This is a genomic window from Clostridium sp. AN503 (genome assembly GCF_040719375.1).
In the GTDB taxonomy this organism is placed as follows: domain Bacteria; phylum Bacillota; class Clostridia; order Lachnospirales; family Lachnospiraceae; genus Brotaphodocola.
Window position 1 is genome coordinate 173015 of the sequence record NZ_JBFDTP010000002.1, and the last position, 57671, is coordinate 230685.

Consider the following 57671-nt stretch of genomic DNA (forward strand, 5'->3'; position numbering starts at 1 on the left):
AAAGAACGTGGAGCTGAGCGACCGGATCTCGGAGGGACTTTTGGTGACGGTGCGGGATGCGACCATAAAAGCGCTGAAAGACCCGAAGGATTATGAGGCGAGGGCAAACTTAATGTGGGCGGAGCTTATCCCACAACGGCCTGACCGGCACCGGAAGGATCAATGATTTCCCGGTGCACAAGATCGGCCATGAGCTGAGCGCCATGTTCGACGCGACCCACGGAGCCAGTCTGACTGCGACATGGTCTGCCTGGGCAAAGACCGTGTACAAGAGTAACCCCGCGCGGTTTGCACGGTTTGCGGTGGAGGTCTTTGGCGTGGAGTTAAATTTTGACGATCTGGAGGAGACCGCGCTGGCTGGAATCGACGCCTGGGACGAGTGGTGCAGAAAGATCGGGATGCCCACCACCATCACCGGGCTGCTGGGCAAAGCTCCGACCGAAGCGCAGATCGAGGAGATGGCGGAAAAAGCCGCAGCCACCGGAGGCGGTGTTATCGGCCTGTTCCACCGGCTGGATAAAAATGACCTGGTTGACATCTATAAGAAAGCACTGTAAGCTTAAAAAATAATGGTACCAAAAATGAGTATGGTGAGAGAGGTTGCCTATGCTGCTGCCAAGACAAAAGCGGATCGTAGAATTGATATACAGGAGTAAGGACGGATTAACAACAACAGAACTGGCAAATGCGCTTAACATCAGTCAGCGGACGGTGAAATCGGAAATCCAGAAGATCAAAGAGGAGCTGAGGTTTTCCGGCTGTGAGATCCATGCCAAGGCGGGAAAAGGCGTATGGATCTCCTATAATGACGAGGGGAGAAGATTCCTGGATAACCTGATGCTGAATGGGGAATCGCCATGCTCATTTTTACCGGAGGTGCGGAAATATTATATCGCGCTCGAGCTTTTGGATTCCGATGATTTCATATCCATGGAGACGATCTCCGATTCCATGTATGTGAGCAAGGGCACGGTGGTCAACGACATCAACAAGCTGGAGGAATTTTTTGAAAAGCAGGGACTTTCTCTGGAGCGGAAGGTAAAATACGGAGTCCGTATCCTGGGCCGGGAAAAGCAGATCCGCATCGCCAAAGCCAATGTGATCCGCTCCATCGTCACGTCTCAGGGAAAAGCGGCGGCCTTAAAGCTCCAGCCGTTTTTCGACGATATGGATTTAGACAGCTTAAATGAGATCCTCCAGGAGAGCGAGGAGAAGTTCAGCTTTGTTTTGACGGATGCTTCCTATTTTGAGATGCTGATCCATCTGGCGATCATTGTAAAGCGGCTCTTGAGGGGGAAATCCTGTTCCATAGAGGAGGAAAAGCTCCAGGAATACCGGGAGAAGGACGACTTTGAGATCTGCCGTTTTCTGGGCGTGCGCCTTCAGGAGAATTTCGGCGTGGAGGTATCGGAGGGGGATATCATTTACATCCACATGAACTTATCCGCCGCGAAAATGATGCGGGAGGCGCTGGTGCTCTCCCAGGAACCCAGGTGCCTGCGCGAAGTGCCGCCCCAGACCTTTGAGGCATGGGAGCGGATCGTGGGGGAGGTGGGGGAACTGTACGGGGAGAACCTGCTGGACGACAACACCTTTAAAACTGCGCTGTTTGTGCATCTAAACGCCATGTTCAACCGCCTGCGCAACAAGATCTACCTGGACAACCCCCTAAAGACCATGGTAAAGGAGGAACTGGCCTATGAGTTTGACGTGGCAACCTATATGGCGGGCCTTCTTTTGGCGGAGTACGGCATCGAGCTGGGGGAAAATGAGATCTGTGACATTGCGCTCTACATCGGAGCGAGCCTGCAGCGGGAGCAGGCCCAGAAAAAGGTGGAGCAGCCCAGGGTCATGGTGGTGTGCAGTACCGGAGTGGGGACGTCCCAGTTTGTGGTGGCAAGGCTCAAGCTGTATTTTCCGGATATGATCATTGACAAGGTGGTCCCGGCTTCTAAAGCGCAGGCGCTTCTGGAGAAAGATCCAATGGATTTTGTGATCTCCACCGTGCCGCTGAAGCTGGAGCTGGACCGCTGCCGTGTGATCCCTGTCTCACCTCTTTTAAATGACCATGATATCAACAAGATCAAGATGGCGGTCACCGCGGCGCCCGTCAGGACGGTGCCGTCCTCCGGGGGAAAGTACGCCAATCTCCTGAAGCTGATGAACGGACGCACTTCTATCTTGAGATGTGACTGCCGTTCCAAGGATGAGGCGATCCGCCTTTTAGGCGGGCGGCTGCAGCGGGAGGGCTATGTGGACGAGGGATTTGTGGATTCGGTGTTTGTCCGGGAGAATCTGGCTGCCACGTCCATCGGCTGTACCTTTGCGATCCCTCATGCCTACGAGGGTCATGTGCTCCGGCAGGGGATCGGCCTGATGACCCTAAAGCACCCGGTACTGTGGGGCGGTGAGGAGAAGGTGCAGATCATCCTGATGCTCTCTATCGATGCAAAGTTAAACGAGTCCTTCAAGGTGATCTTCAGCGAGCTTGCGAACCTGACCAAGGATATGCTGGCTGTGGACCGGATCCTGAAAGCGGACCGGTTCAGCGATATACTTAAAGTATTTAAGTAAAACTGTTAAGTAAAACTGCCGGGATTTAAATGGTTATATTAATAGAGGTATATGATTATGAATGTATCAAAGAAAAGATGGGGATATCTGGCGGTGGCGGTCCTGATCCTGCTGTTTGCGGGGATCGGATATGCATTCTCCCTGTTCGTAGGAGCGATCGAGCAGGACCTGGGACTGACCCGCGCCGATACCTCCCTGGTATTTACCCTGTGTTTTATCTGTTTTGCATCCGGCTCCCTGGTCACCGGGTTCCTGCTGCGCAGGCTGTCGCCGAAAATCCTTCTGCGGGTTGGCGCGGTGATGATCGGCGCCGGGTTTCTTATGTCCGCCGGAGCGGCCCGTCTCTGGCAGCTTTATTTCACCTACAGCATCCTGTGTGGGTTTTCCATCGGGATCGCTTATAACGTGATGATCAGTATGATCCCGCTGTTTTTCCATGATAAGGTGGGACTGGCTACAGGCATCCTGCTGATGGGTTTTGCCATGAGCACAACCGTGCTGGGGCCGTTCTGCCAGATGGGGATGTCTGCATTTGGATGGAGGGGCGTGTTCCTGGCGCTGGGGGGCAGCGAGGCCGCTGCATTCTTTATCGGGAGCGTGGTGATCCATGCACCGTCCGGAGCGGAGGAGAAGGCGCTGGCACAGCAGCAGAAAGCGCTGGCACAGCGGGAGAAGGCGCAGGCGCAGGCAGCTGTCTGTGATTTGACTGAGGCGGAAAAAACCTTTACGCAGCCGGATTTCTCTCCTTGTGCCATGATCAGGATGAAATCCTTTTATGTATTCATCTCCATCTACATCTCCATCGGCGGCGTAGGCATGGCCTTCATCAACCATGGGGCGATGACGCTTCAGGAGGATTTAGGCCAGAGCCTGGCCCTCAGCACCCTGATCGTCGGAGCTGTCTGCATGTTCAACGGAATCGGACGTGTACTCTGGGGCATCGTTTACGACCGCATCGGAAGCGCGGCCTCCCTGCGGTATCTGGGCATCCTGCTGATCCTGGCGCTGGGCGCCGTACTTGGTTCCCTGTATATAAGCTCCGTCTGGTTGTTTGCTTTTGGCATGGCCCTGGTGATGTTCTGCTATGGGGGCAGCTCCAGCCTCGCCCCGATCATCGTCAGAGCGCTGTTTGGAGACAATTATTTCTCCGCAAACTTTGCCATCACAAACATTGGAACCATGATCCTGTCCAGTGTTCCGGCTCTGATCGGCATGATCCAGATGCACACAGGAAGCTATACGGCCCCCTACATACTGCTCAGTGCATTTGCCGCAGTAAGCTTTTTCATGGCCTGCCTGTACCGTAAAGTCACGGAACGGGAACTGGGACATGTGTGCTGAGGCGTTTTAGCTGTCCTGTGTGCATTTGATCTACTCAGTAATAAAACAGTCAGCGCATAAAAAATGCTTGCAAAAAGCAACGAAATATGGTAGTATGGGAACAAGAAAGGAAATCGATTTCCTTTCCGGAAAGAGGATGCTATGAACAAAAGTAGTGTAACCATTTATGACATTGCAAAAGAGGCAAACGCTTCACCGGCTACTGTTTCCAGGGTCCTGAACAATTCTCAACATCCGGTAAAGCAGGAGATGAGAGACCGGATTTTGGAAACGTCCAGACGCATGGGCTATATACCGAACCTACAGGCCAGGAACTTAAAAAGCCAGAAGAGTACCTCGATCGGAATCATCATCCCTTCCATTGCGAATCCGTTTTATCCATCTATTGTTCGGGGGATAGAGGACGAGATTGTCAGCAGAAACTATCATATGATCATTTCCAGCTGCGACAGAGATATTGAGCGAACCAATTACAGTATTGAGAACATGTTGGCGGTTAATGTTCAGGGGATCATAAGTATTTATATGGATGCAGTGCCGGAAGGGCTGTGGAAACTGGTTGAACGGGGAAGTATGGCGCTGAATGTGGTTGCCAATGGCAAATGCCTTCCAGGTATGCACACTATCCTGGTGGATAAGGTAGAGGAGTGTAAAATTGCAGTTCGCTATCTGCTGGAGCAGGGCCATAAAAAGATTGCAATCCTGTTTGACCGGCTGGATAACTCTATCCGTACGAACCGGTTAACTGGTTATCAGGAAGCCTTAAAAGAGAATGGGATAGAATATTGTGAGGATTTTGTGTATATTTTAGGCCGTGATGCAGACGGGGATGTGACCGAGTCTTCAGAAAAAGGCTATTTGCTGGCCAGGGCCATGTTGAATAAAACACCGGAGGTGACAGCGTTTGTATGTATGAATGATGCGATGACGCTTGGCGCTTTAAAGGCAGTCCGGGAGGCGAATAAGCTTGTTCCGGGAGATTATTCCGTTATCAGCTTCGATGATTTGGTGTTTGCTGATTCCGTGTATCCTGCGCTGACTACGGTTGGACTTGACAAGTATCAGTGGGGGAGAAAGCTTGCCCAATACTATTTTGATCTGATGGACCAGCCGGACAGGAACGAGTCCGTAGTGACGGAAAAAGAGGTGCTGATCACTTCAGAATTGATCATCAGGCAAAGTGTGAAAAAAATCTTATAAGATATTTTATACACCGGTGCAGCCGGTGTATAAAACGCAGCAAAAGGAAATCGATTTCCTTATTTTTACCAGCAAAAGGAAATCGATTTCCCATAGCAATAGACAGAGGAAACTGAATATAGTTCTAAGCAGCTATATTTAAGTATATAAAAATCTAATGTTGAAAGGGGTACTATGATGAAAACAGCAACCATGAAAACAGCAACAGGAATTATTTTAACGGCAGCAGTTCTGGGAGCACTGACAGGGTGCACGAAGATGTCTGAGACGACAGCAGAAACAGCGGCAATGGCGGCTGCCTCAGATGCACCAAAGGGCGGAGCGGACGCGGACACTGCGGCTAAAGCCGCAATCAAACTAATTGGAGCCCATGTCAATACGACAGACAGCTCCTATCAGGCGGGATTTGAAGCGATGAAGGAAAAGCTGGAAGAGATTTCAGGCGAAACCATGACAGTCGAAATCCATCCCAATGGGGAACTTGGAGGGAATGAGGCGGAGCTGGTTGAGAAAATGGCTACGGGTACGGTCGATATGATCGTGGCTTCCCCCAATTTTGTCGCGACCACAGGGGTAAAGGAAGCGGATCTGTTCTCAATTCCTTTTCTTTACACAGGGCTGGAACACTGGAATGCGGTAGTTGACGGTGAGGTGGGACAGGCTATTTCTGGCAGGATCAATGCCGCAGGCACGCTTCATTCCCTGGGTTACTGGAGCTGTGGAACCAGAGAGTATTTCGGCGTGAAGGCAATCCATACGCTGGAGGATCTGAAAAATGTGAAAATCCGGGTCCAGGATTCCGATGCAGTGCGTTCTGTGTGGAGCGCGCTTGGAGCCAACCCCACTACACTGGCCTACAATGAGCTTTACAGCGGGCTGCAGAATAATGTCATTGACGCTGCGGAAAATGATCTCGGCAATATCCTTTTACAGAAGTTTTATGAAGCTGGTCCATATGTTTCGCTGACGGATCATGATATTGCCACAAGAATGTTTTTAATTGGGGCGCAGAAATATAATGGATTGACAGACGAGCAGAGAGCCTGGGTCGATGAAGCTGCCGAATATGCCTGTGTTGAGCAGAGGAAGTTTGATCAGGCATTGAACAATGAGGCGTTGGAGCAGATTAAGGCCAACGGCGGGATTGTCAATGAAGTGGACAAGGAGAGCCTGATTGCGGCGTGTGCGGATGCCAGGGAAACAGCAGCAGAAAAGCTTGGGGCCGCTGACCTGTATCAGATGGTGAATGAGGCAGCCCGCTAAGTAAAAGCAAATCCACAATGATTAACAGGGGAGGGTACCATGCTGTGATGCCGGTATGCCCTCTCCTGCTGAACGGAGGATCAGGATATGAAGAAAATATGCGACATGATAGAAAAGGGAATGTACGGTGTGGGAATGCTTGCGGTTGCCGTATTTTTTATCTGTACAACAGTCCAGGTATGTTCTCGGGTCTTTGGATTTCAGGCGGCATTTACGGAGGAGGTTGCCAATACTGCGTTGGCCTGGTGCTGCTTTATCGGCGCGGCTCCTATGGTGCGTTCCAATGAACATTTCCGTTTCACTGCATTGACGGAGAAATTAAAGGGGAAGGCGTTCTTTTTGGATGAAGCTGCGTGCCTGTTTTTCGTGTTTGTATTCAACATGTTTGTAGCTTTCTATGGAATTCTTCTTGTAAAACAGTTTTCAGCGTGGCAGATGACAACACTTCCGGTGAGCAAAGGCTGGTGCTGGCTTTGTGTACCTGTATTTGGCATTGCGGCATCCATGTTTTCACTGGAAAATTTGACAGGGCATATTAAGAAGCCAAACAGGCGCAGTCTGACAGATGCGGTTGATGAGGCCATGAAGGAGGTGGATTTATGATTTTTGTGCTGGTAGGGGCCTTCCTTGTCCTTTTATTTATGGGGGTGCCAATTGCTTATATACTTGGGCTAGTAGCGTTGCTCGGAATCTCTCAGCTTGGTTCTATTTCCATGATTACCGTGGTACAGAAAATGTTTACGGGACTTAACAGTTTTACTCTGCTGGCTGTTCCCTTGTTTGTTTTGGCAGCCAATATCATGAACCGGGCTAAAATCAGTGAAAAGCTGATCCAGTTCTGCAATGGGATCGTAGGGAGGTTTCCGGGGGGACTGGCGTATGCCAATGTGCTGGTATCCATGTTATTTGCGGGGATTTCCGGTTCCTCCCAGGCTGACACGGCCGGTATTGGGTCCATATTGATTCCGGCAATGGAAAAGGAGGGCTATCGGCAGGAAACCTCGGTCGGGGTTACGGCTGCGTCCTCTACTATCGGCATTGTGATCCCGCCCTCCATTCCAATGGTCGTATATGCTTCCGTAGCCGGCGCGTCGATCGGAGCGTTGTTTCTGGGCGGCGTTGTCCCTGGAATATTAATCGGCGGGGGACAGATGCTTGTTATTTATCTGGGCAATAAAAAGTACCATTATCCCAAGCAGCCGCCCATGTCGTTGAAAGCATTTGCCAAACTGGCCGTAACCTGCCTGCCGCCGGTGCTGACACCGGTTATTATTATCGGCGGTGTGATCGGCGGGATATGCACGGCTACTGAGTCGGCCGCCGTTGCCTGTATTTATGCGATTATCCTTGGGGTATTTGTCTTTAAAAACTTAAGCTTAAAGGATATTAAGCCATTGCTTTACGACACGCTCCGGACCAGCGCCACCTCGCTGTTTGCCCTTGCGACTGCAAATGCATTAGGCCAGCTGCTCAGCTATTATAATGTGGGAGTCCTGGTGCAGCAGATGTTTGCTGATCATTTCCCCTATAAATGGCAGTTCCTTCTTGCCCTGATTGCATTCTATCTGTTTCTTGGCACATTTATGGATGCGATTCCGGCAATGATCCTGTTTGTTCCGGTCCTTATGCCGGTAGCGACAGCGTTTGGCATCACACCGGTTCAGTTAGGGCTTATTATTGTCATTACGCTGGCTATTGGACAGGTCACGCCTCCCTATGGGCTGTGTCTGCTGATTGCAGGGCGTATATCGGGGATGAGTGTGCAAAAGTCATTCCGGGCAGTGCTTCCCTATATTGCGGTATCCGTGATCGTAGTGATTTTGATCGCATTTTTGCCGGATGTTGCATTTACGCTTCCGAAAATGATGAAGCCTGAATGGTTTTAAAATAACTGGATTGTGAGGATAAAATATGAATAAGATGAAAGTGGCAGTGGTGACCCTGGGAGACAGCCGAAAGGAGTTTTACAAAAAGCGCAGGCATATTGCGGACGCGGAGATTGAGAAAGTAAAGGCAGCATTTGGAGACCAGTATGATCTGTTTCTGCCACCGATCGTATTTGACGCAGAGGAAGGACTGGCTGTGGCAGATGAGATCAGGCAAAGGGGGATCCGGGCTGTCATTCTGCACCTTCCAATTTGGGCCACGCCGTCCCTGGCGTTCCGCATCGCATACGCAACGGATTATCCGGTACTTTTGCTTGGTAATTTGCAAAGAGACACCTCCAGTCTTGTGACACTTCTTGCGGTAGCGGGGATGTTGGATCAAACGGGGAAAAAATGTATCAGGGTGTCTGGTGAGTACAGGGATTTAAAGCTTCAGCAAAAGGTGGATGCGTTTATCCGGGGGATTTCTGTGACCGAGGGGATACGCAGATCCAGCTATGGCATGATTGGAGGCAGAAGTATTGGGATTGGCACTACAGTGGCAGATCCCAGCCAGTGGCAAAAGCAGTTCGGCGTGGAATTCGACCATTGTGATCAGTATGAGATTGTTTACAGAGCAGCGGCAATTGAGAATGACCGTGTGAAACAACATCTGCAATGGGTGAAGGCGTATAGTTCCCTGGCGGGTTATTCCGGTAAGTTTACGGAAGAAACGCTGGAACTGCAGGTGAGAAGCTACCTTGCACTGAAGGATATGGCGGCAGAAAAGAAATATGATTTTATGGGAATCAAGTGTCAGCAAGACATGAGTGATCACTTTGTGTTGCAGTGCCTGGGGGTTGCGCTTTTAAACAATCATTATGATGCGGACGGTGAAAAACAGCCGATCCCAACGTCCTGTGAATGTGATTGCGATGGGGCGTTGACGATGCGGATTCTGAGCCTGTGCGCAGAAGGAGCACCATCCTGTCTGCTGGATATAAAATTCTTTGATGAAGCCAGCAAAGAGTTTGTGCTGGCAAACTGTGGCAGTGTTGCTCCGTATTTTGCAAATCCGGATGACCGTGAGGATGCATTGAAAAAAACTGTGCTTATGCCTCATATTTTTGGGGAAGCAGGAGGCGCGTCGCTTCAGATGATTGCCAAACCGGGCGCGGTGACAGTAGCAAGGCTGTTTCGCAGCAATGGAAATTATGTATTGGGCTGCTTTGAGGGGACTACAAAGATGTATCCTGTAGAAAAATTGAAGGAAACGACGTACTGTTATCCGCACGCATTTGTCGAGGCAGACGTGGACTACCAGGCGTTCTACCAGAAAATAAATTCCAATCATTTGCATATGGTATATGGAAATTATGCAAAGGTTTTGGAAATGTTCTGTGATATGACAGGGATTGAATATCTTTGCTTTAATAAGTAAGCCTTAAACGGGTGTCTGTGAAACGCTTGCATAACCACCTCATTCCTGTTAAAATATCCATATTGAAATAAAAGGAAAAGAGGAACCACACCATGAAACGAGCATGCGGCATGCTGCTTCCGGTATCGAGCCTTCCGTCCAAATACGGGATCGGTGCATTTTCAAAAGAGGCATACGAATTCATAGATAAACTGGAGGCAGCGGGACAGAAGTACTGGCAGATCCTGCCCCTGGGGCCGACGGGATACGGAGATTCCCCTTACCAGTCCTTCAGCGCCTTTGCCGGGAATCCGTATTTTATCGATCTGGAGCAGCTGATCGATGATGAGCTGCTGACCAGGGAGGAATGTGATAACGCGGATTTTGGCAGCGACCGGAGGTTCATTCACTATGAAAAGCTTTACCGGAACCGTTTTCCGCTGTTGAAAAAGGCTTTTGTCCGCTGGAAGCAGCAGCGTCAGGCCGAGGGGCTGGATGAAAAGCAGACGCAGAAGATCCTTGGCAAGGCCCTGTCTGCGGAGACAAGAGAGTACTGTTTCTACATGGCGGTCAAGAATGCTTTCAATGGGAAAAGCTGGGATAAATGGGATCTGGATATCCGTACCCGTCAGGAGGGGGCGCTGAGAACATACCGGAAAGCTTTAAAGGACGAGATCGCCTTTTATGAATTCCAGCAGTATCTGTTTCAGGAGCAGTGGACACAGCTTAAGGATTATGCCAATGAAAAGGGCATCCGCATCATTGGGGATATCCCGATCTATGTGGCGTTTGACGGCGCGGACAGCTGGGCGCACCCGGAGCTGTTTCAGTTTGATGCAGACTGCAGGCCTGTAGGAGTGGCGGGCTGCCCGCCGGACGCATTTTCAGAGACCGGGCAGCTCTGGGGCAATCCCCTGTACCGCTGGGATTACCACAAAAAGACCGGGTATGACTGGTGGCTGAAACGCATGGAGTACAGCTTCCGGCTGTATGACGTGGTGCGGGTCGATCATTTCCGGGGATTTGACGAGTACTATGCGATTCCGGCGCAGGATAAGACCGCTGAGAACGGACATTGGGAAAAAGGGCCTGGATATTCCCTGTTTAAAGCTATGGAGAAAAAGTTTGGCAGGCTGGATATCATCGCGGAGGATCTGGGATTTCTCACCCCATCCGTGCTGAAGCTTGTAAAAAAGACTGGTTTTCCAGGGATGAAGGTGCTGGAGTTTGCATTTGACGAGACAGGCGACAGTGCTTACCTGCCGCATAAATATCCGAAAAATTGTGTGGTTTATACTGGAACCCATGATAATATGACCCTTCAGGGCTGGTACCGCAGCCTGGATGCCGGAGCGCGGAGGTTTGCCCTGGATTATTTGGGCAATGCGCGTACTCCCCAGGGAGAGATCCATTGGGATTACATCCGGTTGGCGCTGCAGAGCGTAGCGCGTCTGGCGGTGATCCCGGTACAGGATTATCTGGGGCTTGGCGACTGGGCGAGGATCAATGAGCCGTCCACATTAGGCGAAAACTGGCGGTGGCGCATGGGCGCGGAGGATCTGACGGAGGATCTGATCAAAAAATGCCGGAGGATGGCAGAGATCTATGGAAGGATCGAGCGAACGGAAGATAAAAAGATATAATTGAGAAATTGACAAAACATAAAAAGTCCCGCACCGGAAAGCCTCCGGGGCGGGACTTTTGTCAATGCCCATTGATTCAGTTGATCGTTACGGTTGGTTCTGAGGATTCTGTGGAGGCAGCTTCCGTACTTTCCGGTACATCTGCGCCATGCTCAGATTCGTCAGTTGCGCCGCCCTCTAACGTCTCCACATCGCCCTCTTTATGGGATGTAAAGGTCCCCTGGACTTCATTGCCCGCCTTATCCTGGGCGAAGACATGCAGTCCAGCCGGATCCATCTCGTAGGAAAGGGTATTGGTGCTGCGGTCCACTGCGATGGGTTCCACGCGCTGTTCTGCAGAGTTCAGTGCATAAATGGAATCAAAATTGATGCCCGACTGGGTATCCCCCACGGTCAGGGTGACCACGCCGTCCTGGATCTGTGTCTTCGTAAAGGAAGGTGGGTTGTCATCCAGCACGTTCACATGTTCATAAACGGATGCAGGCATGCCGTTTAAGTTGACAACGGCGGCCTCAATAGAGCCATTTTTATATACGGTGGTGGTATAGGTGCGTTTCTTTCCCTTTTCCAGTTCTACTTCTTCTCCGTCGATCGTCATGCTTACGGACTTTGTCGGGAACCAGGATTTGACGGTTAGGGTGACCTGGGTGGACAGATAGTCGTTGGTGTCGGCAACGATCACCTCGATCTTCGGTTTTGCGATCACACAATAGAGCAGGATGCTGTTAAAAATAATAAATGGCAGGACATAAAACAGCAGGATATGCGGCCAGCCGCCGTCCTGTTTTTTTTGATACCTACCGGATTTATGGTAGGAAGAATTTTGATAGATTTCCATAGGATGCTCCTTTTTATCTCCAGGCAGATGCCCTGTTGTCTGTCCAATAGCATAGCAGAAAATACGTGGTTTTACAAGGAAAGATTTTCTTACGATGACCCTTTTCAGCCGGTGAGGTCTGTGGTATGATTAAAGCAATAGCGGTGGTTGGAGGGCAACGGCGTCCTCTGGATTGTGTGGGGGTTACACTTATGATACGAAAAGCGGCAGGATTTGCGGCAAAGGCGCATGCAGGCGCCCTGCGTAAGGGAAGTGGGATTCCCTATATTTATCATCCTATGGAGGTGGCGCTTATTGTAGCGCAGATGACGGATGATCCGGAGGTCATCGCAGCCGCTTATCTCCACGATGTGCTGGAGGATACGCAGGTCACGGCGGCAGAGCTTGAGCGGGAGTTTGGGAGCCGAATTCTGGCGCTGGTGAGCGCTGAGACTGAGGACAAGTCCCGGACGTGGAAGGAACGGAAGGAGGATACGATCCGTCATCTGGATACGGCCTCCTACGAGGTAAAGCTCCTCACTCTGGGGGACAAGCTGAGCAATATGCGCGCCACAGCCAGAGACTATATGGTGGTGGGAGATGAGATCTGGCAGAGATTCAACGAAAAGGACCGGGAGTGGCACCGGTGGTATCTGGCCGGTATCCTGGTGGGGCTTCAGGAGCTGGAGCATTTTACAGCATATCAGGAGCTGCGCCAGCTGTATCATTTTGTGTATTCGTGAAGGCCTGCATTTGTGGACGCCGATACTTAAGCGTGCAGAAACTTGATTTTGAGTATTGTCCTGAGAGATGCAATCCGGTATAATATTAACACGAAGTAGAACTTCCGCCGTGCTGAACAGCTGCACGTTATAAATATAAACATTATGTAGAGCAGTATCATATAGAGGTCCGGATCCAGGATCTCGCTGCTGCCGGTTTCTACGCCGGCGGCAGGCTCAAGGAAATTTCAGGAATTAATCTCTTATCTTTTAATTCCAACAGGTAAAACAAATCAAAAATGATAAAAACGGCAGTACGCCGGCGGCAGTGGTTCTATTCGTGTAAAAAAGTGAAAAAGGAGCTTATTTTATGCAAAAAGAGAATGAAAACCGAAAACAGTGGGTAAAAAATGTGCAGATGGGTCTCTGGGTGATCCTGATCCTGCTGCAGATGGCGGTGGTAAACTGCCTGGAATTGAGAGCGGAAACCTCCGAAAGCGCCGCTCCTGGGGGCCGTGATGCATTTACGGTCCGGCATGTGAAAAAGGATGTGGTATATGAGCAGGTAGAGGGCGGCGCGTCCCTGCCGGAGACCCTGGATGTCCGGATTGAGGAGGGCGGAGCCACGGTTACCGCTGTCTGCGCCATGGAGGAGAAGGTGATTTTAAGGGAACGGTGGGAGGACCATTTTTCTTTTCCGGTCACATTTCACTCCTACGATGCGGCTTTTTATCGGCTGGGGGATATCCTGATCCCTTTTGATGAGGAGCGCCCAAGACTGGAGGGCTGTGAGGAACAGCTTCTGGAGCTGGTGGGCTTGATGCCGGAGGATTACCGGATCACCTCTGTGCAGTGGGCAGGGGAGGCATACCAGGGGGAAGAGGGGGAGCTGTGCCGCGATGCCCTGGCGGCTGGGAACAAGCTGGTGAGGGATTACCGGGTTCGGTACGCGGGAACGGCGCAGATCCCGGCAAAACGAAACGTGAGTCTGCAAACGGAAGCGGATGAGGCTGTCACGGAACAGGCAATAGGAGCAGATGAGACTGCAGATGCATCTGGGACAGAGGTAAGTATTCAGATGGAGGCTTCAGAGGAGACACAGCCGCAGGCTGATACAGAGGGGATGCTCACTCTCTGGCAGAAGATCACCCGGACCCTGCTTGTGGTGATCGGGATCGGCGTGATTTTGTTCTTTGGCGGACTGTTGATTCTTGCCTTTCTGTGGGTGGTCAAAAAGCTGAGGAAGTGGTATACTGGACAAAAATGTAGACGCGCGGGTAAGCGCGGAAATAAGGAGGATCATTAAGCATGTATACAGAGAATAAAAATGTACCGGTAACAGACCTGGGAGGCGGGGTAAACCGCAAGATCTTATCTTACAGTGAAAACCTGATGACCGTGGAGCTTCATTTCCAGAAAGGCGCTGTGGGAGCAAAGCATTCCCATCCCCACGAGCAGATCGGATATATTGTGTCCGGAAGGCTGATCTATCAGGAAGAGGGCTGCGAAGACAAGGAGCTGCAGACCGGGGATACATACTATGTGAAGCCGGATGCGGTGCACGGGATTGAGGTGCTGGAGGACACGGTGCTCTTAGATATCTTTACACCGATGCGGAAGGATTTTGTTGAGTAGGGAGAAGCTTTTATGGAATGGAATACACTGTTATGCCCGGACAGGATCCGGCCCTTTAAAAAGCAGGCGGGAGGAAATGACCTGCGGACGGAGTTTGAAAAGGATTATCACCGCATCATTGGCAGTGCGTCCTTTAGGCGGCTTCAGGACAAGACGCAGGTGTTTCCTCTGGACCAGAGTGATTTTATCAGGACCCGGCTGACCCACTCGCTGGAGGTCTCTTCCTTCTGCAAATCGCTTGGACAGAATGTGTCGGCAAAGATCATGCAGCTGGGGCTGGACCCGCAGTTCGGCGCGGAGGAAAAGGCCGCGGTCTGTGATATCCTCCAGTGTGCAGGGTTGATCCATGATATCGGGAACCCGCCATTCGGACATTTTGGGGAGACTGCTATCCAGGACTGGTTCGGAAAGCACCTGCCGGAGCTTGGGTTTGAGGGAAGACCGCTCTCGGAGCTGCTGAATGAGCAGATGCAGCAGGATTTTTATCATTTTGAGGGCAACACCCAGGCGCTGCGCCTGGTGACAAAGCTGCATTATCTGGTGGATGAGCATGGCATGAATCTGACGAAAGCTCTTCTTGGGACCATCATCAAGTACCCGGTGTCCTCTCTGGAGATCAACAAAAAGAGCGGCAGGATCCGGGAAAAGAAGATGGGGTATTTCTATGCGGACCGGGCGGAGTTTGCGGATATCCAGCGATCCAATGGAACCAATGGATACCGTCATCCCCTGGCATTTCTTTTGGAGGCGGCGGACGATATCGCGTACCGCACCGCGGATATAGAAGATGCCATGAAGAAAGGCTGCATCACCTATGGAAAGCTGGTGGAGGAGCTGTACCGATGCTGTGACAAAGCTCCGGTAGAGTGCACCCGGATCATTGGCTGGCTGGAGGAGAAGTACGCCAAAGCCCTGCGGATCGGCTATGAGAAGCCGGAGACATACGCCATCCAGAACTGGGTGGTGTCGGTCCAGGGCCAGATGATCGCCTGCGCCACGGACAGCTTTGTGGATCATTATCAGGAAATTATGGCGGGAACCTGGGAACATGACCTGTTCTACGGAACCTTTGGCGAGCCTCTTATGGAGGCGCTCGGGGATATTGCATACCGATACGCTTTTATTTCCAGGCCCATCATCAAGCTGGAGGTGGGCGCGGACGCGATCTTTGATTTCCTGCTGAGCCGTTTCGTGGACGCGGTGATCCCCTGGGATACCCACCCCAGGAAGAAGATGACGGCGGTCCAGGAAAAACTGGTATCTCTGATCTCCGACAATTTCAAGCGGGTATACCGTATTCATGCGGAAGGGAGGGACGAGGCGGAGAAGCTTTATCTGCGCCTTCTGCTGGTGACGGATTTTATCAGCGGGATGACGGACAGCTATGCGAAAAGGCTGTACCAGGAGCTGAATGGGATTGTCTGAGGAGAGTGTGAATGAGCAAAAACGAAATCCGGTTATTTGAGACCGGGGATAAAGAATTGAGTTTAACAGTGCCGATTGAGCAGGCGCTTGAGCTGCTGGATGCTTATGATCGCCGGATCACATCCTGAAGAAAAAGAAATGATGGTAAGTGTAGTTACGAATTGTATCAGTTGATTGAGGAGTTTGTATATGGTGATTTTTATTGAATATCCGAAATGCAGTACCTGTCAGAAGGCGAAGAAATGGCTGACAGCGCAAGGGGTTGAGTTTGAGGACAGACACATTGTGGAGGCGAACCCGACGGAAGAAGAATTAAAGGCGTGGATCGCACGGTCCGGTATGGATACGAAAAAGTTTTTTAATACCAGCGGTTTGAAGTATAAAGAGTTGGGGTTGAAGGATAAGCTTCCAGGGATGAGCGATGAAGAGAAGATCAATCTGCTTGCCACGGATGGGATGCTCGTGAAGCGCCCGCTGGTGGTGGCGGATGATTTTATCCTGGTTGGGTTTAAAGAAAAAGAATGGGAAGAAATGCTTGTTTTTTCATAGAGATAATCTCTCTTTAGGGCATTCAGTATTCCTGGATGCCCTAAAAATGCATAATCAGGGCACCCAAAAAGTTCTGAATCCGAAACGATCTACCGGAGTTAAGCCATCTTTTTTATAGGCAACCGGCATAAACTCGCTTGTCATATCACATTGCTCAAATAACTCCAAGTTATTCCTAATATGGTTTGTGATTACATTCACCCATTGTCCGTGAATCTGGGGAACACTCTCGTCCAGTGTACCATCCACACCAACATAGTAGCCATCTGGTGTATAGGTATCATACAGCATTATACCGTCATTAGGGTTACCATACCTTAAGGTATGAGTTCCATTAAAAGTAAATGGGTGCCCTCCAATCCCAAAAAAGTATTTTTTTCCGTCGATTTCTGTCCAGCCTTCTACTGCACAGTAGTCAACTGGTGAATAATATGCCCATTCATTATAATAAATAGTTCCATGTTCATTAGACTCACCGCTATCAGTAATAAAATGGTTGTACTTTTCTTTATAAGCGCTCAGTTTTTCGGAATTTTCATAGGCCGGATTTACTGCGCCGGGCAGTCTTCTCCAACCGGATTTTAAATATCCATCAACATCGACAAAATAGTCCCTCTGCATACCAGAGTCGTCACACCCCACACTTAATTCCAAGTAGCCTCCATCATCCTGGTCCCGGTGTTCTTGCATGCGCTGTGGATCATTATGCAGATTCAGAGATTCTCCCTGTAAATAAATCTTATATCGCCCGTCCCCCTGCTTTTCAAAAGTATAGTAGGCATTGGAGGGAGGAAAACTTCGATCTTTAAAGTACGGTTCATAAACAGATTCTTCCCTTGTCCAGGGTACATTACTAGCCAGAGCAGCCATTGGCGCAGCGTTTGCTACTGTCAGAAGAGCAGACACCCCCATTAGCATAACCACTTTTATACATTTTTTCATGATTCAATCCCCCCATTTTTCGTAGTCAGCTGCATTTTAAATCTATCTTCTTCATGCGTCATGTTATGGATGACGATCTTGATATATTTTACTTAAAGTGCGGATATTCCTGAAAATACAGTATAATTGTAACATGATTACTTTTAGCATGCAATAGCTATGCAGCTTGAGTTTCCGCATCTGAAAAGGGAAAAGCATATGCCTTCGCAAGTTCGGCTCCAACGAGGCTTATTAAAGTGCCTCTGATCGTAGGGCTTCCATACTTACAATCCAGGAGAATCGGCAAATCGGGACTTGGAAAAGCATCATTCATTTTAAAGCTGTGATTTGCAGAAAATCAGGTTTATTTTAATTGGTTCAAGGAAGAGGCGCAGGGGAATGTGCTGTTGTCTCTATTTTTGATAACTTCGCAAACAGGGGAAGATAGTGTATAATAGAAAAAAGGAAGTCAGGTTTTGGCGGACCGTGACAAACGAAAGTAAATCAGAAATGCAGGAGGTTTTTAATGATAGAACTTGACCTGGCCCAGAAGTTCATAGAGCAGGTAACGCAGTATACGGATTACAACATCAATATCATGAATGAAAAAGGCGTGATCATCGCCAGCCGGGACCCCAAACGGGTGGGCACCTTTCATGAGGTGGCTTATTATATTGTTACGGGCACGGAAGACATGGTGGTGACCTCGGGAGAGCACGACTATCCCGGTGTGCGCCCCGGGATCAATATGGTGATCAACATTGACGGCAGGCGGGAGGGTGTGGTGGGGATCACCGGGGACCCAAAGGAGATCCGCCCGGTGGCGCTGATCACCAAAATGGCCATCGAAGCCATGCTCAAATATGAAAAACAGCACCAGGAACTGCAGCGGAGGATAAACCGAAAAGAATGGTTTATGAGCCTGCTGACGACGGAGGAATATGCCGATCCGGGCCGGCTGCAGCGTGGCGGATGAGCTTGGATATACAGAAGCCATTGTGCGGATCCCCATCCTTTGCAGGCTGTGCCAGGTGGAGGCAGGGCCGTTTTTGGAAATGATCAAAGCCGGGGACCGGCACAGTAAGGAGGATATCAGTTTTGTGCTGGATGACAGCCGGGTGCTGATCTTCAAGACCATGCCCGGCGGGAAGCAGGATCTGTTTTCTGATTATAAGTTCCTGATCGCGGATTATCTGGGAGAGGCGCTCAGATGGCTTCGCGTACACGAAAAGAAATGTATGTTTTATATCGGCTCCTTTCAGAGCAGCTTTTCCCAGTATTACTATGCCTATCAGCACTGCAAATGGCTGGAACAGATTGTGAGGACAGATTCCACCTCGGCGTTTTTCTATGATTATGCAGGGCAGTACCTGCGCTCGGTCATGCCGGTGAATGAGCTGCAGCGCATGTTCAATGTGTATGAGAAGATGCTGGGCGAGGATTTCAAGAAAAGCTACATAGAGATCACCGGGATGCTGATGGATACCAATTTTAATCTGGCGGAGGCAGCGAAGCGCCTGTATATGCACAAAAATACGCTGGTATACCGCTACAACAAGATCAAGGATATGCTGAATGTAAATCCCATGGTATCTGCCTCAGACCGGTATTATATGGAGGCATTTTATAATTATTTAAGAAGAGAACATTAGTTTTGTGCTGAGAGCACAAAACAGGCAGCCAGTTTCGGATTAATGTCCTTTGCAGCATAAAGAGTTTTCAGGTACGATAAGTTTAAGTAATTGTACGCGTAACTGTGAACTCAGCGTGTTGAAAAAAGGAGGTTTTCAAATGACTGGTTTACCACTTATTCTTGTTTTTGTCCTGGCGATCGTGGTGATGATCATCGCAATATCCAAATTTAAGATCCATCCCTTTGTCGCTATCATGTGTATCTCATTGATTCTCGGGCTGATCGCCGGGATCCCGCTGGTGGATAAGACGCTGGAGGACGGCACGAAGGTCAGCGGCCTGGCAAATGTAATCGGCGCGGGCTTTTCCGGCACATTTTCCAGTATTGGTATCGTGATCATCCTGGGCGCCCTGATCGGCACGATCCTGGAAAAGACCGGGGCCGCGCTCAAGCTGGCGGATATGGTGATCAAGCTGGTGGGGAAGAACAACCCGGTGCTCGCTATGGAGCTGATGGGCTGGGTAGTATCCATCCCTGTTTTCTGTGATTCCGGTTTCGTTATCTTAAACCCCATCAGGAAAGCCCTGGTGAACCGGACCGCGGCATCCTCGGTGGCAATGACGGTAGGTTTGTCCTCGGGACTTTATATTTCGCATGTGTTTATTCCGCCTACTCCGGGACCGATCGCGGCGGCGTCCACCCTTGGCATTGGCAATAACCTTTTGATGGTTATGGGATTCGGCGCACTCTGCTCGATCCTTCCGCTGGCTGCAGGCTTTTTCTACGCAAAATACATAGGTAAATCCGTCCGGGCCAATGATGAGGCTGATATGGGAGAGGTGACTAAGACCTATGAGGAGCTGGTGGCTGAGTATGGAAAGCTGCCGGGCGGGTTTAATGCACTCGCTCCGATCATCGTCCCGATCATACTGATGGCGCTGTCCTCGATCGTGAGCATGGCGGGAATGGGCGGAGGTGCTGCCGATCTGCTGAAATTCCTCGGAACCCCGATCATAGCGCTGGCAGTCGGAACCATATGCGGCGTAGTTCAGTTAAATGGCGCCGGTAAGATGAAGGATTTTTATGACATAACCAACGAGACTTTAAAGACCGTGGGTCCGATCCTGTTTGTGACGGCGGCAGGCGGTGTTCTGGGCAAGGTGATCGCTTCTTCTGATATGGTGAACTATATCACGGAGCATGCGACGGTGCTGAGCACCATGGGTATTTTCTTCCCGTTTGTGCTTTCTGCTATCTTAAAGAGCGCCCAGGGTTCGTCCACGGTGGCGTTGACTACCACGGCCGGGATCGTGGCTCCGCTGCTTCCGGTCCTGGGACTGGCGAGTCCGGTCCGTGCTACCCTTGCTTGTATGGCGATCGGTGCGGGAGCGATGACTGTATCCCATGCCAATGACTCCTATTTCTGGGTTGTCACCAACTTTGGCGGCATGACACCGGAACAGGGTTATAAGACCCAGACGGCTGTGACGTTGCTGCTGGGTATTGCAGGTATCGCTGAGATATTCCTTCTGTCACTGTTCCTGCATTGACCGGTGCGGACCTGTGCCGGCGGAAAGGAGGCGTGGAGGGATGAAACTGCTGTTTGCGTCTGATTCTTTTAAGGGAACTTTGAGCAGTGAGCAGACCATAGAACTGCTGACAAAAGCTGCAAAGGAAGTGTTTGGCGAATGTGAATGTGACGGGGTACCCATTGCTGACGGCGGGGAGGGGACCACGGATGCAGTGATCGCCGCGGCTTGCGGAGAAAAGATAGAGGTGCGGGTACATGGGCCATTGATGGAGGAGCGGGATTCTTTTTACGGCAGACTGGATGAACGCCGTGCCATCCTTGAGATGGCGGCGGCTTCCGGCCTGCCCATGGTCCCGCCGTCCCTTCGGGACCCGAGAAACACGACCACTTATGGGACCGGAGAGCTTTTAAGGGATGCTCTGGACAGAGGATTTACGGATATCTCCATTGCCATCGGCGGCTCCGCCACCAACGATGGAGGTATGGGGTGTATGCGCGCCCTGGGAGTAAAATTCCTGGACAGCGAAGGCCGGGAGCTGGAAGGCCGCGGCTCAGACTTGGAGAAAGTGGCTCATATCGACTGCTCCGGCATGGATGACAGGATATCCGGGGTGAAGTTTACAGCCATGTGTGACGTAAATAATCCGCTGTGCGGGAAGGACGGTGCGACCTATACTTTTGGGAAGCAAAAAGGAGGTACGCCGGAGGTGCTGGATGAGCTGGAGCGGGGGATGCAGAATTACCGGGACGTGATGATCCGGGAGTTTGGCATCGACCCGGATGAGATGCCCGGCTCCGGAGCAGCAGGCGGTCTCGGCGCTGCGCTGCTTGTTTTTCTGCACGCATCCTTAAAATCAGGTATTGAGACGGTGCTGGATCTGATTGATTTTGACAAGCGGCTGGAGGGAGTCTCCCTGGTCGTCACCGGAGAAGGAAGGACCGACTGGCAGTCCTGTTTTGGGAAGGTGATGCAGGGGGTTGGAAACCATTGTAAGAAATGCGGTGTTCCGGCGGTAGCGCTGGTTGGAGCCATGGGAGAGGGAGCAGAACAGATCTTCGGCCATGGGATCCGTTCCATGATGACGACGGTCAACGCGGTGATGCCTTTAGAGGAGGCGTTGGGCAATGCAGAGGAGCTTTATTATCACGGAGCGCTCAGGATGTTTGCTTTTATAAAAACAGGGATGGAGCTGACGTAATAAATTGACAATTGTGTTCTCCGGTGATAAACTGGTTTCATTCGAGACGGTTATGGTAAAAGGAGAACAAGATTATGTTAGACGGAAAGAAAGTACTTTTTAGCGGAATGCAGGCCACCGGGAACCTGACCCTGGGCAATTACCTCGGGGCGCTCAAAAACTGGGTCAGCATTGCGGATGAATATGAGACTTTTTATAGTGTGGTGGATATGCATTCCATCACGGTGCGCCAGGACCCGGCGGAGCTTCGGAAGCGGGCGCGCACTTTGCTGACGCTCTATATCGCAGCAGGTTTAGATCCGGAAAAGAACTGCATCTACTATCAGTCCCACGTGTCCGGACATGCAGAGCTGGCGTGGATTCTCAACTGTTACACCTACATGGGCGAACTGAGCCGTATGACCCAGTTTAAGGACAAGTCGGCAAAGCATGCAGACAACATCAACGCAGGCCTGTTTACTTACCCGGTGCTGATGGCGGCTGATATCCTGCTGTATCAGTCGGATGTAGTCCCGGTGGGGATTGACCAGATGCAGCATCTGGAGCTGACCCGTGATATCGCGCAGCGTTTTAATGGGATCTATGGGGATGTGTTTACGATCCCGGAGGCGTATATCGGCAAGGTGGGAGCCAAGGTCATGAGCCTGCAGGACCCGGCAAAGAAGATGTCCAAGTCCGACGAGAACCCCAACGGCAGTATTTATCTGATGGATGACCCGGACACGATCATCCGCAAGTTCAAACGTGCGGTGACGGATTCAGAGGCCTGTGTGCGCTACTGTGATGAGCAGCCGGGCATCAAAAACCTGATCGATATTTACTGCGCCTGCACCGGGAAGACTCCGGCGGAGACGGAGGCAGAGTTTGCGGGCAAAGGCTACGGTGATTTCAAGCTGGCTGTAGGTGAGTCGGTTGTGAGTGTATTAAAGCCGCTTCAGGACCGGTTTGCGGATCTGAGCAAGAACAAGGATTATCTGGATGGGATCATAAAGAGCAACACGGAGAAAGCCCAGTACTTCTCCAACAAGACCCTGCGCAAGGTTCAGAAGAAGATCGGCTTCCCGGAGCGTATCCGGTAAGACCCGGCGGCATGTGTTAATAAAGTGTATAGGAATCCGCCAAACAGTTGACGGATTCCTTTTTTTCGCATATATTGGTAGTATCATAAAATAAACAAGCGCATCAAAAGGGAGTAGTTGTAAATACATGGTCAACATACACGGCTGCATCAACAGTCTGGCTATGTATACCGTCCGTTTTTTCGGTGGTGACAAGACTTTTCATGCATGGGAGCAATTCCATGCATGAAAGGTCTTTTTTGGTTATACCATAAGGTATAGGAGAGGAGATTCAGGATGAAAGAGTGGTATCGGATTTCAGGAAAAGAAGTGCTTAAGGAAATGCAGGGAAGTCCCGAAGGACTCACAACGGGACAGGCAGAACAGATCCGCAGCCAGGTGGGAGAGAATGCCCTGAAAGAGGGGGCGCGCAAAAAAGCGTGGCAGGTATTTTTGGAACAGTTCAAAGACCTGTTGGTCATCATCCTGATCGTGGCAGCGGTCATCTCCATGCTGTCGGACAACATGGAGAGCACAATCGTTATCTTTGCCGTCATCATTATGAATGCGATCCTGGGAACGGTGCAGCATGAAAAAGCGCAGAAATCCCTGGAGGGATTAAAAGCGCTGTCCGCCCCCACGGCGCGGGTGCTGCGTGACGGCAGGCAGACAGAGATCCCGTCTTCCCAGGTGGTGCCGGGAGATGTGGTACTTTTAGAGGCGGGGGACTTGGTGGTGGCGGACGGCCGTCTGCTTGAGAGCTACAGCCTGCAGGTGAACGAAAGCTCTCTGACGGGAGAGTCAGACAGTGTAGAGAAACAAACGGATATTCTGCGGCAGACGGAGAATATCCCGCTGGCAGAGCAGAACAACATGGTATTTTCCGGCTCTCTGGTCACCGCCGGCCGCGGTGTGATGGTGGTTACAGCTACCGGTATGGAGACGGAGATAGGCAAGATCGCCTCGCTCATGAACGCCACCGGGGAAAAGAAGACTCCGCTTCAGGTGAGCCTGGATGAGTTCAGCGGAAGGCTGGCAGCGGTCATTATGCTGATCTGTGCTCTGGTTTTTGGCCTGAGCCTTTACCGGAAAATGCCGATCCTGGATTCTTTAATGTTTGCGGTCGCTTTGGCAGTTGCAGCGATCCCGGAGGCCCTCGGATCGATCGTTACGATCGTGCAGGCCATGGGTACCCAGAGGATGGCAAAGGAACATGCGATCATCAAGGATTTAAAAGCGGTGGAGAGCCTGGGCTGCGTATCGGTCATCTGCTCCGACAAGACAGGGACTCTGACCCAGAACAGGATGACGGTGCAGCAGGTTTATGTGGACGGAGAGGAGCTTCCGCCATTCCGTCTGATCCCGTATCATCCGGTGCACAGGATGCTTTTATACAATGCGGTCCTGGATAATGATGCGTCTGGAGGGAGCGCAGGACCGGAGATGCTGGGCGATCCGACAGAGATCGCGCTGTTAGATATGGCGGAGCGCGCCGGCGTGGATGCGGCAGAGCTTCGGAAAAATGTACCGCGTCTGGGAGAGATCCCGTTTGACTCGGGCCGCAAGCTGATGAGCACCCTTCACTCCGTAAACGGCGAACATCTGCTGTTTACAAAAGGCGCTATGGATGTACTGTTAGACCGGGCGGACAGCGTGCTGACGGCAGGCGGGGTACGGCCTATGACAGGCGCCTGGAGGCAGCGGTTCCAGCAGCAGAACCAGGACTGGTCGGAACAGGGCCTTCGGGTCCTGGCGATGGCATACAAGGAAGCGGACGGGGTTTATCCTGGCGCGGAGATGAGCATATGCAGCACGGCTATGGAGCATGATTACATTTTCCTGGGCCTGGTTGCCATGATGGATCCGCCGAGGATCGAGTCAAAGACTGCGGTGCTCAGCGCCAGACGGGCGGGAATCCGGCCGGTGATGATAACCGGAGACCACAAGATCACGGCCATTGCCATTGCAAAAAAGATCGGGCTGTTTGAAAATGGGGATCTGGCCGTTACCGGACCGGAGCTGGACGCTATGGATGACAAACAGCTTCAGAGAGATTTGACCCGCATTTCGGTCTACGCCCGGGTTTCCCCCGAGCACAAGATCCGTATTGTGGATGCCTGGCAGCAGCAGGGCAATATCGTGGCGATGACAGGTGATGGCGTCAATGATGCCCCGGCCCTTAAAAAGGCTGATATCGGCGTGGCTATGGGCATAACCGGGACGGAGGTTTCCAAGGATGCGGCGTCCATGATCCTGACAGACGACAATTTTGCGACGATCATAAAAGCTGTGTCCAACGGCAGGAATGTGTACCGCAACATCCGGCATGCCATCCAGTTCCTTCTGTCCGGTAATATGGCGGGGATCTTCAGTGTCCTGTATACCTCGCTGCTTGCGCTCCCCATGCCGTTTGCGCCGGTCCATCTGTTGTTTATTAACCTGCTGACAGACTCCCTGCCTGCCATTGCCATCGGTATGGAGCCGCAGGAGGAAGGGCTTTTGGAGCAGCCGCCCAGGGACCCGAAGGAGGGAATCCTGACAGGTGGATTTCTGGGCCGGATCATGGTCCAGGGTGGTTTGATCGCCCTGTGTACGATGCTTGCCTTCCATATCGGGCTGGAGACGGGGGGAGCAGGAACCGCCAGTACCATGGCATTTGCAACGCTTACGCTTGCCCGTCTGTTCCATGGCTTTAACTGCCGCAGTGAACACTCCATCATCCGGCTGAAGTTCAAGAGCAATTTATGGAGTGTGATGGCGTTTGAGGCCGGAGTGCTTCTTCTGGCTGCGGTACTGTTCCTTCCAGGCTTGCAGGTACTGTTTGCTGTAGCAGACCTAAGCCTGCGCCAGCTCGTCACGATCATAGTGTTTGCAGTGATCCCGACGGTGGTCATCCAGGCGGTGAAAACCATCCGGGAAGCCCTCGGCTAAAACTAATCTGCTTGCAACTCCCCCTCCCGCGAGGTATAATATGAACCTAGTGAGGTTAGTGATCATGATATGATCAAAGAAAATGTGGCGCGCAGCAGGCGGACCGGAGCGGGAGGCGGATATGAAATTAGTGACTTATCAGGTAGAGCAGAAAATAAGGGCAGGCCTTATCAGTGAGGATGGAGAGTGGGTATTTCCGCTTGAATCAGCGGGGCTGGAGTATAAGACGATGCTGGAGGCGGTAAAGCAGATCAGCGAGTCAGAGATCCAGCTCCTGGAATATATATCAAAAAAAGAACCATATTCCATACAGGGCGCGGCGCGGCTGGAGGAAGTGAAAATGCTGGCGCCGATCCCGGTGCCGGAGCAGGATATCATCTGTCTGGGGATCAATTACATGGATCATGCAGAAGAGTCCGCCCGGTTCAAGAAAGAGGCGTTCGGAGGCGAGCGCCCCTTTGCCGTTTATTTTTCCAAGCGGGTCAATGAGGCAGTGGCAGACGGCGCGCCGATCCCATCCCATGAGGATCTGGTGGACAGCCTGGATTATGAGTGCGAACTGGCGCTGATCATCGGGAAAGATGCAAAGAATGTCCCGCCGGAGCAGGTAAAGGATTATATCTTTGGATACACGATCTTAAACGATGTCAGCGCCCGGAATGTGCAGACCCGGCATAAGCAGTGGTATTTCGGCAAAAGCCTGGATGGGTTTACCCCCATGGGGCCTTGTATCGTGACCGCAGATTCCATTCCGTATCCGCCGTGCCTGAAGCTCCGTTCCTATGTAAACGGCGAGCTGCGCCAGGACAGCAATACAGAGCTACTGATCTTTGGGATCGATCATGTGGTGAGCGAGCTTTCCCAGGGCATGACCTTAAAAGCCGGTTCGATCATCTCAACCGGGACTCCCGCCGGTGTGGGCATGGGCTTTACTCCTCCGCGCTTCCTAAAGCGGGGAGATGTAGTGACGTGTGAAGTAGAGGGGATCGGAACACTCACGAATCCAGTGGGATGATACGGATGATATTCTGTGATCATCTGGAATAAGTGACATGCAGTACGAAGACAGGGAGGATTTAGCATGATAAAGGATATTTTGGAATATAACCGGAAGTTTGTGGAAGAGCAGGCCTACGTGCCATATCAGACCAGCAAATACCCGGACAAGAAGCTTGCGATCCTGACCTGTATGGATACCCGGCTCATTGAACTTTTACCGGCAGCGCTTGGTATCCGCAATGGGGACGCCAAGATCATCAAGAATGCCGGCGGTGTGATCAACCATCCTTACGGCAGCGCTGTCAGAAGCCTTCTGGTGGCGATCCTGGAGCTTGGCGTGGAGGAGATCATGGTGATCGGCCACACAGACTGCGGCGTCCAGGGGATGGACGGCAGAAAGCTGGTAGAGAAGCTTAAGGATCGGGGAATCCCAAAGGAGCATATCGAGATCATCCGCAACAGCGGCATTGACCTGGAAGACTGGCTGGCCGGATTTGATTCCGTAGAGCAGTCTGTGCAGGAGTCCGTGGAGAGCCTCAAAAGGCACCCGCTGATGCCGAAGGACGTGGTGGTACGCGGGTTTGTGATGGATTCGGTTACTGGATTGTTAAAAGATGTCTGAAGGGGACGGTCGGGAAGGGGCCCCGTGGGTGGCGGGAAAAGGGGATGAGGGCTGTTTGCCGTCGGCGGGAAACGCTAACCTTCCTGCAGCGCCAAATGCGGGGAACCGGGGACAGTCGAACCGAATCCTTGATGGATTCGCTTCTCCGGTCCCCTCGCAGCCTGACGTTGTGCGTCAGCCTGCGTCCCCGCATTTGGCGCCGCAGGAAGCTAACCGTTTCCATGCCTCCGCTGAACTGTCCCCCTTGTCAAGGACATTTTTAAAAGTGGGGCAGTTTATTTTTCCTCCTCTTTTACCTACATCCTGTTCTCAGATGTCCTGTTTTCTATTATTATGGTATTCTATGATAGTTTTAAGTAATCTTGTTACTTTGAAGTATTCTGCCTCCTAATTCCTCCGGCCTTTTTGTAATCACCGGACAGGACGGCCTGTTGGGGATATCCAGTGGATACTTCCCAGTGATGAAAAAGTCATAAAACTCGTTTGGGGCTAACTTTGCAAGTTTCCATTGGTAACGCTCATTATTGTAGTACTCCATATAGTCATCTATCACACACTTTACTTCGATGAACGCAGCACAATCCGCCAGGTTTCCCCTGATGTGGTCCTTCATATGCCCGAAGAAGCTTTCCTGCGGGGCATTGTCCCAGCAGCAGCCCTTGCGGGACATGGACTGGCGCAGTTTTCTGTCATAAAGGATGTTGATAAAGCTTCGGCTGGTATAATGACAGCCCTGGTCGCTGTGGATAATTGTTTCGGCATGCAGGGAGATTCCATGGTCTGCGATCAGCCTCTCCACTGTTTCCAGTACGAAGTCCACTTCCAGCGATTCGCTGAGCACATAAGAGAGTATCTGTTTCGTAAAAGCATCCAGGATCGTAGACAGATAAGCAAACCTTCCGGCATAAGGCAGGTAAGTGATATCTGTCAGCAACACCATCCTCGGCCCATAACTTTCGAACTCACGGCGGAGCAGGTTATCCGAAACACTTCCAGTCCGGAGCGCTTTTGCGAGTCTCTTATTGGGATTCGGGCCCCGGTATGGGCAGGACAGCCGGAACTTTTCCATCAGCCTGCGGATCTTTTTCAGGTTCATGATGACCGGAGGGTCACTGTGGAGCAGAGCCATATGGATGCCCCGGGCTCCTTTGGGATAACCGTGCTGCTTATAAGCGGACAGTACCAGCTCGAAATCCCGGCGGTCCTCCTCTTCCTTCTGCTCACGGACCGGGGCAGCTTTCAGCCAGGCATAATAGCCGCTCCTGGAAACCCCGGCTGCCGAACAGAGTTCTTTGGCGGAGAGGGTGTTCCCGTTCTGTGCCAGGGTCTGCTGAATAATCTCAAAAATACACGAAGAGTCGTTCATGAGCAGTGCACCTACTTTCTGGTAGTTCTGACTGCAGAAATTTTTTTTAAAAACTCCACTTCCTGTTTCAGGTAATCGACCTCATGCCGAAGCTGTTTCAGTTCTTCTTTTTCAGATGCATGGTTATCACCCGTCTGCTCCTGGGGCTGCCTCTTTCCATGTGTGTAGTTCCCTTCGTAGAAACAGCCGTACTTCTTGTACTGTTCCCGGATGTGGCCGGAAATACTCCAGATCCTGCGCTCCCCCAGGATGGCCGGGTTATAGCCGTGATCCTCCAGAATCTTCCGGGGAAGTTCCCCTTTCTGGTATTCTGAATAAAAGATCTCTTTGAACTCTTTGGTAAGGTTCAATTGAAACTGGGTCACGCTGTAGGTGTAAGGGTTTTGTCGCAGCAACAGTATTTCTTCTTCGGTAAAGGGTTTTCTGCTCATGGTATTCCTCCTGTTGTTCTTAATTTAAGAATACCATAAGGAAAGTGAATATGCCAAAAGAAAACGGGGGCCAGGCTAAAGTTCCGGGGTGCAGTCCAATAAAACGGGTACACCAGCAGAGTGTGTGCATTATAAGGGGACGGGAATGCAGGGGGCTGTTCATATTTAAGGGGCTGACAAGGCGGTCTGTCTAAAAAGAGGGTCCCCCACTTTCCAATGTGTCCACACTTATGGGTACATTATACGCAAAATGCCCTCATCCCCTTTTCCCGCCACCCCCGGTCCCCCTTCCCGACCTGCTCCCTGGCAGCCATGAGGTATGAAAACCAAAACCAAAACCCTGGAAAACGAAAAGCAGCCCCTAAAACCCCAAAACAGGTTCTTACGTATTTGAACTTAATGAACTTGAACTGGTTTTAGGGTTTTTTATTTCAGTTTTTGCTATTAAGGTTTTTGTGTATGGCAGCCAGAGCACAGCAACCTCCAAAGAACCGTAGGGGGAGAGAGATTGGGAACGATGGGGGCGGGGGTGACTGTGGAGGGGATTAGAGGGACTTACAATAAAAGATACCGCTGACAGGGTCGAGCCTGGGACTTCAAGTCCCAGGCGTAGCGCGACGTGGAGGAATACTTATCAAAAGTATTCCGGAACTGGAGCGTTGCCCTGACAGCGGTATTTTTTATTGTTAGACCCTCTTATCCCCGGGAACCGGAGCACCCGCCCCCATCGTTCCCAATCTCTCTCCCGAGACTATCTCACCGGAGGTTGCGTCCCCTCCCAGCAACAACAACCTTAATAATTCTCAGCCTTTCTTTCGAAGAACGCCTTTGGATGAGCACAAACCGGGCAGATCTCGGGTGCGTCTGCAGCCTCGTGGATGTATCCGCAGTTGCGGCATTTCCAGCCGAGAGGAGCGTCGCCCTTGAAGGTGCCGTCTTTCTTTAAGTTCTCGAGCAGCTTTAAGTAACGGGCCTCGTGGGCAGCTTCTACCTTGGCGACCAGACGGAATTTTGAGGCCAGCTCCGGGAAGCCCTCTTCGTCGGCTTCTCTTGCCATGCGCACATACATGTCGGTCCACTCGGAGTTCTCACCGGCAGCGGCGTCAACTAAGTTCTCCTCCGGGGTGCCAATGCCGTGGATCTCCTTGAACCACAGCTTTGCATGCTCCTTCTCCTGGTCTGCAGTCTCTAAATAGAGGGCAGCCATCTGCTCATAGCCGGCCTTCTTGGCGGCGGAAGCGTAGAAGGTGTATTTGTTACGTGCCTGGGATTCGCCCGCAAATGCCTCCCAGAGATTTTTTTCGGTCTTTGTTCCTGCGTACTTTGACATGTGAATATCCTCCTTAAACGAAATTTGGTACTGACTTCAGTATACACCAGCCGGAAAAAAATGGCAATGAAAAAACCATCCCGGCGGCGCGTGTGGGGGACGCCGCCGGGATGGCTGTAATACTCATGTTATCAGCTATTAGCCGAAGTATCTCTTTAACAGACCTTCGAATGCTCTGCCGTGACGAGCTTCGTCTCTGGCCATCTCATGTACGGTGTCATGGATTGCATCCAGGTTAGCAGCTTTTGCGCGTTTTGCAAGGTCGAACTTACCAGCGGTTGCGCCGTTCTCAGCCTCAACTCTCAGCTCCAGGTTCTTCTTGGTGCTGGTGGTCACGCACTCGCCTAACAGCTCTGCAAACTTTGCAGCATGCTCAGCCTCCTCGTAAGCAGCCTTCTCGTAATACAGGCCGATCTCCGGATAACCCTCTCTGTGAGCAACTCTTGCCATAGCCAGATACATACCAACCTCGGAGCACTCGCCCTCGAAGTTTGCTCTCAGATCCATGATGATATCCTCGCTTACGCCCTGTGCAACGCCTACAACGTGCTCAGCAGCCCAGGTTCTCTCCTCAGTCTGCTCGATGAACTTGGAAGCCGGAACCTTACATACCGGACAGAACTCCGGTGCAGCATCTCCCTCGTGAACATAACCACATACAGTACAAACCCATTTTTTCATAACTCAAACTCTCCTTTTCATTTATTAATATTTTTATTTTTTTAACTGACCCGTGTAACCAGAACAGTAATAGTAATGATTACTGATATTAAGATAACACATGTTTCGTAGTTTGTCAATCACTTTTGAGAAAAATTTTTCATTTTTTTAAGTGATCGGTTAGTGGGAAGCTGCCTTTAAGCAGTCCGCACAGGTGCCGTAAAAATAGATGGCATGGCTGTCTACCCTTCCTCCGATACAGTCCTGCGCCTTCTGGTCCATATCCGTAAATGCTTCCAGCGGAAGATCCAGGACAGCGCCGCAGTCACGGCAGATGAAATGGTAGTGAGGGCTGATATCGGCATCAAAATGGTCTTTCCCATCTCCGCAGGTAAGCTTCTGGATCTCGCCCAGCTCCACCAGCAGGTTGAGATTCCGGTAGACGGTACCAAGGCTGACGTTGGGGAAGTCCTCCCTGATGCTTGCGTATACGGCGTCTGCGGTCGGATGGTCATGACGGTTCATCAGACATGCTTTGATGGATTCCCTCTGACGGCTATACTTTAATGTTTTCATAGAACAACTCCTTACGTATTCTAGAAATGATAACAGTTACTATGTTTAGTTTACGACAGGATCGCAGAAAAGTCAAGTGGAATAAAAAAATCCCGGTATCCTGTGACAGATACCGGGTCAGTTTATATGGTTTCTTTTGCGATCCGTATGAATTCTTTTGTGGCCTGAGACATATAATGGCCTTTGTGGTAACCGATCGCGAGCACGCTGTGGGCCCTAGGAAAGTCCAGAGAGTAGAAGTTGAGAGGCGAACAGTCACGGAACCTGCGCTGGATCTCCTTGTGTCCGGAGATAAACATGCGCGGGTAGAATGTGATGCCCATGCCCCTCATGGCAAGCGCCAGTACGGTCTCGATATTTTCCATTTCCAGTACGACCTTGGGGGTGAACTGTGCTTCCTCGAACATCTCATCTGCGATCGTGCGGACCCGGTTTCCCTCGTTGATCAGGAGGAAGGGACATTCGCTGAGCAGACCAAGGTCCGTGTGCGCTTCCAACTGAGCCTTGATCTCCTCCAAACGGCCCGGGAATGTACGTTCCAGCACGGAGTCCGGCACAGCCAGGAGGATCTCTTCCTGACAGATGGGGACGGATTCCACATCTTCCACTTTAAAGGGAAGCATGTCGATGATCAGGTCTACGTCTCCGTGCAGCAGGTCTCCGGCCAGACGGGAGGAGTTGCCTTCCACCAGGCGGAGATCGATGTTGGGAAAGCGCTCTCTGTATAAAGGAAGGATCTCCGGCAGGATGATGCGGCCGCGCGTATGGGAAAGCCCGATGGTGAGCTGTCCTACGGAAAAATCCTTGATATCTGCCAGCTCCCGGTAGGTCTCGTCCTTCAGCTCCAGGATCTTTTTCGCTTTCGTCTTCAGCGCCTGCCCTGCATAGGTCAGGGTCAGGGGCGTGGTACGATTAAACAAGATCACGTCAAATTCCTTCTCCATATTGGAGATATGGGTGCTTAATGACTGCTGGGAGATGAACAGCCGCTTTGCGGCTTTGGTAAAATTCAGTTCTTCTGCTGCGACCAGGAAGTATTCCAGATTTAAAAAATTAATCATTGGAGGCGCCTCCTGCGTATATGGGCTGGCGCAGCCATGGAATGTACTCAGCCGCTTTTTCTATAGAAGAATTGACTACCAGCTCTTCGGGAAAACCGATCTCCTCTAAAAGGGCATGGGCGAGGGTATGGTTGCCTACATCCACCTCACAATGGGCATCGCTGTCCAGGATGACATGCGTATGATACCGGCGGCATAGCTCCAGCATCGTGATGTAGTTTTCGCGGGCGCCCACCCGGTTGCAGCCAGGATGGAGGGAGCTGGAGTTGACCTCTAAAAGCACGTGCTCCTCCTTTGCCGCGCATACGAGAGTCTCATAATCCACCGGGAACCGCCCGTCGTCAGGATGTCCGATGATCTGGACAGCAGGGTTTTTGATGGCTCCAACATAAGCGGAAGTGTTCTGGGAAACGGTGCCGTTTTTGTAGCACGGCTCATGTATGCTGGCGATGGCATAATCCAGTCCCCGCAGATACCTCTTCTCCAGATCCACGCTGCCGTCGTAGTCGATGATGTTTAGCTCGCAGCCGAGCATCAGCTTCACGCCGTAGAGCTCCCTGGGAACGACCCTGAAATTAATAAAATAAAAAGGATGGCATGCACCGGGAATCCTGGGGGCATGTTCCGTGACGCCTAAAAGCTCTACGCCTTTGCCGGCGGCGGAATGGACCATCTCATAAAGGGTATTGTATGCATGCCCGCTGACGATCGTATGGGTATGCAGGTCTAAAATGTCGTTCATAGTTGTGTTGTATGGGAAATCCTTTCTTTATCAATCAGTATTGCTTTCGTAGTATACCACACTTTTTAGCATAAAACTATAGCAAAAAGGTTGAAAATGTGGTAAAGTCATCGTAGCTGCCGGTTGCAGTTCCGGCAATTAGTATGAAGCGAAGGAGTGTTTATCATGAGTGAAGAAGTAAAAGAGACGATGGATGATTTTGCCAGCGAGCTGGAGGCATCTTATAAGGAGTTCGACGAGCGGCGCAATGCAGTGCAGGAGCAGGAAGGACCAGATGCGGAGAAGTGGGCGGAGCTGGCGCAGATGATGCTTGACAAGACTGTGGTCAAGGTCAAAGTAAAAGAGGCTGTCAAGGGCGGCCTGGTTACCTATGTGGATGAGATCCAGGGATTTATTCCCGCATCCCAGATCTCCACGAAGTATGTGGAGAAGCTGGAGGACTGTGTAGGCCAGCATTTGGAGGTGGTTCCGATCACCGTGGACCCGGCACACAAGAAGCTGGTCCTGTCCGGCAGAGTTGTGATGAAGGAAAAGGAAGAAGCTGAGAAGGCAGCCAGGATGGAGGCCGTAAAGGTTGGCGCGGTAGTAGAGGGCAAGGTAGACAGCATTAAGGATTACGGCGCATTCGTAGATCTGGACGGCGGGCTGACCGGGCTTTTGCATGTGTCCCAGATCAGCAACCAGAGAGTCAAGAATCCGGGCGCGGTGTTAAAGGAAGGCCAGAGAGTGACCGTGAAGATCATCGGCCTCAAGGAAGGCAAGATCAGCCTGAGCATGAAGGCGCTTGAGGCAGACGGAGCAGTTCAGGAGGAGGTATTTGACTATAAGGAGTCAGGTGCGGCCACCACAGGACTGGGGTCCCTGTTAAAGGGTCTGAAGCTGTAGGAATACGCACGCGGCGCCGGAGCAATATTAGAAGCGAAGGAGGGATAGGGTCTGTGAATATCCCCAGTGCATACAGTCAGTTGGACCAATGGAAATCAATCATGTTTCTGTATGATTCAGCGCTGAAGGAAATCAATACCAAGATAGAGATCCTCAATGGGGAGTTTGTCCATATCTACGGGCACACTCCCATTGAGCATATTAAGTCCCGGCTGAAAACCCCGGAGAGCATCGTCAAGAAGCTCAAACTGGACGGCCAGGAAGTCACCATAGACAATATGGTGGAGAAGCTGAGCGATATCGCGGGTATCCGTATCATCTGTTCGTTTACCCAGGATATCTACCAGATCGCGGATATGATAGCCAGACAGAAGGACGTGAGCGTCCTCTATGTGAAGGACTATATCAAGCAGCCCAAACCGAACGGTTACAAGAGCTACCACATGGTAGTGACCATCCCGATCTACCTGGCCAATGGGCCGGTGGATACCAAGGTGGAGATCCAGATCCGTACTGTGGCGATGGATTTCTGGGCAAGTCTGGAACACAAGATCTATTACAAATTCGAAGGAAACGCCCCGGACTCCCTGCAGGCGGAGCTAAAGGCATGCGCCGATATGGTGGATGTGCTGGATGCAAAGATGTTTTCACTGAACCAGTCGATCCTGGCGGTGGGGAGAGAGCAGGAACCCGGGCGGGAAGAATAAGAGAAAATTACATATATGAAGACGTTAGCAAAAGATACATGGCATATTGCAGGCCAGAACTGGAAAAACATTCTTTTGTTTGAGCTTCTATACCGTGGAATTACATTGCCGGTCTATTTACGGTTTTTGGGCAGGGGACTGCGCATGGCGCTTAAGCTGGCAGGCTACAGTTATCTGACTGCGGGGAATATCGGAAGTTTCCTTCTCCGGCCATGGACGATACTTATCATGGCAATGATGGCGGTGGTCGGCATGATGATGCTGGCGCTTGAGATAGCCGGACTTATTACAGCATTCCAGGGGTCAGCCTATTATCAGAAGCTGACCCCTTTGCACATTTTCTGGGGAGGGCTTCAGAAGATTGCTGATGAGCTGTGGAGGCTCAACTGGAGGCTGGGGATCATGCTCCTCATGCAGTATTTTCTGGTCAATCTGCTGTTCATCTGCAGGGCTTTGACTCATGTAAAGCCAGTCAATTTCGTTATCCAGGAGATCATGAAGGAACCGTGGCTGCTGGCATTTATGCTGGCGCTGCTTCTGTTTTGCATGGCAGCGATGATTCCGGCGTCCTTTATTGTTTACGGCTGCATGGTGGAGCAGAAAAGTTTTTCTGACAGTCTGCGGCGCAGCAAAAACTTAATGCACGGCCATCATAAACGAGTGCTGGGCCTGGTTGTCGGCTGCAATCTGCTGGTAGTTTTGTCCTCGCTTCTGATCTACGCACTGTCTGTATTTGCGGCGGCAGTGTTCGTGGTCGCATTCACGGACAAGACGCTTGCCATGGCAGTGCTTTTGTCTGTGGCCGACAAACTGGAACTGGGCCTGATATTCTTAGGCAGCATCCTGGCGGTGGTTGGGAATTTTGCGGCACTGTCCGTGACCTACTATCAGTACGGAAACCGCAGGTTCCATGAAGAACGGTGGGATTTCCAGTATCCGGCAAAGGGGACGGCAAACAGGCGCAAGATGGCGGCAGTGCTCTGCGTGATCCTGGCATCAGGCCTGTTCTACATCTTTGACCTGGTGCGGAACGGTTCGGCAGTTTCGGATGAGATCCTGGTGGAGACCCAGATCACCGCGCACAGAGGAAGTTCATGGAGCGCTCCGGAGAACACCCTGTCCGCCATGGAGGCAGCCATTGAGGAGCTGGCGGACAGCGTGGAGCTGGACGTGCAGATGAGTGCGGACGGCGTGATTGTCCTGGGCCATGACGCCAATTTAAAACGGGTGGCGGGGCTTAACCGGGCGATCAGTTCCCTGACCTTTGAAGAACTGCGGCAGCTGGATGTGGGTTCCTGGTTTTCGGCGGAATTTGCCGGGGAGCAGATACCGACCCTGGAAGAAGTCATGGAGGTCTGCAGGGGGAAAATAAACTTAAATATTGAGATCAAGAACGTCGGAAAGGACAGCGAGCTGCCCGCCCGGGTGGTAGAGCTGATCCTGGAACAGGGGATGGAAGAACAGTGCGTTATTACCTCCACCAGCTTGAACTATTTAAAGCAGGTGAAGGAGCTGGAACCCCAGCTTCGGACCGGATATATCATTTCGGCGGCGTATGGGAATTTTTATTCCAGCGAAGCGGTGGATTTTATCAGCGTGCGCTCCAGCTTTGTGGATGAGCGGCTGATGGAAAATGTCCATGCGCAGGGTAAAGGAGTCTTTGCCTGGACTGTGAATTCCAAGAGTGAGATGGAGCGCCTGATCATGCTTGGTGTGGATGGGATCATAACCGACAGGCCGGTCCTGGCGAGAGAGATCATCTACCGGGAGGAAGCTACCGAGACGCTGATGGAATATCTGCGGCTGGTATTCCGGTGAGTGAAGTTTTGAGTGAGAAATGCGATGGAAGCTCCGGTGACGGGCTTTGGCGTGAAAACCGGATGAACAATAGGGCAGGAGGACAGAATGAAGGCAGTATTACAGCGTGTTTCCCGCGCCTCTGTGAAGGTAGAGGGAGACATCATTGGAGAGATAGGAAAAGGATATCTGATCCTGCTGGGCGTGGCGGAGACAGATGACGAAGCGGCGGCAGACCGGCTGGCTGACAAGATCTGCAAGCTGCGGATCTTCGAGGACAGCGACGGCAAGACCAACCTTTCCCTGGCGGATGTGGGCGGGGAGATCCTGGTGGTCAGCCAGTTTACCCTGTACGCGGACTGTCATAAGGGGAACCGTCCCAGCTTTATCAAGGCGGGATCGCCGGATAAGGCCAACCGCCTGTATGAATATTTTGTGGAACAGTGCCGCCGTCATGTGGCGAAGGTGGAGCATGGCAGCTTCGGCGCCAACATGAAGGTGGAGTTAGTAAACGATGGCCCGTTTACCCTGGCGCTGGAAGGCGACAGGAACGGAATATTGGGGTGACCGGCGCCAAATGGCGTCAGGCAGCCCACCCGGGCCATCTCATATTGAAGGAGGATAAAACAATGGAAAAAGAAAAATCAGCAGGCAAATTGCTTGAAGAAAAGCTGACCTGGAAATTCCCGCACATCGGGAAGGATGCGCCGGATCAGACGGCAGAGGCATCTGCATTCTGCGAAGGGTATAAAGTGTTCCTGGATGAAGGAAAGACTGAGAGAGAGTGCGTGGCGGCGGCAGTGAAGCGCCTTGAACAGGCGGGATACGCGCCCTTCGACCGGATGAAGGCATATCAGCCTGGCGACAAGGTTTACCAGGTGAACCGCGGCAAATCCATCCTGATGACGACCTTTGGACAGCGCCCGCTGGACGAGGGCGTCCGGATCAACGGCGCGCATATCGATTCTCCGCGCCTGGATTTAAAGCCCAACCCCCTGTATGAGAAGAATGACATGGCATTTTTCAAGACCCACTATTACGGCGGTATCCGCAAGTACCAGTGGGGGACCGTGCCGCTTGCGCTGCATGGCGTGGTGGTGAAAAAGAACGGTGAGACGGTCAGCCTGTGCATCGGTGAGGAGCCGGGAGATCCGGTATTCTGCGTCAGCGACCTGCTGCCCCATCTGGCGGCGAAGCAGAATGAGCGGAAGCTGGGCGAGGGCTTAAAGGGCGAAGAGCTGAACGTGATCGTCGGTTCCGTGCCGTTTGTGGATGACGATGTGAAGGAGCCGGTAAAGCTTCTGGCACTTAAGCTGCTCCATGATAAATACGGTATTACCGAGGCGGATTTCTTCCGCGCTGAGATCGAGATGGTTCCGGCCCACAAGGCGGTGGATGTGGGACTGGACCGCAGCCTGGTGGGAGCTTACGGGCAGGATGACCGCGTCTGCGGCTATACTGCGATGATGGCGGAGATCGAGGCGAAGAACCCGACCTTTACCACCATAACAGTTTTGGCTGACAAGGAAGAGATCGGTTCTGAGGGCAACACCGGCATGAACTCCGATTATCTGCGGCATTACATAGAATACCTGGCGCAGATGCAGGGCGTGGACGCGAAGGCTGTCTTTGCAAACGCGCTGTGCCTGTCCTCTGATGTGAACGCGGCGTATGACCCGACCTTCTCCGACGTGTTTGAGGTGAACAATACCAGCTTCATCAACAAGGGCTGCGTGCTGACCAAGTACACCGGCGCCCGCGGAAAGTCCGGCTCCAGCGATGCAAGCGCCGAGACCATGGCGAAGGTCATCGGCATCATGGAGGAGAATGGCGTGTACTGGCAGGCCGGTGAGCTGGGGGCCGTGGACCAGGGAGGCGGCGGTACTATCGCCAAATATCTTGCCCATATGAATATCGATGTGGTGGATTTGGGCGTGCCGATCATCTCCATGCATGCGCCCTTTGAGCTGGCTTCCAAGCTGGATATCCTCAATACCTACAAGGCGTTCTGTGCGTTTTATAAGTAAGAGGAGTTTCTGAAAAATTTATGAAATTAACCGGAAAAGCTTTTTTATCCGGGCGCGATATGTTATAACTGTAGGAAGTACGCCGCGGGAACGGTGTAACTTCTAAAAAGAAAAGGAAAGTATTATGAGAAAATATGCAAAACTGACACTGTGCGGTCTGGCGGCAATGATGCTGATCGCAGGCTGTACCAAAAAAGACGACACCCAGACAACTCCGGCGGCGACCAGCTCCGAGGCTGAGAGCGAGGCGGCTGTAGATAAAGGCAAAGTGACTAAGCTGGGGACCTATAAAGGCGTGGAAGTGACCAAGGCGTCCACCGAGGTGACGGATGAGGAGCTGGATGCAAGGATCCAGAGCATTTTAGACGCCAACCCGGAGTATATCGAGGTGACTGACCGGGCTGCACAGATCGGTGACACTGTGGATATCGATTATGTGGGTATGAAGGACGGCGAGGCATTTGACGGCGGAACAGCAGAGGGATACAAGCTGGAGCTGGGTTCCGGTTCCTTTATCGACGGATTTGAGGACGGCCTTGTGGGAGCAAAGACCGGCGAAGAGCTGAGCCTCAACTTAACCTTCCCGGACCCGTACCAGAATCCGGATCTGGCAGGCCAGGCCGTTGTGTTTGATGTGACAGTCAATGGTATTGAGGAGAAAAAGGAAGCGGTCCTGGATGACAATTTTGTTCAGCGGATCTCTGATATGAGCACAGCAGATGAGTTTAAGGCAGACACTCTGGCGGACATGGAAGCGGAGAAAGAGGAGCAGGCCAGCCAGCAGATCGAGAATGATGCATTTATGGCGGCGATCAACAACTCCGAATACGACATCAACCAGGAAGCGGTGGATGAGCAGTTCAATAACCAGCTTGAGTATTACACCAGCATGGTCCAGGCATATGGTATGACACTGGAGAATTATGTGAGCATGTTCGGCATGACTGAGGACCAGTTTAAGGAGGAGCTTAGAAGTTCTGCGGAGCTTGCCATCAAGCAGCAGCTTCTTCTGCAGCGATCGCTGAGAAAGAGGGCCTGAAGGTGGAGGACGCCGACAGACAGCCGATCGCCGACCAGTACGGCATGGACATTGCAACCCTGCAGGATACCTACGGTGCGGACGCTGTGGATGAGACGGCTATGCTGTATAAGGTTGTTGATCTGATCAAGGAAAATGCAGTTGTAAAATAAAACGGGGTGTAAGGAAAAGTGGGTAGAAAAGCATTGTTTTTCGACATTGACGGAACCCTGCTCAGCGAGGTGACGAGAGAAGTGCCGGCCAGCGCAAGAGAAGCGCTTGCCATCGCGAGAAGCTGCGGACATCTGGTGTTTGTCAATACCGGGCGGGCATACAGCCAGCTGGGGCAGATCCGTGAGATGCTCGATGTGGATGGCTGGCTCTGCGGCTGCGGTACCTATGTTCTGGCAGAAGGGCGGGAGCTTTATTACCGCGCCATGCCGGAGGAACAGCGCAGGAAGATCTGCCGTGCCATAGAAGAAGCAGATATGGACGGGATCCTGGAGGGACGGGATGGCTGCTATGTGGGCAGCGCCGAGACCCGGTTCCCGGAAGGGCGTCACTTTCGTGAGGGGCTTGCGTTTGCGATCCGCTCAAACAACTGGAATATAGAGTGCGGGGAAGCGGAAAAGTTCTGCTGTATCGCGGATGAATTGAGTGATAAAGCCGGATTCTTCCGCAGCCTGGGTCTTGACATCCAGGTGATCGACCGGGGAGACGGGTTCTATGAGTGCGTCCCGGAAGGCCACTCCAAGGCGACGGCCATCGATATCATCTTAAAAGAATACGGCCTGGATCTAAAGGATGCCTATGTATTTGGTGACAGCAACAACGATCTTCCCATGTTCGAGCATGTGCCGAATGCCGTAGCCATGGGCAGGCACAGCAGTGAGCTGGAGCCTTATGCCACTTTTATCACGAAGACGGTGGAGCAGGACGGCATCTGGTACGCCATGGAGAAGCTGGGGCTGCTAAAGCCTTAAGGCCCTGGTCAGACATGGAACTGGAACGACAGATCAGAGAAAGTATGACGGGAAGTACTGCATATGAAATCATAATATGTAGTGCTTCCCTTTTGTCTTTTTCCTTGCTATAATGTGGTAAGTTGAATTGGAAATCAGATAAGCGTTGATTCAATATATGGCAGGAAAAGGTAAAAGATAAGGATTGAGAGGGTCAGATGATGATACTACGGATTGGAACCAGGAAAAGCAGGCTTGCGATGGTGCAGACAGAGCTTGTGAGAGATGCTGTTTTAGAGAGATTCCCGGAAGCACGGATCGAGATCATCCCCATGAGCACCAGAGGGGATAAGATGCTGGACCGCTCCCTGACCAGTTTCGGCGGTAAGGGGGTGTTCACTAAGGAGCTGGAGGACGCGCTGTTAAAAGGCGAGATCGATCTGGCAGTCCACAGCGCCAAGGATATGCCGATGGAGTTCCCCAGGGGACTGACGCTGGGCGCAGTGCTGGACCGGGAGGAAGCGGCGGATGTGCTGGTGACGAGAAGCGGGATACCGGCCAGGCTGCTTCCTGCGGGAAGTGTGATCGGAACCAGCAGCCTCAGGCGGCAGATCCAGATAAAGGCCATGAATCCGCAGGTAGTGGTGCGGATGCTGCGGGGCAATGTACAGACCCGCTTAAAGAAGCTGGAGAGCGGAGAGTACGACGGCATCCTGCTGGCGGCGGCAGGGCTGAAACGTCTGGGATTGGAAGCGCCGGAGCAGCTGCATCTGGAATATCTGGACAAGGAAACCTTTGTGCCGGCTGCGGGACAGGGCATCCTGGCTCTGGAGATCCGCCAGGGAGAGCTTCGTGAGGTCATGGAAGCCCTCCATTCAAACCAGGCGGCGGCGCAGCTTATGGCAGAGCGGGAATTCTTAACGATCCTCGGCGGAAGCTGCAACGCGCCCTGCGGGGCATGGTGCAGGGAGGAAGGAGGCAGCCTGGTGATGACTGCCATGTTCGCCCAGGATGCGGTGCACCCTGTATTTAAAAAGGATCAGGTGACGCTTCAGGACCTTTGCCGGGAGGGTATGAAGGACCAGATGGGAAACGCATCCGTGCAGGATGAGAAAATATGGCAGGATTACCTGATGACCCGCGCAAAGGAGCTGGCAGAGAAGCTGGCGGTCCAGGTAAGGTTCAAGCCCGTATTCCTTGTGGGGGCAGGACCGGGGGATGCTGGGCTGTTTACCAGAAAGGGGCTGGAGTGCGTCCGCCAGGCTGATGTGATCGTATATGACAATCTGATCTCCGGCTCCATCCTCAATGAGGCGAGGCTGGACGCGGAGCTGATCTATGCTGGTAAGCGTTCCGGGCAGCACCATATGACCCAGGAGGAGATCCAGAAGCTTCTGGTCGAGCTGGCTATGGAGGGCAAGTCTGTGGTCCGCTTAAAGGGCGGAGACCCTTACGTGTTCGGACGGGGCGGTGAGGAGGCCCTGGAGCTGGAACGGCATGGCATCCCCTACGAGGTTGTTCCGGGCGTGTCTTCCTCCTACAGCGTTCCTGCCTATGCGGGAATCCCGGTGACCCAGAGGGAGATGGCTTCCTCCCTTCATATCATCACCGGGCATGAGGGCGCGCATAAAGAGGATGAGTCGCTTGACTACAGTGTGCTGGCAAAGGAAGAAGGAACTCTGGTATTTCTGATGGGCCTTAAGAACCTGCCGCGGATCGCCGGGCAGCTGATCGCGTTTGGCAAGTCGCCGGATACCCCGGCGGCAGTGATCCACAACGGCACTACCGCCAGACAGCAGATGGCGGTATCCGACCTCGCCCATATCACAGAGGAGGCAGAGCGGTGCGGCATCAAGACTCCTGCCATCATCGTGGTGGGAGATGTGGTGAGGCTGTCGGAGAAGCTCCAGTGGTTTGGCAGAGGACCCCTGCACGGCAAACGCGTCCTGGTGACAGGCACCCGCTACATATCGAGGGAGCTGGAGGAGGAACTCAAACCGTTGGGAGCGGAGACGGTCACCATCAGCCTGATCGAGAGCCGCGCCATGTGGACGGAGGAGATCCGCCAGGCATTAGACCAGATCGGCCGCTATGCCTGGATGGTATTCACAAGCAGCAACGGCGTGGATTTATTCTTTGAGGTGCTTCGGGAACAGGATATCGACCTGCGCAGGCTGATGCACTTAAAGTTTGCAGTCATCGGACGAAAGACCGCGGCTGCCTTAAAAGCCCATGGTTTCTCCTGCGATTTTGTACCTGAGAACTATTCCGGGGCAGATCTGGCAAGAGAGTGGATCCCCACACTCGGCAAAGAAGAGCGGATCCTTCTGTTGCGCGCCCAGGAAGGTTCCGATGTACTTCCGGTGAAGCTGAAAGAGGCGGGCATCCCGTTTGCAGATATCCCGCTCTACACCACCTGGACAGACTGGCGGCGAAAAGAGGAGCTGAACCGGATGATCGGGCAGGTGGATTATGTGACCGTAGCCAGCAGCTCCGCCGCGCGGGCGCTCTGCAGCATGCTGGAGGATAAGGACCATATCCCGGCAAAGGTCATATCGATCGGACCCTTCACCACGAAGACAGCCCGGAAGCTGGGGCTCCCGGTATATGCGGACGCAGTGGAGTACACGGCATCGGGGATCGCCGCAGTGATCCTGGCCGATGTGGAGGATATCAGCGCCGCCCCGGAGACAACGTGATTTCACAAAAACGGAGCCACATGGTATGGCAGACTGTCGTAAAGCAGACTATTGTACAGCAGATAAAGGGGGGAAGAAGATGGCATATTTTCCAATGTTCATAAATCTGGAAGGAGAGCCGTGCCTGATCGTGGGCGGCGGCAAAATAGCCTTAAGAAAGGTCCAGGTCCTGCGTGATTTCGGCGCACAGGTCACAGTTGCCGCACCTGAGATCCTGGAGGAGATCAAAAAGGCAGACGGTGTGGTCTGTCTTTACCAGGAATACAGTGAGGAGCTGCTAAACGGTATGAAGCTGGTCGTTGCAGCCACCGCAGATGCAGGCAAGAACCGTGACATCAGCAAAAAATGCAAAGAGCTGGGCATACCCGTAAACGCAGTAGACCAGATGGAGGACTGTACCTTTATCTTCCCGTCCTACACACGCAGCCAGGATTTAGTCGCCGCCTTCTCCAGCAGCGGCAAAAGCCCCCTCATGACCCAATACTTAAAGTCACAGATCGAACCGTCCATGACATCATTCACAGGCGAACTGACCGAATACCTGGGCGGCATCCGCACCGAAGTAAAGGCAAAGGTAGAGACCGAACCTCTCCGCAAAAAAGTATACCAGCAGGTATTGGGTTACGCGATGGAACACGAAAGCCTACCTGATTCCGACGAACTTGAGCGAATGATAAAAGCAGTTACCGGTTTATAACTGGAGAATGATTCGGTTTTACCTTGCGACCGCCGGTTAGCTTGAAGCTCCAAGCCGGGCGCAGTTCAGCCCAACACATCAGCCAGGGAGAGTTTTGCAAAAGCAGGTTGCGGAGGCGTTGGAGCGCCCTCCGCAACCTGCTTTTGCAAAACTCTCCCCTTCCATTGTCTCCCCCGCGCTGAACTGCGCCTAACCCACAAATTTTATTAACGTATGTTATGGAAAAAATAAAGAATTCTTGATATACTGTTTACATGGGGCATTTTAAGAAGGAGGGATTACCAATGAAAGAAGCAATAGAACTTGTATCAGAGTTAGACCCGAATCTGAAGCTGCGCGTGATTCCGGGACATTTTTCATCTGACCGTTTTCATATGAACTATTATGTGGATATGACAGCTCTTAAGATGAAACAGCAGGAAGCTGAGATGGTGGCCCGCGCCATGTGCAAGAAATACATCAGCCGGGTACAGCTGTCCATGGGACACGGACAGCGTTACCACACCCAGTTCTCAGAGCTGGAGGCGATGCTCGCCACTAAGGCGCCGATCGATACGATCATCTGCCTGGATGGCTGTGAGGTGATCGGTGCATATGTAGCGCATGAGCTGTCAAAGATCAGTGAGGATAAGATATCCAATACACTGCAGAAGAATTTTTACGTGATCACACCGGAGTTTGACAGTACAGGCCAGATGGTGGTCCGTGACAATATCAAGCCTATGATCCAGGGAAAGAATGTCCTTCTGGTACTGGCATCTGCTATGTCGGGCAACACGATCTTAAAGAGCATCCGCTGCATCCTTTCCTACGGCGGGAAGGTGGAAGGCATCTCCGTTATCTTCGGGGCCATCGACAATATCGACGGTTATCCGGTGCATGCGGTATTCGATGCGTCAAGTCTGCCTGACTTCACCCTGTCAGACCCGGACAACTGTCCGAACTGCAAGGCGGGAGTCAAACTGGATGCGGTGGTCAACAGCTACGGATATACCGAATTGTAAAACTGAGCAGGTCATGACCGTCAGTATTTGAACTGAGCTTCGTTTTCTGCAAGGGTCCAGAGGGATTTCTCGTCTTCGATGGTAAGTCCCTCCGGACATTTTTTGACATAGCCCAGTTTTTTGATCTTGGTCATGATGCGGGAGACTGTGACCTGGTGCACGCCGAGGTATTTTGCCAGCTCCGCGTAGGTGAAAAATTTGGGGATCAGGTTCTGTTTCCGGTTGCTGTGGGCAATCTCCAGAAGCAGATAGCAGAGGCGCGCGATGGCGGACTTTTCTACCCGCCAGTGCAGGTGCACCAGCACTTCCTGATAATTGTTCGCAAGGGTCTGCATCACAAACTGGTTGAAGTCCATATCCGTGCGGAGCAGGCTGCGGAAGGTGGAGAGCGGGATCTGATAGACCGTGCACTCCGTCTTGGCGATGATGGCGAACCTGATGTCGCTGGCGGGATTCACTTTCTCTGTGATGATATGCTGGTTGAACGCGATGAGCCGGCAGGGATGAAAGTACAGATGGATGTTTTCTTCACCATCCATCGTCATGCTGGTCAGCGCACAGATCCCTTCATCAAGAAGATAGATGAAGTCTTCGCTGGGATCATCGCTGTGCTGGTAGATAAACGCCCCTTTCTGGATGTGCATCCTGCGACCTTTGCCGGTCATATATTTCCAAAAGTAATTGTCCATAGTTTCCTCGATGTTATTTTGATTAATAATTCACAACTTATTTTAACATATTTTTTAAAAATATACAAAAGATAACTCATGTTATTTTTTTAACTCCGGATTTATGATAAAATATTATCAATTGGGGCCATCCAAAAGGTCATATTTTGTAAATGATGTAAAGGAGATTATTAACTATGGGGGCTAAGACACAAAAGCAAGTTAATGTTAGTGCAAGGACGCTGATGCATTCCGCAATCGGCGTAGGTATCATGATTTTCTTCCGGTTTTTACCGCTGAACCTGCCGGAGATCACGGATATTGGCATGGAGGTGCTGGGGATCTTTATCGGCACGCTCTATTTATGGACCACGGTAGACCCGGGCTGGGCCAGCCTGATGTCCATCGCCATGCTTGGTTTTTCAAACTTTGCACCGATGCCGCAGCTTTTGCTGCAGTGTTTCGGTAATGCGACGCTGGTACAGATCTTTTTCCTGATGATCATGTCGGGCGCTCTTGTATATTACAAGATCACCGCATACATCGGAAGGTTTTTCCTGACCCGTAAGTTTTCCAACGGAAAGCCCTGGGTATTGACTTTCGTGATCTGTTCAGGCTGCTTTTTCCTGGCGGCGTTTGTTAACACGTTCACGGCGATCTTCCTGTTCTGGCCGGTACTGTACGGCATGTTCGACGAGGTGGGGTACAAAAAGGGCGATGCGCTTCCGCGTATCATGCTGACGCTGGTTGTGGTTTCCTCTCTGATCGGATTCCCGGTTGCCCCGTTCATGCAGAACGGCCTGGCGCTCTTAAGCAACTTTGCGGCGATCACCGAGAAGATGATGGGGGCGGCGGTCCAGGTAAACAATGCAGCTTACATAAGTGTTGCGATCATCATGGGTTTCTGTATGATCACCGGATGCATCCTGTTTTCCAAGTACGTGTTGAGACCGGATACCAAGAAGCTTCAGAATTTTGATGTAAGCCTGATGAACCGGAACCCGCTTCCGCCGATGTCTCTTCAGCAGAAGCTGATTGGCGGCGGTTTCGTACTGCTGGTGCTTTCCATGCTGCTTCCGAGCCTGTTCCCGACACTGCCGGGCATGGCATTCCTGGGAGCGAACAGCAACGGACTTGCGCTGTTTGCCACTGCTTTGCTGGCGGCCCTGATCGTCAAGGACAAGTCGGTACTGGATATTTCGGAAGTCCTGAAGAACAACTTTAACTGGCCGTCATACTTTATCATCGCAGCCGCGATCCTGATCGGCAGCGTGATGACCAATGAATCCACCGGTGTTTCCGCTTTCCTGAAGGTGATCTTATCGCCGATCTTCCAGGGGCTGTCACCGTTTGCATTTACGATTTTCCTGTTGGTCATGGCGGGAATCCTGACAAACCTCTGCAACAGCCTGGTTATCGGTATGATCCTGCAGCCGGTTGTTGTTACATACTGCCTGGAGACCGGAGCGGCTCCTCAGCCGATCGTAACACTGCTCATCATCTTTGTACTGCTCTCCGCGGCGATTACCCCGGCGGCTTCCCCGTTTGCGGCAATCCTGCACAGCAACAAGGAATGGGTGCCGACCAAGTATGTGTACATGTATACCATACCGTTCGTGCTGATCGAGCTGGCGATCGTGATGATCATCGGCCTGCCGCTTACCAACCTTTTAATGTAGATCACAACATGGCTTTGTACGATATAATTATGAAATAAATGAAAGGAAGGCGTATACAAATGTCTCAATATGATTTGATTATTGTGGGAGCCGGTCCTGCCGGAATGACAGCGGCCATCTACGCAGCGCGCGCCAATATGGAGGTCCTGATGCTGGATAAGCTGGCACCGGGCGGACAGATCATCAATACCAACGAGATCCAGAACTATACCGGTGTTGGCACCATTAATGGCGCAGAGCTGGCATATCAGATGTATGAGCATACCCAGCAGTTTGACAACATCCACTTCGATTACCGTACCGTAAAGGAGATCAAGGATGAGGGCGCTGTGAAGCGTGTGCTCTGCGAGGAGGATGACGCGGAGTTTACTGCAACGGCAGTGCTCCTTGCGACCGGGACCAGACCCAGATGCTTAAACGTGCCGGGGGAAGACAAGTTCCGCGGCAACGGCATCAGCTGGTGTGCGATCTGTGACGGCGCCCAGTACCGTGACCGCGACGTTGTGGTCATCGGCGGAGGCAATTCGGCTGTGGAGGAGTCCATCTTCCTGTCCGGCATCGTGAAGTCCCTTACGATCGTCACGATGTTTGACTTGACGGCGGACCCGATCGCATGCGACAAGCTGCGCGCGATGGACCATGTGAAGATCTATCCGTACCAGGATGTGCTGGAGTTTACTGGCGATACGAAGCTTGAGGGGATTCACTTTAAGTCCACCAGGACCGGTGAAGAGAATCAGGTGGCCTGCGACGGCGTGTTCGAGTATATCGGCCTCACCCCGACTACCGAGTGCTTCAAGAGCCTTGGTGTTTTAAACCAGATGGGGTATGTTGAAGTCAACGACCGTATGGAGACAAAGGTTCCAGGTATCTACGGAGCCGGGGACTGTGTTACCAAGAATCTGCGCCAGGTCATCACAGCATGTGCAGACGGTGCGATCGCGGCACAGGAAGCTTCCCATTATGTGGAGAAGCAGAAACAGTAATAAAACTTTTGCATCAAAAGATAAAACAGAAAGGGGTATTTCATCATGATCAAGGAAGTAAACAGCGAAGAATTCAAAGAGCTGGCGAAAGAAGGCACTGTGCTGGCGGACTTTTTCTCCACCACCTGCGGTCCGTGCAAGATGCTGGGCTTTGTGCTGAAGGATGTGGAAAAGGAGATTGGGGCTGATTTCACGATCCTGAAAGTGGATTTTGATCAGAATAAAGAACTGACTGCTGAGTACGGCGTTACCGGATATCCGACCCTGGTGCTTTTAAAGGACGGTAAGGAAGCTGCCCGCCTGCAGGGGCTGCAGCAGAAACCGGTTATCGTTAAGATGATCCGCGATAATCAGTAGAATACGTTGCGTGGGGCGCAGTTCAGGGGTGGGTGGCTCGCAGCGGGAAGGCCCGGATGAATGGAAGCATTCAGAGGTCGCTCTCGCTCGATGGAGCGCGTAGCGGTGCGTAAGGCGCGTGGAAGACCGCGCCTAAGCACCGACGGGCTCCGACGCCTCTGAATGCTTCCATTCATCCGGGTCTTCCCTCGGGCGGGCGTACTGGCTGGACTGCGCTGCAGGCGCGCGGAGATATGGATGGTGCGTGGGCTGGCCGGACTGTGGTTGCCGGGGATGGAAGCGCAGGATGATTTGAGATGGGATAAAAAAGTGATTGATAATGAAAGGAGAGGGTTTACATGGACAAGATTGGGTACATATATCATGAGAACCTGTTAAAACGGCAGGCGGATGCGGAGAAGGCGATGCTTGAGGAGTTTCGGGCTGGGGACTATACGCTGGAGAAACCACTGGTGAAATACAATCCGTACTTCATCAGTCCGCTGGCAGCAGTAGTGCTGTTTAGGACCGAAGAGGAGACGGCAGTTACCCTGACCGTTCTGGGCAAGACAAAAGAGGCAAACATCTATCACACCTTCCCGAAGGCGAAGGAGCATATCCTTCCGGTACTGGGATTGTACAGTGATTATGAGAATAAAGTGGAGCTTCGTCCTTACCGCGGCACTCCGTCGGTGTTTACGATCAAGACTCCGGATGTGTTTGACGGGAAGCAGGTATGCATTTCTATGGAGACCACGCCGGAATATCTGCAGGACAATGTGATCGTAGAGGCGCCTGCGGATGAGAACCTGGCAGTGGCTTTCGACTATGCAGGAGACGCCAGATGGCATTTGAACGTGCCGTGTATCTTCGATTTCAAACGGCTGAAGAACGGTCATGTGCTGATGGGAAGCGACCGTCTGATCAAGCTTCCGTACTATGTATCCGGACTTTATGAGATGGACATGGTAGGAAAGGTTTACAAGGAATTCTGTCTGCCGGGCGGATACCATCACGATCAGATCGAGATGGAAGACGGCAATATCATTTCTTTGACCGATGACTTTACCGGCGACACGGTAGAGGACCATGCAGTGCTTGTGAGCCGTGAGACCGGCGAGATCTTAAAGACATGGGATTACCGGAAGTTCTTAAAACCGGGCTGCAGCAAGTCCGGCAGCTGGAGCGACGAGGACTGGTTCCACAACAATGCGGTATGGTATGACAAGAATACCAACTCCCTGACCTTCTCAGGCCGTCATGTGGATGCGATGGTGAACATCGACTACGACAGCGGCGAGCTGAACTGGATCATCGGTGATCCGGAGGGATGGCCGGAGGAGTACAGCAAGTACTTCTTCAAACCGATCGGTGATGATTTTGAGTGGCAGTATGAGCAGCATGCCTGCCTGATCACCCCGGACGGCGATGTGATGTGCTTCGACAACCATCATTATGGTTCCAAGAATAAAGATACCTACCTTTCTGCCAAGGACAGCTATTCCAGAGGCGTCAGATACCGCATCAATACGAAGGACATGACGATCGAGCAGGTTTGGCAGTACGGCAAGGAGCGCGGAGCTGACTTCTTCTCCCCGTATATCTGCAACGTAGAGTATTATAACGAAGGCCATTACATGGTGCATTCCGGCGGTATCGCTTATTTGAACGATGAGCCGTCTGAGGCGCTGGGCGCTTTTGCAAGGCATATGCCGGGCGGACGTCTGGAGACCCACACGGTTGAAGTATGTGACGGCAAGGTGATGCTGGATCTGCATCTCCCGGCTAACTACTACCGCGGTGAGAAGACGAAGATGTATGTGGATGGAGCCAACTTAGAGCTTGGCGCAGGCGTACAGCTTGGAGCTATGGGCGTGACTCCGGAATTTGATACGGATATCCCGATGGAGAGCTGCGGTGAGCTGATGCCGGCAGAGTGCAATGCAAGGATTGAGGAGGAGGATGACAGAATAACGTTCTACTCCCGGTTTGAAAAGGGCCAGATGGTCATGCTGCTTTTGGAGGGAGAGAACGAGACACACCGTTACTTTATCTCCACCACGGCAGTGCCGCACCTGGCTATGTGCTGTGGAACCTTTATGGATTCCGACGAGCGCAACACCAGAACCTTTGTAAATAAAGCAGGGTTAAAGGGTGAGTTTGATGTCCGCGTGATCATTGATGATAAGAAATATGAGACCGGTATCAAGATTACCTGTTGATGTTAGAAAGGAGCCGATATGCCAGCATTATTTAAGAAAGTTGAACACATTATTGACCAGCAGTATGAGGCAGAACAGAAGTTTCTGGCTGAGTACAGGGCAGGGGACTATACGATCGAGAATCCATATGTGATCCTGAATCCGTATCTGACTGCACCGCTGACCGCACTGGTCATGTTCAAAGCCCCCCGGACCACCTTTGCAAAGGTGACGGTAAAGGGTAAAGAAGCTGCCGGTGACCATATGTACCGTCCCGCGACAGACGGAAGGGATATGGTGATCCCGGTATATGGACTGTATGATGATTATGCAAACCAGGTTGTGATCGAGCTGGGGACCGGTGAGACGAAGACGCTCACCATCCAGACCGATAAAGCGCCTGAGAAACTGAAAAAACCAACCCTGATCGAGACCACTCCGGAGTACATGGAAGATTTTGTGATCCTGGTCAGCCCGACGTCCCCGGCGTTTTCTGCAGCGTATGACTATGCAGGAGATGCTCGCTGGTACACCACTCTGAACCTGGCCTTCGACGCAAAGCGCCTGAAGAACGGACGTATGATCGTGGGTACCGACCGCCTGGTTGCTCCGCCGTATCATGTAACCGGACTTTATGAGATGGGTATGATCGGTAAGATCTATAAAGAGTACCGTATCCCGGGCGGATATCATCATGATGAGTGGGAGATGGAAAATGGGGATCTGCTGATCCTGACCCAGGATCTGCCGAGAGGTACCGTTGAGGATGCCTGTGTCATGGTTGACAGAAAGACCGGCGAGATCATCAAGACCTGGGATCACCAGGACGTCCTTCCGGTATATCCGGTGGGCGGTTCCGGAAGCCAGGACGCACACGACTGGTTCCACAACAACGCGGTATGGTATGACAAGAAGACCAACTCCCTGACGTTCTCCGGACGTCATCAGGATATCATCATCAACCGTGATTTTGAGACCGGGAAGCTGAACTGGATCATCGGTGATCCGGAGGGCTGGCCGGAGGATATGCAGAAGTATTTCTTCAAGCCTGTGGGCGATGGAGAGTTCGACTGGCAGTATGAGCAGCATGCCTGCATGATCCTGCCGAACGGTGATGTGATGTGCTTTGACAATGGTCACTGGCGTTCTAAAGTGAAAGAGAACTACGTTCCGGCGAAAGACAATTTCTCCCGCGGCGTTATCTATCACATTGACACGGACAATATGACGATTGAGCAGGTATGGCAGTACGGCAAGGAGCGGGGCGCGGAGTTCTTCTCTACCTACATCTGCAACTGTGAGTACTACGGAGAAGGCCATTACATGGTACATTCCGGCGGACAGGGCAAGATGCACGGCGAGACCTTAGACCGTCCGGGCGCATCGATCGCAGGTACTGAGGATGAAAAGTATCTGGAACTGAATTCCACCACCGTTGAGCTGAAAGACGATGTGAAGATGTTTGAGATGCAGATCCCGGCCAACTATTACCGTGCAGAGAAGCTCCGCCTTTACGATGAGAGCGATGTGGTGACGTTTGGCAAGGGCGAGCGCCTGGGGACCCTTGGGGTTACTGAGGAGTTCATGACCGAAGCTCCGGCAGAGCCGGCGGGCATGGTGCCGGATTCTTACAAGGCCAAATTCGCACAGGAGGCAGACCGCTTCGTATTTAAGGCAAGCTTTGAAAAGGGAACACTGGTCATGCTGAACTTAGAGGGTCAGAACGGTTCACCGGACCGCCACTATTTTGTTCCAACCACCAAGAGGCCATTCCTTGCCATGTGTGTAGGTACATTCCTGGACCATGATGAGCGGGCCGTTGAGTTCCCGGTCAGCACCGATGAGATTCCGGGGGACTACAAGGTTACACTTACGATCGATGATAAAAAATATGATACAGGGGTCGAGTTACACGTATAAATGTAATGATTCAGCCGTGTATCAGAACGGTCAGGCAGTTGCAGCATGACCTGATCAGGCTGTATACGGCTGAATGGTTATGTATTATAAATGACACAGGAGTGAAAAGGAGGAATATCACATGAGTTACAAAATAAGCTTCCAGGAGACGGACAAAATCTTTGCAAAGCTTCAGGAAGAATACGAGATCTGGGCGCCGAAGCGCCTCGCAGGCAAGGGCAGATATTCCGACACGGACATCATCCGCTATGAGAAGGTGAATTCCGTGGAGGAGATCGAGTACAAGGAGAAATCCGACTTCCCGGCAAAGGAAGTATTAAGCCCGATCACCCAGTCCCTGTTCTACTTTACCGAGGACGAGTTCCTGGAGAGCAAGGCGAGAGACAAAAAGCTGCTGATCTTCATGCGTCCCTGCGATATCAATGCACAGCATCATCAGGAGAAGATCTACCTGGGCAACGGCGGTTTTGAGGATGTTTACTATCGCCGGATGCATGACAAGGTGAAGATCGTCATGATGGAATGCGCCACCGGATGGGACACCTGCTTCTGCGTGAGCATGGGCTCCAACAAGAGCGACGACTACGCGATGGCAGTGCGTTTTGGCGAAGGCGAACTGAGCGTTGAGGTAAAGGACGAGGCATTTGCACCTCTGTTTGAAGGCGCGGCTGACTGCGATTTCAAGCCGGAGTTTGTGGAGGAGAACGAGCTGAAAGTGACCGTTCCGGAGATCCCGAACAAGGAAGTCTTAAATAAGTTAAAGACTCATCCGATGTGGAATGAGTACAACAAGCGCTGCATTTCCTGCGGGGCATGTACCGTTGCCTGCAGCACCTGTACCTGTTTTACAACCACCGATATTATCTACAACGAGAATGCCAATGTAGGTGAGAGAAAGAGAACCACCGCATCCTGCCAGGTAGCCGGATTCAGTGATATGGCAGGCGGCGCAAGCTACCGCAATACCGCGGCAGACCGTATGCGCTACAAAGTATTACATAAATTCCACGACTACAAGGCACGTTTCAAAGATTTCGATATGTGTGTAGGCTGCGGCCGCTGCATCAGCAGATGTCCGGAATTCATCTCTATCGTTGCAACTGTAGATAAGATGGCAAAAGCAATCGACGAGATTGTGGCTGAGAATAACTAGGGAAAGGTGGAAAAACAAATGGAAAATATTTTGAAGCCCACAGCAAGCAAGATTCTTGAGGTGAGAAAAGAGAGCCTCCATGAATGGACCTTTAGAGTAGAGACAGATATCAAACCGGCATATGGACAGTTCTTCCAGTTGTCCATCCCGAAGGTTGGCGAGGCACCGATCTCTGTCAGCAACTTTGGCGATGGCTGGATGGAGTTCACGATCCGTTCTGTTGGTAAAGTAACGGATGTAATCTTCACAAAGCAGGCAGGAGACACCCTGTTCATCCGCGGCGCTTATGGCAAGGGCTGGCCGGTTGAGCAGTTTAAAGACAAGCACGTGGTAGTGATCACCGGCGGAACCGGACTGGCTCCGGTTAAGAGCATGCTCAACATGTTCTATGACAACCCGGATTATACCAAGAGCGTTACCCTGATCAGTGGTTTTAAGAACGAGGAAGGCATCATCTTCCACTCCGATCTGGACCGTTGGAAAGAGAGATTTACCACCTGGTATGCTCTCGACAGGGATCAGAAAGAGGGCTGGAACACCGGTTTTGTAACCGAGTTCGTTTCCAAAGTTCCTTACTCTGAGTTTGGCGAGGACTATGCGGTTGTGATCGTTGGGCCGCCGCCAATGATGAAGTTCACCGGCATTGAGTGCGTGAAGAACGGCGTGCCGGAGGAGAAGATCTGGATGTCCTTCGAGAGAAAGATGTCCTGCGCAGTTGGTAAATGCGGACACTGCCGTATAGACGAAGTGTATGTATGTCTGGATGGCCCGGTGTTCAACTATACAGTAGCTAAAAATCTTGTCGATTAAGGAGTGGAGAGTATGAATCACGATATTGATATCAAGAAAGTTCGTATAAATTGTTATAGACAATCTAAAGTTCCGGGAGAATTCATGCTTCAGCTCCGTGTACCGGGTGCGCTGATCGAGGCGAAGCATCTGAACATGGTTGCAGAGATCTGCGACAGATGGGGCAACGGCACCTTCCATATGGGTACCAGACAGACCCTCAATATTCCGGGAATCAAGTATGAGAATATTGACGCTATTAACAAATTCATCAAGGGCTACATCCATGACATTGACACCGAGATGTGTAATGTAGATATGGAGACCATTGCAGGTGAGAAGGCGGAGTACGATCCGGAGAAGGGTTATCCGACCATCGGAGCCAGAAACATCATGTCCTGTATCGGTAATGCACACTGCATCAAGGGCAACATCAACACCTATGAGCTGGCAAGAAAGATCGAGAAGCTGATCTTCCCGTCCCACTACCATATCAAGGTTGCTGTTGCAGGCTGCCCGAACGACTGTGTTAAGGCTAACTTCAACGATTTTGGTGTTATGGGTATCAACAAGCAGGTTTACGAGATCGACCGCTGTATCGGCTGCGGCTGCTGCGTAGAGGCATGTGAGCATCATGCAACCGGCGTACTGACCCTGAATGCCAACGGCAAGATCGACAAGGATACCTGCTGCTGCGTAGGCTGCGGCGAGTGTTCCTTAGTCTGCCCGACCGGCGCCTGGAGCAGAGGCAAGAAGCTGTACCGCGTAACTCTGGGCGGACGTACCGGCAAGCAGAATCCGCGTGCAGGCAAGCTGTTCCTCAACTGGGTAACTGAGGATGTTGTGCTTGGCATGTTTGCCAACTGGCAGAAGTTCTCCGCATGGGCTCTGGACTACAAGCCGGAGTACTTACATGGCGGACATCTGATCGACCGTGTGGGCTACAAGGCATTCGTTAAGCAGATCTTCGAGGGCGTTGAGTTCAACCCGGAAGCAAAGATGGCAGACGACATCTACTGGGCAGAGAACGAGCAGAGAGGCAATATGCACGTTATGCCGCTGTCCCAGCATAAGCATGCTGGTCCGCAGGAGGCTGCGAAATAAGATTTCAGGACAATTGTAATATAGAAACAGGGTGTGTCAGATTGCTGCAATATCAATTGCAGGTAATGGGGCATGCCCTGTTTTCTTTTGGACTTTCTTCCTGTTATAGAAAATTTATTGGACAGTAGTTGTTTCCAATGGTAGAATAGTAGACAGTGGATCAAATTAAAGTTTGGGGGATAACATGAAGTTACCGGAGAAACATCCATTGGAGAATGCCCGGAGCTATGCGCTGCGGGTACTGCTGGACAATATCATCAATCTTGAACTGGCCCCGGGAAGTGCGGTCAGTGAGAAAGAACTGTCACTTCAGATGAATCTTTCCAGGACTCCTGTACGTGAAGCGCTGATTGAACTTAGCAAGCTGAAACTGGTAGAGATCCTGCCGCAGAGAGGCAGCTATATTACCAAGATTGATTATAATCTGATCGAGGAGACCCGCTTTATGCGCATGGTCCTTGAGAATGCTGTGGTGGAGCTGGCCTGTTCGCAGGGCATGGAGGAGCAGTACCTGGAGAGCATGAAGGAGAATCTGGTGCAGCAGCAGGTTCATTTGATGTCTACGGATAATGCGTTGCTGCTGAAGCTGGACAATGATTTTCACAGGATCATCTTCCAATCGGTCAACAAGATGGGGATCTATGAAGTGATCCGACAGCAGATGGTACATGCCGACCGGCTTCGTTCCTTGACGATCAAGCTTATTCAGAATGAGATCGTGACGAATGATCACGAGAATATATTTTATGCCCTTAAGCGGCGTGACGGAGAATTGGCGAAGATGATCATGACCCGCCATCTGACCCGCTATGAGGATGAGAAAAGCGAAGTGTACCGGAATTATCCGGACTATTTTGTAACGGATTGATGAAATATGTAAAATGCTCTGCAGTGTAAGTTGCTGCAGAGCATTTTATTTGGAACTCCTTTAATCCATGGTTACAACGACTTTCATATAGCTGCCCGGATTTTTATCAATATCACGGACGGTCTCCGGAGCTTCCTCCAGGGAGATGGTCTTTGTAAGAAGCTTGAGGATATCGATTTTTTTGTTGTAGATCAGGTCGATAGCCTCCTCGAATTCCCCGGCGCTTGTACGCGCACCCCGGATATCTACCTCCTTGCGGGTGATCGCATCGGTGGGCAGCGGTGTTTCTGTCTTGGGCCAGCCGGTCAGCGTGATGCGTCCTGCATGGCTTGCCAGATCGAGGGTTGAGCGGATCGCGGAGTTGGCTCCGCTGCACTCCATTACCTGTTGTGCCATAACGCCTCCGGTGATCTCACGGACGCGGGCGACAGGATCTTCTGCACCGGAATGGATGGTGTATTCAATGCCCAGGCTTTTGGCGAAATCAAGACGCTCCGGTACCAGGTCAATGAGGATCGCATGTGCGCCGTAGGCTTGCGCGATCATACCGGCTAACAGGCCGATCGGGCCGGCTCCAATGATGGCGCAATATTCCCCTCCTGTTAAGCTGCCCCGGTGGATGCCGTGGAGAGATATGGTCAGCGGCTCTGCCATGGA

At 51.8% G+C, this 57671-nt stretch carries 54 protein-coding genes (2 of these 54 running past the window's edge); 43 read left to right on the forward strand and 11 right to left on the reverse strand.

Translation table 11 applies throughout. The features are described from left to right. The 10 genes from AB1I67_RS07950 to malQ all read left to right on the forward strand — a co-directional run. On the forward strand, positions 1–166 hold the 3' end of the coding sequence (locus tag AB1I67_RS07950; RefSeq protein WP_367029355.1) for an iron-containing alcohol dehydrogenase. Its footprint begins 632 nt before the window's first position; 166 of the gene's 798 nt are visible here — the last part of the coding sequence; its start codon lies off the left edge, out of view; the stop codon is at positions 164–166. A 7-nt stretch (positions 167–173) separates the two neighbouring features. Continuing rightward, positions 174–557 carry an iron-containing alcohol dehydrogenase gene (locus AB1I67_RS07955; protein ID WP_367029356.1) on the forward strand — a complete coding sequence of 128 codons (384 nt, stop codon included), beginning with the start codon at positions 174–176 and terminating at the stop codon, positions 555–557. A 49-nt stretch (positions 558–606) separates the two neighbouring features. After that, on the forward strand, positions 607–2574 hold the full coding sequence (locus AB1I67_RS07960) for a BglG family transcription antiterminator (protein WP_367029357.1): 1968 nt from the start codon (positions 607–609) through the stop codon (positions 2572–2574). Between the two features lie 57 nt (positions 2575–2631). Further along, positions 2632–3915 carry an MFS transporter gene (locus AB1I67_RS07965; RefSeq protein WP_367029358.1) on the forward strand — a complete coding sequence of 428 codons (1284 nt, stop codon included), beginning with the start codon at positions 2632–2634 and terminating at the stop codon, positions 3913–3915. A 141-nt stretch (positions 3916–4056) separates the two neighbouring features. After that, entirely contained in the window at positions 4057–5115 is a 1059-nt protein-coding gene (locus tag AB1I67_RS07970) for a LacI family DNA-binding transcriptional regulator (protein WP_367029359.1), read from the forward strand. 174 nt (positions 5116–5289) lie between these two features. Then, entirely contained in the window at positions 5290–6378 is a 1089-nt protein-coding gene (locus tag AB1I67_RS07975) for a TRAP transporter substrate-binding protein (protein ID WP_367029360.1), read from the forward strand. Between the two features lie 87 nt (positions 6379–6465). Beyond that, positions 6466–6981, forward strand: coding sequence for a TRAP transporter small permease subunit (locus AB1I67_RS07980; protein ID WP_367029361.1), 516 nt, complete (start codon positions 6466–6468; stop codon positions 6979–6981). Then, positions 6978–8264 carry a TRAP transporter large permease gene (locus AB1I67_RS07985; RefSeq protein ID WP_367029362.1) on the forward strand — a complete coding sequence of 429 codons (1287 nt, stop codon included), beginning with the start codon at positions 6978–6980 and terminating at the stop codon, positions 8262–8264. Before AB1I67_RS07980 ends, AB1I67_RS07985 begins: the two co-directional genes overlap by 4 nt. Positions 8265–8289: 25 nt before the next feature. Continuing rightward, on the forward strand, positions 8290–9684 hold the full coding sequence (locus AB1I67_RS07990; RefSeq protein WP_367029363.1) for an L-fucose/L-arabinose isomerase family protein: 1395 nt from the start codon (positions 8290–8292) through the stop codon (positions 9682–9684). Between the two features lie 92 nt (positions 9685–9776). Beyond that, positions 9777–11306, forward strand: coding sequence for a 4-alpha-glucanotransferase (malQ, locus tag AB1I67_RS07995; RefSeq protein WP_367029364.1), 1530 nt, complete (start codon positions 9777–9779; stop codon positions 11304–11306). Positions 11307–11382: 76 nt separating this feature from the next. On the opposite strand, the gene AB1I67_RS08000 is transcribed toward malQ, so the two are convergent. Further along, positions 11383–12144: a hypothetical protein gene (locus AB1I67_RS08000; protein WP_367029365.1), complete on the reverse strand. Its 762-nt coding sequence runs from the start codon at positions 12142–12144 to the stop codon at positions 11383–11385. Positions 12145–12269: 125 nt separating this feature from the next. On the opposite strand from AB1I67_RS08000, the gene AB1I67_RS08005 reads away from it, so the two are divergent. The 5 genes from AB1I67_RS08005 to AB1I67_RS08025 all read left to right on the forward strand — a co-directional run bounded on the left by AB1I67_RS08005 (position 12270) and on the right by AB1I67_RS08025 (position 16454). Beyond that, a complete protein-coding gene (locus AB1I67_RS08005; protein WP_367029366.1) occupies positions 12270–12866 on the forward strand; it encodes an HD domain-containing protein in 597 nt (198 codons plus the stop codon). A 349-nt stretch (positions 12867–13215) separates the two neighbouring features. Then, positions 13216–14151 (forward strand): hypothetical protein, encoded by a 936-nt coding sequence (locus AB1I67_RS08010; protein WP_367029367.1) that lies wholly within the window; start codon positions 13216–13218, stop codon positions 14149–14151. Between the two features lie 2 nt (positions 14152–14153). Next, complete coding sequence (locus tag AB1I67_RS08015) at positions 14154–14480, forward strand: cupin domain-containing protein (RefSeq protein WP_367029368.1); 327 nt, start codon at positions 14154–14156, stop codon at positions 14478–14480. A gap of 12 nt (positions 14481–14492) precedes the next feature. After that, complete coding sequence (locus tag AB1I67_RS08020) at positions 14493–15905, forward strand: deoxyguanosinetriphosphate triphosphohydrolase (protein WP_367029369.1); 1413 nt, start codon at positions 14493–14495, stop codon at positions 15903–15905. 189 nt (positions 15906–16094) lie between these two features. After that, positions 16095–16454, forward strand: coding sequence for an arsenate reductase family protein (locus tag AB1I67_RS08025; RefSeq protein ID WP_367029370.1), 360 nt, complete (start codon positions 16095–16097; stop codon positions 16452–16454). Between the two features lie 54 nt (positions 16455–16508). Here AB1I67_RS08025 and AB1I67_RS08030 read toward each other — a convergent pair whose 3' ends face one another. Continuing rightward, positions 16509–17396 (reverse strand): hypothetical protein, encoded by an 888-nt coding sequence (locus tag AB1I67_RS08030; RefSeq protein WP_367029371.1) that lies wholly within the window; start codon positions 17394–17396, stop codon positions 16509–16511. A gap of 505 nt (positions 17397–17901) precedes the next feature. Here AB1I67_RS08030 and AB1I67_RS08035 point away from each other — a divergent pair. The 8 genes from AB1I67_RS08035 (at position 17902) to AB1I67_RS08070 (ending at position 27348) form a co-directional block, all read left to right on the forward strand. Next, positions 17902–18351, forward strand: coding sequence for a sugar diacid recognition domain-containing protein (locus tag AB1I67_RS08035; RefSeq protein ID WP_367029372.1), 450 nt, complete (start codon positions 17902–17904; stop codon positions 18349–18351). Continuing rightward, complete coding sequence (locus AB1I67_RS08040; protein WP_367029373.1) at positions 18317–19027, forward strand: helix-turn-helix domain-containing protein; 711 nt, start codon at positions 18317–18319, stop codon at positions 19025–19027. Before AB1I67_RS08035 ends, AB1I67_RS08040 begins: the two co-directional genes overlap by 35 nt. A 139-nt stretch (positions 19028–19166) precedes the next feature. Next, positions 19167–20558: a GntP family permease gene (locus AB1I67_RS08045; RefSeq protein ID WP_367029374.1), complete on the forward strand. Its 1392-nt coding sequence runs from the start codon at positions 19167–19169 to the stop codon at positions 20556–20558. A gap of 40 nt (positions 20559–20598) precedes the next feature. Then, positions 20599–21738: a glycerate kinase gene (locus AB1I67_RS08050; protein ID WP_367029375.1), complete on the forward strand. Its 1140-nt coding sequence runs from the start codon at positions 20599–20601 to the stop codon at positions 21736–21738. Positions 21739–21812: 74 nt separating this feature from the next. Continuing rightward, on the forward strand, positions 21813–22817 hold the full coding sequence (gene trpS / locus AB1I67_RS08055; RefSeq protein WP_367029376.1) for a tryptophan--tRNA ligase: 1005 nt from the start codon (positions 21813–21815) through the stop codon (positions 22815–22817). A 276-nt stretch (positions 22818–23093) separates the two neighbouring features. Further along, positions 23094–25727, forward strand: a complete 2634-nt coding sequence (locus AB1I67_RS08060) for a cation-translocating P-type ATPase (protein WP_367029377.1) — start codon at positions 23094–23096, stop codon at positions 25725–25727. A 121-nt stretch (positions 25728–25848) separates the two neighbouring features. After that, a complete protein-coding gene (locus tag AB1I67_RS08065; protein ID WP_367029378.1) occupies positions 25849–26742 on the forward strand; it encodes a fumarylacetoacetate hydrolase family protein in 894 nt (297 codons plus the stop codon). Positions 26743–26808: 66 nt separating this feature from the next. Further along, positions 26809–27348 carry a carbonic anhydrase gene (locus tag AB1I67_RS08070; protein WP_367029379.1) on the forward strand — a complete coding sequence of 180 codons (540 nt, stop codon included), beginning with the start codon at positions 26809–26811 and terminating at the stop codon, positions 27346–27348. Between the two features lie 352 nt (positions 27349–27700). Here AB1I67_RS08070 and AB1I67_RS08075 read toward each other — a convergent pair whose 3' ends face one another. The 7 genes from AB1I67_RS08075 to AB1I67_RS08105 form a co-directional block, all read right to left on the reverse strand. Continuing rightward, on the reverse strand, positions 27701–28714 hold the full coding sequence (locus AB1I67_RS08075) for an IS3 family transposase (RefSeq protein ID WP_367029303.1): 1014 nt from the start codon (positions 28712–28714) through the stop codon (positions 27701–27703). A gap of 11 nt (positions 28715–28725) precedes the next feature. Then, positions 28726–29145 carry an HTH domain-containing protein gene (locus AB1I67_RS08080; RefSeq protein ID WP_367029304.1) on the reverse strand — a complete coding sequence of 140 codons (420 nt, stop codon included), beginning with the start codon at positions 29143–29145 and terminating at the stop codon, positions 28726–28728. Between the two features lie 793 nt (positions 29146–29938). Beyond that, the gene (gene rbr / locus AB1I67_RS08085) at positions 29939–30475 is read right to left on the reverse strand and encodes a rubrerythrin (RefSeq protein ID WP_367029380.1); all 537 of its coding nucleotides are present in this window, start codon (positions 30473–30475) and stop codon (positions 29939–29941) included. Between the two features lie 138 nt (positions 30476–30613). Then, positions 30614–31156 (reverse strand): NADH peroxidase, encoded by a 543-nt coding sequence (locus AB1I67_RS08090; RefSeq protein ID WP_367029381.1) that lies wholly within the window; start codon positions 31154–31156, stop codon positions 30614–30616. 159 nt (positions 31157–31315) lie between these two features. Further along, on the reverse strand, positions 31316–31711 hold the full coding sequence (locus AB1I67_RS08095) for a transcriptional repressor (protein WP_367029382.1): 396 nt from the start codon (positions 31709–31711) through the stop codon (positions 31316–31318). 122 nt (positions 31712–31833) lie between these two features. Continuing rightward, positions 31834–32772 carry a LysR family transcriptional regulator gene (locus tag AB1I67_RS08100; protein ID WP_367029383.1) on the reverse strand — a complete coding sequence of 313 codons (939 nt, stop codon included), beginning with the start codon at positions 32770–32772 and terminating at the stop codon, positions 31834–31836. Next, positions 32765–33514 carry a phosphatase gene (locus tag AB1I67_RS08105; protein WP_367029384.1) on the reverse strand — a complete coding sequence of 250 codons (750 nt, stop codon included), beginning with the start codon at positions 33512–33514 and terminating at the stop codon, positions 32765–32767. The genes AB1I67_RS08100 and AB1I67_RS08105 overlap by 8 nt, the downstream gene beginning before the upstream one ends. A 165-nt stretch (positions 33515–33679) precedes the next feature. On the opposite strand from AB1I67_RS08105, the gene AB1I67_RS08110 reads away from it, so the two are divergent. From AB1I67_RS08110 to AB1I67_RS08160, 11 genes are all read left to right on the forward strand, one after another. Continuing rightward, positions 33680–34399 carry a S1 RNA-binding domain-containing protein gene (locus tag AB1I67_RS08110; RefSeq protein WP_367029385.1) on the forward strand — a complete coding sequence of 240 codons (720 nt, stop codon included), beginning with the start codon at positions 33680–33682 and terminating at the stop codon, positions 34397–34399. A 101-nt stretch (positions 34400–34500) separates the two neighbouring features. Continuing rightward, a complete protein-coding gene (locus tag AB1I67_RS08115) occupies positions 34501–35106 on the forward strand; it encodes a GTP pyrophosphokinase family protein (RefSeq protein WP_367029386.1) in 606 nt (201 codons plus the stop codon). A gap of 15 nt (positions 35107–35121) precedes the next feature. Beyond that, on the forward strand, positions 35122–36924 hold the full coding sequence (locus tag AB1I67_RS08120; protein ID WP_367029387.1) for a glycerophosphodiester phosphodiesterase: 1803 nt from the start codon (positions 35122–35124) through the stop codon (positions 36922–36924). Positions 36925–37011: 87 nt separating this feature from the next. Beyond that, positions 37012–37470, forward strand: coding sequence for a D-aminoacyl-tRNA deacylase (gene dtd, locus AB1I67_RS08125; protein ID WP_367029388.1), 459 nt, complete (start codon positions 37012–37014; stop codon positions 37468–37470). Positions 37471–37532: 62 nt separating this feature from the next. Next, entirely contained in the window at positions 37533–38930 is a 1398-nt protein-coding gene (locus tag AB1I67_RS08130) for an aminopeptidase (RefSeq protein WP_367029389.1), read from the forward strand. Between the two features lie 124 nt (positions 38931–39054). After that, positions 39055–39969: a trigger factor gene (tig, locus tag AB1I67_RS08135; RefSeq protein WP_367029390.1), complete on the forward strand. Its 915-nt coding sequence runs from the start codon at positions 39055–39057 to the stop codon at positions 39967–39969. A gap of 2 nt (positions 39970–39971) precedes the next feature. Further along, the gene (locus AB1I67_RS08140; protein WP_367029391.1) at positions 39972–40121 is read left to right on the forward strand and encodes a hypothetical protein; all 150 of its coding nucleotides are present in this window, start codon (positions 39972–39974) and stop codon (positions 40119–40121) included. Positions 40122–40139: 18 nt separating this feature from the next. Continuing rightward, entirely contained in the window at positions 40140–40931 is a 792-nt protein-coding gene (locus tag AB1I67_RS08145; RefSeq protein ID WP_367029392.1) for an HAD-IIB family hydrolase, read from the forward strand. 197 nt (positions 40932–41128) lie between these two features. Beyond that, positions 41129–43609, forward strand: coding sequence for a hydroxymethylbilane synthase (gene hemC / locus AB1I67_RS08150; protein ID WP_367029393.1), 2481 nt, complete (start codon positions 41129–41131; stop codon positions 43607–43609). A gap of 79 nt (positions 43610–43688) precedes the next feature. Then, positions 43689–44306, forward strand: coding sequence for a bifunctional precorrin-2 dehydrogenase/sirohydrochlorin ferrochelatase (locus AB1I67_RS08155; RefSeq protein ID WP_367029394.1), 618 nt, complete (start codon positions 43689–43691; stop codon positions 44304–44306). A 284-nt stretch (positions 44307–44590) separates the two neighbouring features. Beyond that, entirely contained in the window at positions 44591–45310 is a 720-nt protein-coding gene (locus AB1I67_RS08160; protein WP_367029395.1) for an orotate phosphoribosyltransferase, read from the forward strand. 20 nt (positions 45311–45330) lie between these two features. Here AB1I67_RS08160 and AB1I67_RS08165 read toward each other — a convergent pair whose 3' ends face one another. After that, complete coding sequence (locus AB1I67_RS08165; protein WP_367029396.1) at positions 45331–45999, reverse strand: Crp/Fnr family transcriptional regulator; 669 nt, start codon at positions 45997–45999, stop codon at positions 45331–45333. A gap of 176 nt (positions 46000–46175) precedes the next feature. Here AB1I67_RS08165 and AB1I67_RS08170 point away from each other — a divergent pair, with 176 nt between their 5' ends. The 9 genes from AB1I67_RS08170 (at position 46176) to AB1I67_RS08210 (ending at position 57014) form a co-directional block, all read left to right on the forward strand. After that, the gene (locus AB1I67_RS08170; RefSeq protein ID WP_367029397.1) at positions 46176–47657 is read left to right on the forward strand and encodes a hypothetical protein; all 1482 of its coding nucleotides are present in this window, start codon (positions 46176–46178) and stop codon (positions 47655–47657) included. Between the two features lie 59 nt (positions 47658–47716). Next, positions 47717–48643, forward strand: a complete 927-nt coding sequence (locus AB1I67_RS08175) for an FAD-dependent oxidoreductase (protein ID WP_367029398.1) — start codon at positions 47717–47719, stop codon at positions 48641–48643. Positions 48644–48688: 45 nt separating this feature from the next. Further along, positions 48689–49000, forward strand: a complete 312-nt coding sequence (locus tag AB1I67_RS08180; protein ID WP_367029399.1) for a thioredoxin domain-containing protein — start codon at positions 48689–48691, stop codon at positions 48998–49000. A gap of 338 nt (positions 49001–49338) precedes the next feature. Next, positions 49339–51201: an aryl-sulfate sulfotransferase gene (locus AB1I67_RS08185; RefSeq protein WP_367029400.1), complete on the forward strand. Its 1863-nt coding sequence runs from the start codon at positions 49339–49341 to the stop codon at positions 51199–51201. Between the two features lie 18 nt (positions 51202–51219). Beyond that, positions 51220–53100: an aryl-sulfate sulfotransferase gene (locus AB1I67_RS08190; RefSeq protein WP_367029401.1), complete on the forward strand. Its 1881-nt coding sequence runs from the start codon at positions 51220–51222 to the stop codon at positions 53098–53100. A 121-nt stretch (positions 53101–53221) separates the two neighbouring features. Beyond that, positions 53222–54253 carry an anaerobic sulfite reductase subunit AsrA gene (asrA, locus tag AB1I67_RS08195; RefSeq protein ID WP_367029402.1) on the forward strand — a complete coding sequence of 344 codons (1032 nt, stop codon included), beginning with the start codon at positions 53222–53224 and terminating at the stop codon, positions 54251–54253. An 18-nt stretch (positions 54254–54271) separates the two neighbouring features. Further along, positions 54272–55063, forward strand: coding sequence for an anaerobic sulfite reductase subunit AsrB (asrB, locus tag AB1I67_RS08200; RefSeq protein WP_367029403.1), 792 nt, complete (start codon positions 54272–54274; stop codon positions 55061–55063). Between the two features lie 12 nt (positions 55064–55075). Further along, positions 55076–56146 (forward strand): sulfite reductase subunit C, encoded by a 1071-nt coding sequence (gene asrC / locus AB1I67_RS08205; RefSeq protein WP_367029404.1) that lies wholly within the window; start codon positions 55076–55078, stop codon positions 56144–56146. A gap of 184 nt (positions 56147–56330) precedes the next feature. Beyond that, positions 56331–57014, forward strand: a complete 684-nt coding sequence (locus tag AB1I67_RS08210; protein WP_367029405.1) for a GntR family transcriptional regulator — start codon at positions 56331–56333, stop codon at positions 57012–57014. A gap of 60 nt (positions 57015–57074) precedes the next feature. Here the strand turns inward: AB1I67_RS08210 and AB1I67_RS08215 are convergent, their stop codons facing one another. Further along, a protein-coding gene (locus AB1I67_RS08215) for a zinc-binding alcohol dehydrogenase family protein (protein WP_367029406.1) crosses the window boundary here: on the reverse strand, positions 57075–57671 show its 3' portion. Its footprint extends 423 nt past the window's final position; 597 of the gene's 1020 nt are visible here — the last part of the coding sequence; the start codon falls outside the window, past its right edge — the gene reads right to left on this strand; its stop codon occupies positions 57075–57077.

Excerpts from the sequence above, each read along its gene's own strand:
- AB1I67_RS07960 (WP_367029357.1), top strand. The coding sequence starts at position 607 with ATGCTGCTGCCAAGACAAAAGCGGATCGTAGAATTGATATACAGGAGT.
- AB1I67_RS07965 (WP_367029358.1), top strand. The coding sequence starts at position 2,632 with ATGAATGTATCAAAGAAAAGATGGGGATATCTGGCGGTGGCGGTCCTG.
- AB1I67_RS07970 (WP_367029359.1), top strand. The coding sequence starts at position 4,057 with ATGAACAAAAGTAGTGTAACCATTTATGACATTGCAAAAGAGGCAAAC.
- AB1I67_RS07975 (WP_367029360.1), top strand. The coding sequence starts at position 5,290 with ATGATGAAAACAGCAACCATGAAAACAGCAACAGGAATTATTTTAACG.
- AB1I67_RS07980 (WP_367029361.1), top strand. The coding sequence starts at position 6,466 with ATGAAGAAAATATGCGACATGATAGAAAAGGGAATGTACGGTGTGGGA.
- AB1I67_RS07985 (WP_367029362.1), top strand. The coding sequence starts at position 6,978 with ATGATTTTTGTGCTGGTAGGGGCCTTCCTTGTCCTTTTATTTATGGGG.
- AB1I67_RS07990 (WP_367029363.1), top strand. The coding sequence starts at position 8,290 with ATGAATAAGATGAAAGTGGCAGTGGTGACCCTGGGAGACAGCCGAAAG.
- malQ (WP_367029364.1), top strand. The coding sequence starts at position 9,777 with ATGAAACGAGCATGCGGCATGCTGCTTCCGGTATCGAGCCTTCCGTCC.
- AB1I67_RS08000 (WP_367029365.1), bottom strand. The coding sequence starts at position 12,144 with ATGGAAATCTATCAAAATTCTTCCTACCATAAATCCGGTAGGTATCAA.
- AB1I67_RS08005 (WP_367029366.1), top strand. The coding sequence starts at position 12,270 with ATGATTAAAGCAATAGCGGTGGTTGGAGGGCAACGGCGTCCTCTGGAT.
- AB1I67_RS08010 (WP_367029367.1), top strand. The coding sequence starts at position 13,216 with ATGCAAAAAGAGAATGAAAACCGAAAACAGTGGGTAAAAAATGTGCAG.
- AB1I67_RS08015 (WP_367029368.1), top strand. The coding sequence starts at position 14,154 with ATGTATACAGAGAATAAAAATGTACCGGTAACAGACCTGGGAGGCGGG.
- AB1I67_RS08020 (WP_367029369.1), top strand. The coding sequence starts at position 14,493 with ATGGAATGGAATACACTGTTATGCCCGGACAGGATCCGGCCCTTTAAA.
- AB1I67_RS08025 (WP_367029370.1), top strand. The coding sequence starts at position 16,095 with ATGGTGATTTTTATTGAATATCCGAAATGCAGTACCTGTCAGAAGGCG.
- AB1I67_RS08030 (WP_367029371.1), bottom strand. The coding sequence starts at position 17,396 with ATGAAAAAATGTATAAAAGTGGTTATGCTAATGGGGGTGTCTGCTCTT.
- AB1I67_RS08035 (WP_367029372.1), top strand. The coding sequence starts at position 17,902 with ATGATAGAACTTGACCTGGCCCAGAAGTTCATAGAGCAGGTAACGCAG.
- AB1I67_RS08040 (WP_367029373.1), top strand. The coding sequence starts at position 18,317 with ATGCCGATCCGGGCCGGCTGCAGCGTGGCGGATGAGCTTGGATATACA.
- AB1I67_RS08045 (WP_367029374.1), top strand. The coding sequence starts at position 19,167 with ATGACTGGTTTACCACTTATTCTTGTTTTTGTCCTGGCGATCGTGGTG.
- AB1I67_RS08050 (WP_367029375.1), top strand. The coding sequence starts at position 20,599 with ATGAAACTGCTGTTTGCGTCTGATTCTTTTAAGGGAACTTTGAGCAGT.
- trpS (WP_367029376.1), top strand. The coding sequence starts at position 21,813 with ATGTTAGACGGAAAGAAAGTACTTTTTAGCGGAATGCAGGCCACCGGG.
- AB1I67_RS08060 (WP_367029377.1), top strand. The coding sequence starts at position 23,094 with ATGAAAGAGTGGTATCGGATTTCAGGAAAAGAAGTGCTTAAGGAAATG.
- AB1I67_RS08065 (WP_367029378.1), top strand. The coding sequence starts at position 25,849 with ATGAAATTAGTGACTTATCAGGTAGAGCAGAAAATAAGGGCAGGCCTT.
- AB1I67_RS08070 (WP_367029379.1), top strand. The coding sequence starts at position 26,809 with ATGATAAAGGATATTTTGGAATATAACCGGAAGTTTGTGGAAGAGCAG.
- AB1I67_RS08075 (WP_367029303.1), bottom strand. The coding sequence starts at position 28,714 with ATGAACGACTCTTCGTGTATTTTTGAGATTATTCAGCAGACCCTGGCA.
- AB1I67_RS08080 (WP_367029304.1), bottom strand. The coding sequence starts at position 29,145 with ATGAGCAGAAAACCCTTTACCGAAGAAGAAATACTGTTGCTGCGACAA.
- rbr (WP_367029380.1), bottom strand. The coding sequence starts at position 30,475 with ATGTCAAAGTACGCAGGAACAAAGACCGAAAAAAATCTCTGGGAGGCA.
- AB1I67_RS08090 (WP_367029381.1), bottom strand. The coding sequence starts at position 31,156 with ATGAAAAAATGGGTTTGTACTGTATGTGGTTATGTTCACGAGGGAGAT.
- AB1I67_RS08095 (WP_367029382.1), bottom strand. The coding sequence starts at position 31,711 with ATGAAAACATTAAAGTATAGCCGTCAGAGGGAATCCATCAAAGCATGT.
- AB1I67_RS08100 (WP_367029383.1), bottom strand. The coding sequence starts at position 32,772 with ATGATTAATTTTTTAAATCTGGAATACTTCCTGGTCGCAGCAGAAGAA.
- AB1I67_RS08105 (WP_367029384.1), bottom strand. The coding sequence starts at position 33,514 with ATGAACGACATTTTAGACCTGCATACCCATACGATCGTCAGCGGGCAT.
- AB1I67_RS08110 (WP_367029385.1), top strand. The coding sequence starts at position 33,680 with ATGAGTGAAGAAGTAAAAGAGACGATGGATGATTTTGCCAGCGAGCTG.
- AB1I67_RS08115 (WP_367029386.1), top strand. The coding sequence starts at position 34,501 with ATGTTTCTGTATGATTCAGCGCTGAAGGAAATCAATACCAAGATAGAG.
- AB1I67_RS08120 (WP_367029387.1), top strand. The coding sequence starts at position 35,122 with ATGAAGACGTTAGCAAAAGATACATGGCATATTGCAGGCCAGAACTGG.
- dtd (WP_367029388.1), top strand. The coding sequence starts at position 37,012 with ATGAAGGCAGTATTACAGCGTGTTTCCCGCGCCTCTGTGAAGGTAGAG.
- AB1I67_RS08130 (WP_367029389.1), top strand. The coding sequence starts at position 37,533 with ATGGAAAAAGAAAAATCAGCAGGCAAATTGCTTGAAGAAAAGCTGACC.
- tig (WP_367029390.1), top strand. The coding sequence starts at position 39,055 with ATGAGAAAATATGCAAAACTGACACTGTGCGGTCTGGCGGCAATGATG.
- hemC (WP_367029393.1), top strand. The coding sequence starts at position 41,129 with ATGATGATACTACGGATTGGAACCAGGAAAAGCAGGCTTGCGATGGTG.
- AB1I67_RS08155 (WP_367029394.1), top strand. The coding sequence starts at position 43,689 with ATGGCATATTTTCCAATGTTCATAAATCTGGAAGGAGAGCCGTGCCTG.
- AB1I67_RS08160 (WP_367029395.1), top strand. The coding sequence starts at position 44,591 with ATGAAAGAAGCAATAGAACTTGTATCAGAGTTAGACCCGAATCTGAAG.
- AB1I67_RS08165 (WP_367029396.1), bottom strand. The coding sequence starts at position 45,999 with ATGGACAATTACTTTTGGAAATATATGACCGGCAAAGGTCGCAGGATG.
- AB1I67_RS08170 (WP_367029397.1), top strand. The coding sequence starts at position 46,176 with ATGGGGGCTAAGACACAAAAGCAAGTTAATGTTAGTGCAAGGACGCTG.
- AB1I67_RS08175 (WP_367029398.1), top strand. The coding sequence starts at position 47,717 with ATGTCTCAATATGATTTGATTATTGTGGGAGCCGGTCCTGCCGGAATG.
- AB1I67_RS08180 (WP_367029399.1), top strand. The coding sequence starts at position 48,689 with ATGATCAAGGAAGTAAACAGCGAAGAATTCAAAGAGCTGGCGAAAGAA.
- AB1I67_RS08185 (WP_367029400.1), top strand. The coding sequence starts at position 49,339 with ATGGACAAGATTGGGTACATATATCATGAGAACCTGTTAAAACGGCAG.
- AB1I67_RS08190 (WP_367029401.1), top strand. The coding sequence starts at position 51,220 with ATGCCAGCATTATTTAAGAAAGTTGAACACATTATTGACCAGCAGTAT.
- asrA (WP_367029402.1), top strand. The coding sequence starts at position 53,222 with ATGAGTTACAAAATAAGCTTCCAGGAGACGGACAAAATCTTTGCAAAG.
- asrB (WP_367029403.1), top strand. The coding sequence starts at position 54,272 with ATGGAAAATATTTTGAAGCCCACAGCAAGCAAGATTCTTGAGGTGAGA.
- asrC (WP_367029404.1), top strand. The coding sequence starts at position 55,076 with ATGAATCACGATATTGATATCAAGAAAGTTCGTATAAATTGTTATAGA.
- AB1I67_RS08210 (WP_367029405.1), top strand. The coding sequence starts at position 56,331 with ATGAAGTTACCGGAGAAACATCCATTGGAGAATGCCCGGAGCTATGCG.